Origin of the sequence: Escherichia sp. MOD1-EC5189, assembly GCF_002966045.1 — a bacterium.
Lineage (GTDB): Bacteria > Pseudomonadota > Gammaproteobacteria > Enterobacterales > Enterobacteriaceae > Escherichia > Escherichia coli_F.
Window position 1 is genome coordinate 57,672 of the sequence record NZ_PTRX01000010.1, and the last position, 57,671, is coordinate 115,342.

A 57,671-nucleotide genomic window follows, 5' to 3' on the forward strand; every position below is an offset into this window, starting at 1 on the left:
ACCCGAACCACACACTTTATTGACCGTGAATCCGCACACTGTTTCGGCCAGTCCGCTTTTTAACAGTGCCTGACGCGCCGGATTTTGCCCCAGCCCGGCTTGTAGCACGTTACCCATAATCACTTCATCGATATGTTGTGAATCGATTTTTGCACGTTCAATGGCGGCTTTAATTACTGTCGCCCCCAGGTCGATGGCGCTGGTGGAAGCGAGTGAACCGTTAAAACTACCGATAGCAGTACGTATCGCGCTGACGATGACACAATTTTTCATTTTATATTCCTTCTGTCTGTAGGGTTGCCGTCAGAACAGCGTTAAACCAATGACGAAAATGACGCCGGAGAAGAGCAGGGCAGTGATGCAATAGCCCATGATGTCGCGGACACCGAGTCCGGCGATTGCCAGTGCTGGCAGCGCCCAGAACGGTTGTGCCATGTTCATCCATTGCTCGCCGTAGGCGATCGCCATTACCGATTTACCGAGATCGGCTCCCAGCGCCTGGGCTGCAGGTATCACGAAAGGTCCCTGAATAACCCAGTGACCGCCGCCAGACGGAACGGCGAAGTTAATCAGTGCAGAACTAAAGAAGGTCATTACCGGGAAGGTGTCTTTGTTCGCAACATTGATGAAGAATTCAGTAATGAGCCCCCCCAGACCGGAGTGCTCCATCATCAGTTGGATCCCGGCGTAGAAGGGGAATTGCACCAGAATTCCGGCGGTACTGCGCGCAGCCGCGCTGATAGCACGCATATAAGCCATTGGCGTTTTATGTAGCAGCAGACCCGCAATCATAAACATCAGGTTGACAGTATTGATGGTGATGTTGAAGCCATGTTCGCTGAAGTACATCGCCAGGTAAGCGATACCGAGTGCGCCGATGATCAACGTCAGAATGCGGCTTTCTTCCAGTCGCTCGGACGGTGGAGCATTTTTCGGTAGTTGCTTTTGAAAATCAGCCTCTTCCATGAGTAGTTTCGGATCGATACTCACCACGTCAGACGGTTTTGGCATCATCATGCGGGTGATAAATGGCATCACCACAATCAATGCCACAGTGATGAAAATGTTAAAACCACTGAACAGAGTATCGCCCACCGGGATAAGCCCGGCGATATGCTCAACCGGATTGCCCGGTGTGGCAGCCAACAGAGGCATTGAACCAGAGAAACCGCCACCCCAGGTAAGAAAACCAATGTAGGCGCAGGCAATGAGCAACGGATAATCAGAACCGGGTACTCGCCGGGCGACTTCACGGGCGAACATTGCTCCGACAACCAGACCAAATCCCCAGTTGATGACACAAGCGACTGAACCGAAGAAAGTGACCAGCATGACGCCCTGTACGGGCGTCTTTGCGGCGGAAGCGGCAGTACGCAGCAAGCTTTTCACCGGAGCAGAGCTGGCAAGGGCATGACCGGTAACGATGATAAGCGCCATCTGCATACCGAACGCCAGCAAGTTCCAGAAACCGTCCCCCCACATTTTCACCATGCTGATCGGCGTTTGTGGTGTTAACCAAAGCGCGATCACGAACGTTAGCAATGTCAGCAACATGGCAAAGATCAGTGGATCGGGAAGCCACCGGCTGACAAAACGCGTCATAAAACGCGAGATGCGACCTATCATAAATCACCCCGCTGCGTATTCAGATCGGCGGCGACTTCAAACTGAGCTTCGGTTTTGGCACGCACGGTGGCTAAATCACACCCGTCGGCAATTTCGGTGAGCCACATTTTGCCGTCAATGAAACGAAAGACTGCCAGTTCAGTGACCAGCATATGCACCGCGTGTTGCGCAGTGAGCGGCATGGTGCAGCGGCGCAAAATTTTTGCTGAACCATCTTTGGCGCAATGTTCCATGGCAATGATCACTTTGCGTGCCCCGGTCACCAGATCCATCGCGCCACCCATACCGGGCACCATTTTTCCAGGCACTACCCAGTTCGCGAGGTTGGCTTCTTCGTCTACCTGCAAACCACCGAGTACGCAGGCATCAATATGACCACCACGAATCAGCGCAAACGACATTGCGCTGTCGAACATCGCTGCGCCGGGTAAAATGCCGCATGGTTGCCCGCCAGCGTTCACCAGATCTGGATGCGCTGTCGTGACTGGGCCTAAACCGAGGAAGCCATTTTCCGATTGCAGAGTGATATGAATATCCTCCGGTAAATAATTGGCGACCATTGTGGGTAACCCGATCCCTAAGTTAACGATGTCACCATCACGAAGCTCTTGCGCCACACGGCGCGCAATACGTTGTTTCGCATCCATTATTTGCTCTCCTGTGAAACGATGATGTGGTCGATAACGGCACCAGGGGTGACAATATGGTCAGGTTGCAGTTCGCCGGTTTCGACCAGTTCATCTGGCTCCACCAGCGTGATATCAGCCGCAAGGGCAATCAGGGGGTTAAAGTTGCGGGCGCTAAGTTGGTAGGTCAGGTTGCCAAGTGTGTCGCAACGATGGGCGCGAATGAGCGCCAGGTCGGCGCGCAGTGGACGTTCAAGCAGCCAGGTTTTACCGTCGAGTGTCAGCGTCTGTTTGCCTTCCTCTACGACGGTGCCGACACCAGTTGGCGTGAGAAAACCACCAAGTCCAGCTCCACCACAGCGAATTTGCTCAATCAATGTACCTTGCGGTACGAGAACGACCTCCATTTCGCCAGAAATCATGCGCCGTCCGGTTTCCGGGTTGGTGCCGATATGTGAAGCAATTACTTTGCGGACTCGACCATTGACGATGAGCGGACCGATGCCGGTATCAACAAACGCGGTATCATTGGCTATCAATGTCAGGTCGCGAACGCCAGATTCCAGTAATGCTTCCACCAGGCGGGATGGAGTGCCAATTCCCATAAATCCGCCCACCATGATGGTCATGCCGTCACGAAAGAAGCCGGAGGCGTCTTGTAATGTCATCAATTTTGTTTTCATTATTTATCCCTCTTGCATACACCGTTGTGGGTACAGTCAGGGAATAGCAAGGGGAGTGCCAGAATGAAAATGTTTGATATTGTTTTTTAAATTATTGAATAGTAAGAATAAATAAGATGGGGATTAAGAGGTTGAATGAACGGCTATGCAGAAATTTGCGCACTGTGCAAATTTCTGCATAGCAAGTTTTGGTGTTATACATCCGCCGGATCGATACCATATTCCTGGAGTTTATACATCAATGCCCGGCGACTAATACCTAGCATTAAAGCAGTGCGGGTTCGGTTTCCTTCTTGTTGTTCCAGCACTTCCATAATGATGCGTTTTTCGACGCGTTTAATTTCCTCTTTTAAATTACGCTCACCGACAGGGGCTGTTTTTGCTTCACCAGCATTACAGACTGGCTGACGAATCTGCGGCGGAAGATCCTCAGAAAAAATGATCGGGCCTGAATTCATCACGACGGCGCGTTCAATAACGTTGGAAAGCTCTCGAATATTTCCCGGCCATGACCAGGCGGTAAGCAGTGACATTGCCATCGGATCGATGTCGATAATATCGCGCTGATTCTCACTACTGAATTTTTGCAAAAAGTGATTAGCTAACAGGGAAATATCTTCCCGGCGATCGCGCAGAGGCGGCAGTATTAAATGAATAACGTTAAGGCGATAAAAGAGATCTTCACGGAAGGTGCCTTCTTTTACCATTGCCTGCAAGTCACGGTTGGTGGCTGCAATGATGCGGATATCAACTTTTATGGTCTGATGACCGCCAATCCGTTCAAATTCCCGTTCCTGCAGAATGCGTAGTAATTTGGCTTGCAGTACCAGCGGCATTTCGCCAATTTCGTCGAGGAGCAGAGTACCTTCGTTGGCACGTTCAAATAATCCCTGACGCAAGGTTTGTGCACCAGTAAATGCACCTTTTTCATGACCAAACAGTTCACTTTCGAGCAACGATTCCGGCAGTGCCGCGCAGTTGACTTTAATGAACGGCCCCTTGGCCCGCCGCGAATTGTAGTGAATCGCTCTGGCAATCAACTCTTTCCCGGTGCCGCTTTCACCGCTAATCAAGACGCTGGCCTGAGAAAGGGCAATTTTGGCGGTGTCTTTGCAGATGTCCATCATCGCCGGGCTGTTGGTGAGAATGTGCCCCCATTGCCAGCTGGTGCTAAGTGCCTGGTGCAGATGACGGATCTCTTTTTTCATTGACTGGAGTTGTAAAGCGCGCTGAACGATTAAATTCAACTCATCGAGATCAAACGGTTTGATAACATAGTCGAAGGCTCCGCAGCGTAGTGCTTCGACGGCGGTTTCCACTTCAGCATAGGCCGTCATCAGAATAACGGGTGTCCGTGTCTCATGGCTGCGCATCTCCTTTAGTGCCTTGATGCCGTCCATCTCTGGCATGCGGATATCCATCAACACCACGTCAGGGTGAATATCGGCAAACAGGTGTAATGCTGTGCGCCCGTTGTTCGCACAATGTGTTTCGAATCCTTGTAGTGCAAAAGCGGTGCTCAGCATACGGCGAACATTATCTTCATCATCCACAATAAGGATGCGATTAATAGCAGTCATACAGTCTGATTTCCCTGCGGGTTGATCGGTAAAATAAGCGTGAAGGTTGCGCCGTAACCCGGCAAACTGGCGACGCGAATATCACCCTGATGGGCATTAATGATGCGTTGACTTAACGCCAGACCAAGCCCGGTTCCTGAGGCTTTGGTAGTGAAAAAGGGATCGAAGATCTTTTTTTGCAGCGAGAGATCAATGCCACTCCCGTTGTCCTCTATCGAAATGGCCTGTTGTGAATCGCTATACTGCCAGGTTCGAATGCGAATTTTCCCTCGTGCACTGATAGCCTGGACGGCATTGATCAGGATATTCAGTAGTACCTGTTTGAGCAGTTCACGATCGGCGTTAATCGGGCTTAATTCATTATCCAGTTCGCTTATGAAGTCGACCCGCGCTTGTACGCCGGCGGTTTGTACCAGTACCAGAGTTTCTTCAACCAATGCATTGAGGCTGACTTGTTGCCATTGACTGTGGCGTGGGCGTGAAAATTCGAGCAATTGCTGAATAACTTTGTTAATTGAATCGATTTCTTTGAGTACTACGGACAGATATTCCTGATGTATTGGGTCACTGGTTTGTTGGCGCAAGATCTGTACATAACCACGAATAGCCGTTAACGGATTACGTACTTCATGCGCCACGCCAGCCATCAGCTCACCCAGTGTGGCGAGGCGTTCTGCTTGCGCCATGCGGCGCTGGGTTTCTTTGCGGGCAGTTAAATCAGAGAAAATCACCAAAGCACCTATCATTTCACCGTGCGTGTTATGAATACGACTGGTAGTGACACTGAGTTCAATGGTGCGGTCACGGCCTGGAAAACTGATCTCCAGCGCCACATGTTCGGTGCCATGTTCCAGCGTATCCAGTACTGGACTGTAGAACTGAGTATTGTCGAACAACATGGAGTAAGGCTGCCCTACCAGTTCATGACGTTGATAGCCAGTGATGACTTCTGCTGCCGGGTTCATGGTGGTTACATCACCCTGGCGGTCAATGGCAATGACGCCATCGGCAGCGTTTTCAATAATCAGATCGTTAAGTGTTCGCGTTTCACGCAGTGCCTGGGCGAGGTTGTTGACACTCTGACTAATTTGCCCCATTTCACCGGGCAATTGTGGTAATCGAGTGGGAATATTTTGCGCCAGAGTCGCGAGACCATCGGTGATGATATCTATATTGGCGCTCAGGCGACGGGAGAAAAGGACAATCAACAGCAGGCTTATCAGCAAACCGGCGGTGAGCACAATGATAATCCTCACATCCATTTTCCAGGCCTGGCGGCGAATATCTTCGGTTAATTCATTGGCCCAGATATAACCGAGGATTTCACCATTACGCTCAATGGGGATCATTGAATTCAAAATATCGCCGCGCACCTGCCTGCCTGAATAAATCAAAGGAGTATTTGTACGCATGACTTCGCGACCAGGGTGATCTGCGGCAATAGTAACGCCCACATTATTCTGATACAGCGCTGAAGGCGCGTAAGTGATTATCGCATCCAGCGTTTTGTTGTAATAACCAGCACCTATGCCAGGAAAGGCGTGAGTGATATTTTCAGTAATGGGAGCAAGTTCTGCATTCAGTGCGTGGATTCGCTCCTCACGTGGTAAGTCGTTGTAGAGATCGTAGCGATCGCCTAGCGCCTGATTAAGCAGGTTGACCACGGCAGAAAGTTTTTTCTCTTTTTCAGATAAGACTGCTGAACGTCCTTCCGTTTCTACGATATAACCAATAGTAAGCGTTGGGACAATGACCATCAGGATTGCCATCAGGATCATTTGATTGCGTAAGCGGCGTGGATAAATCCACTTCATATAATGCATGCTGAATCCCACTAGTCTTGTCCGGTATATGACGATTATCAGAGGTTAAGGTGATGATTTCTCGGCGGTGTATCATATTCCAGAGAAGAGAGAACATTGCGGTAACACGCTTTTACCGCTACCTTAACCACACTCCATCGGTCACCTGAGGCGGAGCTTCGCCCCTTTGAAATACCTTGCTTCTTTTCGTACAACCCTGAAAGCCTCGCGCTACATGTTCAGAGCATTGGCGTTAGTGCTCTGGCTGTTGATTGCTTTTTCATCCGTTTTTTACATCGTTAATGCGTTGCATCAGCGAGAATCGGAAATTCGTCAGGAATTTAATCTGAGTTCCGATCAGGCTCAGCGCTTTATTCAACGCACCTCTGATGTGATGAAAGAGCTGAAGTACATAGCTGAAAATCGCTTATCGGCAGAAAACGGTGTGCTTTCGCCGCGTGGACGAGAAACGCAGGCAGATGTGCCTGTGTTTGAACCACTGTTTGCCGACTCCGATTGTTCCGCAATGAGTAACACCTGGCGAGGTTCTCTGGAGTCATTGGCGTGGTTTATGCGCTACTGGCGCGATAATTTCTCTGCGGCTTACGATCTCAACCGGGTATTTTTAATCGGCAGCGATAACCTCTGCATGGCCAATTTCGGTCTACGTGATATGCCAGTGGAACGCGATACCGCATTGAAAGCTTTGCATGAACGCATCAATAAATATCGAAATGCACCACAAGATGATAGCGGCAGTAACCTCTACTGGATCAGCGAAGGTCCGCGCCCTGGCGTCGGGTATTTTTACGCCTTGACGCCAGTTTATCTGGCGAACCGGTTGCAGGCGCTTTTAGGTGTCGAGCAGACTATCAGGATGGAGAACTTCTTCTTACCTGGTACATTGCCGATGGGGGTAACCATTCTTGATGAAAATGGTCATACCCTGATTTCGCTTACCGGACCGGAAAGCAAGATTAAGAGCGATCCTCGCTGGATGCAGGAACGTTCCTGGTTTGGCTATACGGAAGGGTTCCGGGAACTGGTGCTGAAGAAAAACCTGCCACCTTCATCGTTAAGCATCGTCTATTCGGTGCCGGTTGATAAGGTGCTGGAGCGCATTCGCATGTTGATCCTTAACGCGATTTTGCTGAATGTGCTTGCCGGAGCCGCGTTGTTTACTCTCGCACGGATGTACGAGCGGCGTATATTCATTCCTGCGGAAAGCGACGCCCTGCGACTGGAAGAGCATGAGCAGTTTAATCGCAAGATTGTCGCCTCCGCGCCAGTGGGTATCTGCATTTTGCGTACCGCTGATGGTGTTAATATTTTAAGTAACGAACTTGCGCATACCTATCTCAATATGCTTACGCATGAGGATCGCCAACGACTGACGCAAATTATCTGTGGTCAGCAGGTCAATTTTGTTGATGTCCTGACCAGCAACAATACCAATCTGCAAATCAGCTTCGTCCATTCGCGCTATCGTAATGAAAACGTGGCTATTTGTGTGCTGGTGGATGTTTCTTCGCGCGTGAAGATGGAAGAGTCGTTGCAGGAGATGGCACAAGCAGCGGAACAGGCGAGTCAGTCAAAATCGATGTTCCTTGCCACCGTAAGTCATGAGCTGCGAACGCCGCTGTATGGCATTATCGGTAACCTGGATCTGTTGCAAACCAAAGAGCTGCCAAAAGGCGTCGATCGTCTGGTGACGGCAATGAACAACTCTTCCAGCCTGTTGTTGAAAATTATCAGCGATATTCTCGATTTCTCGAAAATTGAATCAGAACAGTTGAAGATCGAACCGCGTGAGTTTTCACCGCGTGAAGTGATGAACCACATCACCGCCAACTATTTACCGCTGGTGGTACGCAAGCAGCTAGGCTTGTACTGCTTTATTGAACCGGATGTGCCAGTGGCCTTAAATGGCGACCCAATGCGTTTACAGCAGGTCATCTCCAACCTGTTGAGTAACGCCATAAAATTCACCGATACCGGCTGTATAGTTCTGCATGTTCGCGCTGATGGCGATTATCTCTCTATCCGTGTGCGTGATACGGGGGTGGGGATTCCGGCGAAAGAAGTGGTGCGCTTGTTTGATCCCTTCTTCCAGGTCGGCACGGGCGTACAGCGTAACTTCCAGGGGACCGGTCTGGGGCTGGCGATTTGTGAAAAACTGATCAGCATGATGGACGGCGACATCTCGGTAGATTCAGAACCGGGAATGGGCAGCCAGTTTACTGTGCGTATTCCGTTGTATGGCGCTCAGTACCCGCAGAAAAAAAGCGCGGAAGGGTTGAGCGGGAAACGCTGCTGGCTGGCAGTCCGCAATGCGTCGCTCTGTCAGTTCCTGGAAACCAGTTTGCAGCGCAGCGGCATAGTCGTTACAACATACGAAGGGCAGGAACCGACTCCCGAAGATGTGTTAATCACCGACGAGGTAGTGAGTAGAAAATGGCAGGGCAGAGCGGTAGTGACCTTCTGTCGTCGTCATATTGGTATTCCGCTGGAGAAAGCGCCCGGGGAGTGGGTACACAGTGTGGCGGCCCCGCATGAGCTACCGGCATTGCTGGCACGTATATATCTGATCGAGATGGAGAGCGATGATCCTGCTAACACTCTGCCGACGACGGACAAAGCGGTCAGCGATAATGACGATATGATGATTCTCGTCGTGGATGATCATCCGATTAACCGGCGTCTGCTTGCAGATCAGTTGGGATCGTTGGGCTATCAATGTAAAACCGCGAATGATGGCGTCGATGCGCTTAATGTACTTAGCAAGAATCATATTGATATCGTGCTTAGCGACGTCAACATGCCAAATATGGATGGTTACCGCTTGACGCAACGCATTCGTCAGTTGGGACTGACGTTGCCGGTAATCGGAGTAACTGCTAATGCGTTGGCTGAAGAGAAGCAGCGGTGTCTGGAGTCCGGTATGGACAGCTGCCTGTCGAAGCCGGTAACGCTGGATGTGATAAAACAGACGCTGACGGTATATGCCGAGAGGGTCAGGAAATCGCGGGAATCGTAGGCTTATAAGACATTTACGCCGCATCTGGCATTCAGTGCAAATGCCAGATGCGACGCTGGTGCGTCTTATCTGGCCTACTTTGTTGTAATCCATTGAAATAATGGGAATCGTAGGCCGGATAAGGCGTTTACGCCGCATCCGGCATTCAGTGCAAATGCCAGATGCGACGCTGACGCGTCTTATCTGGCCTACAGATGATTAGTCTTTATCTGCCGGACTTAAGGTCACAGAAGAGAGATAATTCAGCAGAGCAATATCGTTCTCGACACCCAGCTTCATCATCGCAGATTTCTTCTGGCTACTGATGGTTTTGATACTGCGGTTCAGCTTTTTAGCGATCTCGGTCACCAGGAAACCTTCCGCAAACAGGCGCAGAACTTCACTCTCTTTTGGCGAGAGACGCTTGTCACCATAACCGCCAGCACTGATTTTTTCTAACAGGCGAGAAACGCTTTCCGGGGTAAATTTCTTCCCTTTCTGCAGCGCGGCGAGAGCTTTCGGCAGATCGGTCGGTGCACCTTGTTTCAGCACGATCCCTTCGATATCCAGATCCAATACCGCACTAAGAATCGCCGGGTTGTTGTTCATGGTCAGAACGATGATCGACAGGCTTGGGAAATGGCGCTTGATGTACTTGATTAAGGTAATTCCATCGCCGTACTTATCGCCAGGCATGGAGAGATCGGTAATCAACACATGCGCATCCAGTTTCGGCAGGTTGTTGATCAGTGCTGTAGAGTCTTCAAATTCGCCGACAACATTCACCCACTCAATTTGCTCAAGTGATTTGCGAATACCGAACAAGACTATCGGATGGTCATCGGCAATAATTACGTTCATATTGTTCATGTAATAGGCTACCTTGCTACAGCAAGCTCTTGACATAACTGTCAATGTCGCTGATGTATTTTTCTATTCCTGGAACATCCTTCTCACGAATCAGATGTTCCAGCGTTTCACATAACTGCTTGCCGGGTACCAGATTTAGCATGGCAAATACGCCTTTAAGACGATGAGCCGTTTGGGCTAACGCAGCAAAGTCACTGGTTGCTGCTTCAGTATACAGCCTCTTAACATCATCCGGTACTGTGTCTACAAAGAGCGCATAATAGCCGCTGGCATGGAGTTGCGCATTTTCATCTCCGCCCAGAGGCGATTCTGTCACCTCTTCCTGCGCCAGTTGCACTTCAATTAATTGTAAGACCGCTTCCTGCATAGCGTTGCTCATATTGAAGTTGACGCACAATTGACCAGGCCCAATTTCCCGTACGCCAGACTCATCATCGCTTAAAAGCAAGCCAGAGGCAGTAAGATTAGACGGATTATCCGTTAAAAAGATATCATAATCTTGACTAATTAATCTTTCATCGGGTGTGATACAGGTTGCACCCCAATTTTCTAACTGGCGAGTGACAATATTCCGAATTTCTGCCGAAGTAACATCCACCATTATGCAGACATCATCCAGTAATCGTTCTTCTTCCTCTTCAACTTCCGGGTCAGCTGCGAGCATTTTGATATGCACAGAGTAGCGTGTACCAAGCCCATCCCGCGTTTTGATGTTTAAATGACCGCCCAGTTTACGTGCCAGTTGATCGCTCAGCCAGAATGCCAGCGGGTCCGCCTTGCCATAGCGATCGTTTTGGGTCTGGTTGATGAACGGGAAGTGCAAATTATCCATTTCATGAATGCTTACGCCTTCTCCGGTGTCCAGAATGCGGAACGTCAGGCGGTCTTCGGAGGACTCATCCTGATCAACCTCAAGGGTGATTTTTCCCAATTGCGTTGAGGTCACGGCATATTGCATCAGTAGTAGCAAAATACGTCGTAAGGCATCGCGATCGCCGCGGCGCATATCGTGTGCTTTCAGATGATTGTTAATCAGCAGTTGCAGACCTTTACGCTTGATGGCAGGCAATACTGAAGGCACAACTTCATCAATCAAATCCTGCACGGAGAACAGCTCCGTCTCACTTTTCCAGCTATCGTCCGCAAGCATATTCGCTAACTGTATTTCATCGACCAGCCGCACCAGCACATCTGCCTGATTCGCCAGTTGTTTGCCTTCCGGGGCGTTGAGTTTAGCCGCGCTCTCCGCCAGGGACTGTGCGGGTTCTTTCAGCGCATCACCAATGTTTTTCATAAAGGTCATCCGCCCCTGCTGGTTTTTCTCATACAGACGCTGCGCCTGCTTGAGTTTCTTGTTTACCAGCACTTCGCGATCCTGATCGCGAATAATGAAAATTTGTGTGCGCGGCGCAACCTGGCTGCGGAACATGCGGATCTCATACAGCTCGTTATTGATCGTCGCCTGAATAATCCCCTGATGCTGCTCCGCCATGGTAGTGATGTTTTGCAGATTTAAATGCGGCAGCAAATGATCGGCAATTTTGTTACTTATGACAGTGCGGTTCGATTCCTGATCGTGAACCAGCAGGCCGAGCGGCAGCAGTGAGACTATCTCTTCATTAATTGCCCGTAAAATGCGCAATTCGTTATTGACCGCCGTGCTGGGGACGCTTTCTGTACTGCGGCTGGAGAAATGGCGGAATGTGGTATAGCCAAATAACGCCAGCGCCAGCAAACCGATGTTCAGCAGCAGTGGCAGCAGAATGTTTTGCAACGTATCCAGCAATAAGGTGCCATAAGGAACCTGCCAGACCAGGCGCATATCGGTAGAGTTGAGTGCCGAGGAGATTTCAATCTTCGTACTGTTAAAGTGGATACTGACGCTATCCGTCCCTTCTTTCTCATTTTCATTGTTTCCCGTTGCCGTCGCGTCTGGCTCAAGGCGGAAACTGTCCAGCGGCATACCCGGTGGGATCAAATCATTAATCGGCAGATCAAAAGCAACGACCGTTGCCAGATGTCCCGGCTGGTTGAACGTGGTACGCAAGGTAAAGTAATGACCGTTCTGCCAGGCCAGGCGGCGCAGGTTAGAAAAACTTTCGCGTTCATCGAGCGCGTTGGCCTGTTGCAACATCTCTGCGCGACGTGAATCAACAATGTCGCTGACGGTCGATTCTTTAAATCCGGAGGTGAGATCTTTGAGGGGTAGGGTCGAGATCAGTACCAGACTGTTATCCTGACCATTCAGGTAATACATCGACCACGGTATATTTTCTGCGCCCCATAACGTGTCCAGATAGGTGGACATCCGTTGAGTCATCTCAAGCGTTGAGTTGTCGTGAGAGCCAAAGATTAACGCTTCCGTTTTGCGGCGTGGTTTTTCCAGATAGTAGACATCCTGTTTCAGGCGCGTCTCTTGTAAACCTTCGCCGGAGGAGGGGGAAGTCGTCGCGGCAATGTTGTCGTAAATCTGCCAGGTCACATAACGCCAGGTATCGACGCGCTTTTGGATAGCGTGGGTAATGTCGACAATCTGGTAACTTTTATCTTTCAGCCAGGCGTTAACGGCGCTTTGTACCATTACACCCATCGTCACCAGTAACACAATGATCAACAGTAAAAAGAAGCGGGTAATGCTCCCCGGTAGGAGTGAAAAGCGGGTCGTGGCCGTTGTCTCTTTCTGACGCATTCGTGTTTATGACCTGTTAAAACTTCGCGAAGTGATAGGGCAGTATAAAGGGTACAGTGTGAAATTCCAGACTCTTACCTGATTGATGATTCTCTATTCTCCCGTGATATTTATCATCCTGTATTGGGGGAAATAGATGTACAAGCGCCATTTTGCTGTACAAATAACCTACAAAAAGCCTAACGAAATTAATTGCAAATAAACGAAGATTGCTGGAAATTATGCTGATGTTAATTATTTGTGAAATAGTTAACAAGCGTTATAGTTTTCCTGTGGTAGCACAGAATAATGAAAAGTGTGTAAAGAAGGGTAAAAAAAACCGGATGCGAGGCATCCGGTTGAAATAGGGGTAAACAGACATTCAGAAATGAATGACGGTAATAAATAAAGTTAATGATGATAGCGGGAGATATTCTAGTTGCGAGTGAAGGTTTTGTTTTGACATTCAGTGCTGTCAAATACTTAAGAATAAGTTATTGATTTTAACCTTGAATTATTATTGCTTGATGTTAGGTGCTTATTTCGCCATTCCGCAATAATCTTAAAAAGTTCCCTTGTATTTACATTCTGAAACATCTATAGCGATAAATGAAACATCTTAAAAGTTTTAGTATCATATTCGTGTTGGATTATTCTGCATTTTTGGGGAGAATGGACTTGCCGACTGATTAATGAGGGTTAATCAGTATGCAGTGGCATAAAAAAGCAAATAAAGGCATATAACAGAGGGTTAATAACATGAAAGTTAAAGTACTGTCCCTCCTGGTCCCAGCTCTGCTGGTAGCAGGCGCAGCAAACGCTGCTGAAGTTTACAACAAAGACGGCAACAAATTAGATCTGTACGGTAAAGTAGACGGCCTGCACTATTTCTCTGACGACAAGTCTGTAGATGGCGACCAGACCTACATGCGTCTTGGCTTCAAAGGTGAAACTCAGGTTACTGACCAGCTGACCGGTTACGGCCAGTGGGAATATCAGATCCAGGGCAACGCTCCGGAAAGCGAAAACAACTCCTGGACCCGTGTGGCATTTGCTGGTCTGAAATTCCAGGACATTGGTTCTATCGACTACGGTCGTAACTACGGCGTAGTTTACGACGTAACTTCCTGGACCGACGTCCTGCCAGAATTCGGTGGCGACACCTACGGTTCTGACAACTTCATGCAGCAGCGTGGTAACGGCTTCGCGACCTACCGTAACACTGACTTCTTCGGTCTGGTTGACGGCCTGAACTTTGCTGTTCAGTACCAGGGCCAGAATGGCAGCGTAAGCGGTGAAAATGATCCGGATTTCACTGGTCATGGCATCACCAACAATGGTCGTAAAGCTCTGCGTCAGAACGGCGACGGCGTTGGTGGATCTATCACTTATGATTACGAAGGCTTTGGTATCGGTGGTGCGATCTCCAGCTCCAAACGTACCTGGGATCAGAACAACACTGGTCTGATCGGTACTGGCGACCGTGCTGAAACCTACACTGGCGGTCTGAAATACGACGCTAACAACATCTACCTGGCTGCTCAGTACACCCAGACCTACAACGCAACTCGCGTAGGTTCCCTGGGTTGGGCGAACAAAGCACAGAACTTCGAAGCTGTTGCTCAGTACCAGTTCGACTTCGGTCTGCGTCCGTCCCTGGCTTACCTGCAGTCTAAAGGTAAAAACCTGGGTGTCATCAAAGGTCGTAACTACGACGACGAAGATATCCTGAAATATGTTGATGTTGGTGCTACTTACTACTTCAACAAAAACATGTCCACCTATGTTGACTACAAAATCAACCTGCTGGACGACAACCAGTTCACTCGTGACGCTGGCATCAACACTGATAACATCGTAGCTCTGGGTCTGGTTTACCAGTTCTAATCTCGATTGATATCGAACAAAGGGCCTGCGGGCCCTTTTTTCATTGTTTTCAGCGTACAAACTCAGTTTTATGGTGTACTCTTGCGACCGTTCGCATGAGGATAATCACGTATGGAAATAAGCTTTACCCGCGTGGCACTGCTGGCTGCCGCGCTCTTCTTTGTTGGTTGCGATCAAAAACCACAACCCGCCAAAACCCACGCTATTGAAGTTACCGTTCTCGAAGGCAAAACCATGGGTACCTTCTGGCGTGCCAGCATTCCGGGCATTGACGCCAAACGCAGTGCCGAACTTAAAGAAAAGATTCAGACCCAGCTGGACGCTGACGATCAGCTGCTTTCGACCTATAAAAAAGATTCCGCGCTGATGCGATTTAACGACTCGCAAAGTTTATCGCCGTGGCCGGTAAGTGAAGCGATGGCCGATATCGTCACTACCTCGCTGCGCATTGGCGCAAGGACCGATGGTGCGATGGATATAACCGTCGGGCCGCTGGTGAATCTGTGGGGCTTTGGCCCGGAACAACAGCCGGTTCAAATTCCGAGCCAGGAACAGATCGATGCGATGAAAGCCAAAACCGGCTTACAGCACCTGACGGTCATTAATCAGTCGCATCAGCAATATCTGCAAAAAGACCTGCCGGAATTATATGTCGATCTCTCCACCGTCGGCGAAGGCTATGCGGCGGATCATCTGGCACGCTTGATGGAGCAGGAAGGGATTTCCCGCTATCTGGTGTCGGTGGGCGGCGCGCTGAACAGCCGTGGTATGAACGGTGAAGGCCAGCCGTGGCGGGTAGCGATTCAAAAACCAACCGATAAAGAAAACGCGGTTCAGGCCGTGGTGGATATCAACGGTCATGGCATTAGCACCTCTGGCAGCTACCGTAACTATTACGAACTGGACGGCAAACGTCTTTCCCATGTTATCGATCCGCAAACCGGGCGTCCCATCGAACACAATCTGGTATCCGTGACGGTGATTGCCCCGACGGCGCTGGAAGCCGATGCCTGGGATACTGGCTTAATGGTACTCGGGCCGGAGAAAGCCAAAGAGGTTGTTCGCCGGGAAGGGCTGGCGGTTTATATGATCACCAAAGAGGGCGATAGCTTTAAAACCTGGATGTCGCCGCAGTTTAAAAGCTTCCTTATCAGCGAAAAAAATTAAAGCGCAAGATTGTTGGTTTTTGCGTGATGGTGACCGGGCAGACTAAAGGCTATCCTTAACCAGGGAGCTGATTATGAAAAACGCCACATGCTTAACTGACGATCAACGCTGGCAATCTATCTTAGCCCGCGACCCGAACGCCGACGGCGAATTCGTTTTCGCCGTGCGCACCACGGGTATTTTTTGCCGTCCGTCTTGCCGAGCCAGACATGCCTTGCGGGAAAATGTCTCCTTCTACGCAAATGCCAGCGAGGCACTCGCCGCCGGATTTCGCCCCTGCAAACGTTGTCAGCCAGACAAAGCCAATCCCCGGCAACATCGCCTTGATAAAATTACCCACGCCTGCCGACTGCTGGAACAGGAAACGCCTGTAACGCTGGAAGCCTTAGCCGACCAGGTGGCGATGAGTCCGTTCCATCTGCATCGGTTGTTTAAAGCGACTACCGGAATGACGCCTAAAGCCTGGCAACAGGCCTGGCGCGCTCGCCGTTTGCGTGAATCGCTGGCGAAAGGGGAGAGCGTGACGACGTCTATTCTTAACGCCGGATTCCCCGACAGCAGCAGTTACTACCGCAAAGCTGACGAAACGCTGGGCATGACGGCTAAACAATTCCGTCATGGTGGCGAAAATCTGGCGGTGCGTTACGCGCTGGCTGATTGTGAGCTGGGCCGTTGCCTGGTGGCAGAAAGCGAGCGGGGGATTTGCGCGATATTGCTGGGCGATGATGACGCGACGCTAATCAGCGAGTTGCAGCAGATGTTTCCCGCTGCCGACAACGCGCCTGCCGATCTGACGTTTCAGCAACATGTGCGTGAAGTGATCGCCAGCCTCAATCAACGCGATACGCCGCTGACGTTACCGCTGGACATTCGCGGCACTGCTTTTCAGCAACAAGTCTGGCAGGCACTGCGCACGATACCTTGTGGTGAAACCGTCAGTTATCAGCAACTGGCGAACGCCATCGGCAAACCGAAAGCGGTACGGGCCGTTGCCAGCGCCTGTGCAGCCAACAAGCTCGCTATCGTAATACCCTGTCATCGGGTAGTCCGTGGTGATGGCACACTTTCCGGTTACCGCTGGGGCGTGTCGCGCAAAGCGCAACTGCTGCGCAGAGAAGCTGAAAATGAGGAGAGGTAATGTTGGATCTGTTTGCCGATGCTGAACCGTGGCAAGAACCACTGGCGGCTGGAGCGGTGATTTTGCACCGTTTTGCTTTTAACGCTGCGGAGCAACTGATCCGCGATATTAATGACGTTGCCAGCCAGTCGCCGTTTCGCCAGATGGTCACTCCAGGCGGATATACCATGTCGGTGGCGATGACCAACTGTGGGCATCTGGGCTGGACGACCAATCGGCAAGGTTATCTCTATTCGCCCATTGATCCGCAAACAAATAAACCGTGGCCCGCCATGCCGCAGAGTTTTCATAATTTATGTCAACGTGCGGCGACGGCGGCGGGCTATCCAGATTTCCAGCCAGATGCTTGTCTTATCAACCGCTACGCTCCTGGCGCGAAACTGTCGCTGCATCAGGATAAAGACGAACCGGATCTGCGTGCGCCAATAGTTTCTGTTTCTCTGGGCTTACCCGCGATTTTTCAATTTGGTGGCCTGAAACGAAATGATCCGCTCAAACGTTTATTGCTGGAACATGGCGATGTGGTGGTATGGGGCGGTGAATCGCGGCTGTTTTATCACGGCATTCAACCGTTGAAAGCGGGCTTTCATCCACTCACCGCCGACTGCCGCTACAACCTGACATTCCGTCAGGCAGGTAAAAAAGAATAAAAATAAGAATTATTATTGCTGTGCGCGCGGAGATGTTTAAACTGCGGGCTGTAATTCATTGTCCGGGTTTTTTGCATGGAACTTCTTGTACTTGTCTGGCGGCAGTATCGCTGGCCATTTATCAGTGTGATGGCGCTAAGCCTCGCCAGTGCGGCATTAGGCATTGGCTTAATTGCTTTTATCAATCAGCGCCTTATCGAAACGGCGGATACCAGTCTGCTGGTGTTGCCGGAGTTTCTCGGTTTATTGCTGCTGTTAATGGCGGTGACGCTAGGTTCGCAACTGGCGCTCACCACTCTGGGGCATCATTTCGTTTACCGACTGCGTAGCGAATTTATCAAGCGGATTCTGGATACTCACGTCGAGCGTATCGAACAACTCGGTAGCGCCTCGTTGCTGGCGGGGTTAACCAGCGATGTGCGCAATATCACTATTGCGTTTGTTCGTCTGCCAGAACTGGTGCAGGGGATCATTCTCACTATCGGTTCGGCGGCGTATCTGTGGATGCTGTCGGGCAAGATGTTGCTGGTAACGGCTATCTGGATGGCGGTCACCATCTGGGGCGGTTTTGTACTGGTGGCGCGGGTTTACAAACATATGGCGACCCTGCGTGAAACCGAAGACAAGCTGTACACGGATTTTCAAACTGTACTCGAAGGGCGCAAAGAGCTGACTCTTAACCGTGAACGCGCCGAGTATGTGTTTAACAACCTCTACATTCCTGATGCGCAAGAGTATCGCCATCATATCATCCGCGCAGACACCTTCCATCTTAGTGCTGTGAACTGGTCAAACATCATGATGCTGGGCGCAATCGGCCTGGTGTTCTGGATGGCGAACAGTCTCGGTTGGGCTGATACCAACGTTGCCGCGACCTATTCGCTAACGCTGTTATTCCTGCGTACGCCGCTGCTTTCGGCGGTTGGCGCATTACCGACGCTGCTGACGGCGCAGGTGGCGTTTAACAAGCTGAATAAATTCGCACTCGCGCCTTTCAAAGCAGAGTTTCCGCGTCCGCAGACGTTTCCCAACTGGCAAACGCTGGAGCTGCGCAATGTTACGTTTGCATATCAGGATAACGCGTTTTCCGTTGGGCCGATTAACCTCACCATTAAACGTGGCGAACTGCTGTTTCTGATTGGCGGCAACGGTAGCGGAAAATCGACGCTGGCGATGTTGCTGACGGGCTTGTATCAGCCACAAAGCGGCGAAATCTTGCTGGATGGCAACCCTGTCAGCGGCGAACAACCGGAAGATTATCGCAAACTGTTTTCGGCAGTGTTTACCGATGTCTGGCTGTTTGATCAACTGCTGGGGCCGGAGGGGCAACCCGCTAACCCGCAACTGGTTGAGAAGTGGCTGGCGCAGCTGAAAATGGCTCATAAGCTTGAGTTAAGCAACGGGCGTATTGTTAACCTGAAGTTATCAAAAGGGCAGAAAAAACGCGTGGCGCTGTTGCTGGCTTTGGCTGAAGAACGCGATATTATCCTGTTGGATGAATGGGCGGCAGATCAGGACCCACACTTCCGTCGTGAGTTTTATCAGGTGCTGCTGCCGCTGATGCAGGAGATGGGTAAAACGATTTTCGCCATCAGTCATGATGATCATTACTTTATCCACGCCGACCGTCTGCTGGAAATGCGCAATGGGCAACTTAGCGAGCTGAAGGGCGAAGAGCGCGATGCTGCTTCGCGTGATGCCGTTGCCCGGACGGCATAATATTTCGACGCTGACCTGGCGGACTGCTGCCGCCAGGTCAATATTCTAAAAAACCCTTCGTTTCTAATAACCCTATAATTAATCAACGAAATTATAATGTTTCTAAAATTAGAATATAATTTATAAACATTATTTAAATGTTGTTACTTAAGTGTTACCGTTGATGCCGCGCAAATCTCACCTGCAATAAAGCGACTAAAAGTAAGGCATTAACAAGATGAAAAAAGTGACTGCCATGCTCTTCTCGATGGCCGTGGGGCTTAATGCCGTTTCGATGACGGCAAAAGCGAAAGCGTCCGAGGAGCAGGAAACTGATGTACTGTTGATTGGCGGCGGCATTATGAGCGCCACGTTGGGGACCTATTTACGCGAGCTGGAGCCTGAATGGTCGATGACCATGGTGGAGCGCCTGGAGGGTGTCGCGCAGGAGAGTTCGAACGGCTGGAACAACGCCGGAACCGGGCATTCTGCACTGATGGAACTCAATTACACCCCGCAAAACGCCGATGGCAGCATCAGTATTGAAAAAGCAGTCGCCATTAACGAAGCATTTCAGATTTCCCGCCAGTTCTGGGCGCACCAGGTCGAGCGCGGTGTACTGCGTACTCCGCGTTCATTTATCAATACCGTTCCGCACATGAGTTTTGTCTGGGGCGAGGATAACGTCAATTTCCTGCGCGCCCGTTACGCCGCATTGCAACAAAGCTCGCTGTTTCGTGGCATGCGTTACTCTGAAGATCACGCGCAGATCAAGGAGTGGGCACCATTAGTGATGGAAGGGCGCGATCCGCAACAGAAAGTAGCAGCAACACGCACAGAAATTGGCACTGATGTGAACTATGGCGAGATCACCCGCCAGTTGATCGCCTCCTTACAGAAGAAATCTAACTTCTCGCTGCAACTCAGCAGCGAAGTCCGCGCCCTAAAGCGTAATGACGATAACAGCTGGACCGTCACCGTTGCCGATCTGAAAAACGGCACAGCACAGAACATCCGCGCGAAATTTGTCTTTATCGGCGCGGGCGGTGCAGCGTTGAAGCTGTTACAGGAATCCGGTATTCCGGAAGCGAAAGACTACGCCGGTTTCCCGGTGGGCGGACAGTTCCTTGTCTCGGAAAACCCGGACGTGGTTAATCACCATCTGGCGAAGGTTTACGGTAAAGCCTCCGTTGGCGCACCACCGATGTCGGTTCCGCATATCGATACCCGTGTTCTTGACGGTAAACGCGTCGTGCTGTTTGGGCCATTTGCCACCTTCTCAACCAAATTCCTCAAAAACGGTTCATTGTGGGATCTGATGAGTTCCACCACCACCTCAAACGTGATGCCGATGATGCACGTTGGGCTGGATAATTTCGATCTGGTGAAATATCTGGTGAGTCAGGTGATGTTGAGTGAAGAGGATCGTTTTGAAGCGTTGAAAGAGTACTATCCGCAGGCGAAAAAAGAGGACTGGCGTTTGTGGCAAGCGGGGCAGCGCGTGCAGATTATCAAGCGTGATGCCGAGAAAGGTGGCGTACTGCGTCTGGGTACCGAAGTGGTCAGCGACCAACAAGGGACTATTGCCGCGCTGCTGGGGGCATCGCCAGGGGCGTCAACCGCCGCGCCGATTATGTTGAATCTGCTGGAAAAAGTATTTGGCGATCGCGTTTCCAGCCCACAATGGCAGGCTACGTTGAAAGCGATCGTTCCGTCTTATGGACGCAAGCTGAACGGTGATGTAGCGGCAACCGAACGCGAGTTGCAGTACACCAGCGAAGTGCTGGGGCTGAAATACGACAAGCCGCAGGTGGCGGACAGTACGCCAAAACCGCAGTTGAAGATGCAACCCGTTCAAAAAGAAGTCGCGGATATTGCGTTGTAATGATGTGCCACATCCGGCATGGTATGCCGGATGTGGCGTATGCTGATAAGACGCGCCAGCGTCGCATCAGTCAACCGGCTTGGGCGTTAGATGTCGGATGCGGCGTGACCGCCTTATCCGACCTACGGGGTGGAGCACTTCACGGCAGTTTAGCGGACTACCGCGTTGTCAATTTTCTCTTCCGCCTTCCAGATGCGGTATTTCACATCTACATTGTCTGGCGTATACACCACGATCGGCAGCTTGCTGTTGTAACGCAGCATTCCAGCATCGCCCAGATACGCGGTGACAAATTTCTTCTCTTTCTTGCCATCCGGGCAGGCCATCATCGTGGAAACCGGTGAGCTAACTTTATCAAAGACGTAATAATCATAGCCCCAGCCTTCCAGCGTTTTGCTTTCCAGCTTCCCGCCGAGACGATGCAAATTGCAATCGACTTCCAGCGTCTGACCGATTAACAGTTCTACTTTCAGGGTAGATTCATCTTCTTGCGGGGTTAACTGAATCACCTGACGCTTCATGCCTTTTTCAGCTTGCGGATAAGGCGCGATTTTTTCCAGTGGCTGGACGCTCTCTGCCGCCCAGGCGGAAGTGGTAGCGAAAGCGGCAAACAATACTGCAGGTAGAATGGTCTTCATTGTTGTATTCCCTTCGTCATTTATAGGTTTTCACCGATGATGTCGCTGAAGGTTAACATATTCATCAGATTTATTAATTTGCTTTATGAATAACTAAAAGAACATTCAGACAATTTTACCTTCTCTTTTAGTGTTAAATTCTGAGGAGTGGTAAAGCCTTGAGAAATATCTCTGGCGAATTAATCGCTATATAAATATGTTTATAACCATTTGAAATGTGAGCAAAAGCCCGTTTTTGCCACGCTTCCCGCCACTCTTTTGATCCTGCTACAGGTTTTACCTCGATCGGGGTATGCATCTTTGACACATCCTTTAATATCTTAGCGGCTATAAAAATGGCTTATTAATTATGCGGTTTATTTGGTCGCTCTCAATTTTCAGAGCGTATTAATGATGGAAGGTCAATGTGAAGATTGATGCATCCCGTCGGGGCATACTCACTGGTCGCTGGCGCAAAGCCAGTAACGGTATCCGTCCGCCCTGGTCCGGTGATGAATCTCATTTTCTGACCCATTGCACCCGCTGTGACGCCTGTATTAATGCTTGTGAAAACAACATTCTGCAACGCGGCGCGGGGGGCTATCCGAGCGTTAATTTCAAAAATAACGAGTGCAGCTTCTGTTATGCCTGCGCGCAAGCTTGCCCCGAATCGCTATTTTCTCCGCGCCACACCAGGGCCTGGGATTTGCAGTTCACCATTGGGGACGCGTGCCTGGCGTATCAGTCAGTTGAATGCCGCCGCTGTCAGGATAGCTGTGAGCCAATGGCAATTATCTTTCGCCCGACGCTCTCCGGGATCTACCAGCCGCAACTTAATAGCCAACTTTGCAACGGATGTGGAGCATGTGCAGCCAGCTGTCCGGTATCAGCCATAACTGCGGAGTATCTCCATGCACACTAACTGGCAAGTTTGCAGCCTGGTCGTGCAGGCCAAAAGCGAACGAATTTCAGACATCAGCACCCAACTGAACGCCTTTCCCGGCTGTGAAGTCGCTGTCAGCGACGCGCCGAGCGGTCAGTTGATTGTGGTGGTGGAAGCAGAAGACAGCGAAACGCTGATCCAAACCATTGAGTCAGTACGCAACGTAGAGGGCGTGCTGGCGGTGTCGCTGGTTTATCACCAGCAGGAAGAGCAAGGTGAGGAAACACCATGAAACTCAGTCGTCGTAGCTTTATGAAAGCTAACGCCGTTGCGGCCGCTGCGGCGGCTGCCGGTCTCAGCGTGCCGGGCGTTGCCCGCGCCGTTGTTGGTCAGCAGGAAGCCATTAAATGGGATAAAGCACCATGCCGTTTCTGCGGTACTGGTTGTGGCGTTCTGGTCGGAACGCAGCAGGGGCGTGTGGTGGCCTGTCAGGGCGACCCGGACGCACCGGTTAACCGTGGTCTGAACTGCATTAAGGGCTATTTCCTGCCCAAAATCATGTACGGTAAAGACCGTTTGACGCAGCCGCTTCTGCGTATGAAAAACGGTAAATATGACAAAGAAGGCGAGTTCACCCCAATCACCTGGGATCAAGCCTTCGATGTGATGGAAGAAAAATTCAAAACTGCCCTGAAAGAAAAAGGGCCGGAATCGATCGGTATGTTCGGTTCTGGTCAGTGGACTATCTGGGAAGGTTATGCCGCGTCCAAGCTGTTCAAAGCGGGCTTCCGTTCGAACAACATCGACCCGAACGCGCGTCACTGTATGGCGTCGGCGGTAGTTGGCTTTATGCGTACCTTTGGTATGGATGAGCCGATGGGCTGCTATGACGACATCGAACAGGCTGACGCGTTTGTGCTGTGGGGCGCTAACATGGCGGAGATGCACCCGATTCTCTGGTCGCGCATCACCAACCGTCGTCTCTCTAACCAGAACGTCACCGTGGCGGTGCTTTCTACCTACCAGCATCGTAGCTTCGAGCTGGCGGATAACGGCATCATCTTTACGCCACAGTCTGACCTGGTGATCCTGAACTACATCGCCAACTATATCATTCAAAACAACGCGATAAATCAGGACTTCTTTAGCAAACACGTTAACCTGCGCAAAGGGGCGACGGACATCGGCTACGGTTTACGTCCGACCCATCCGCTGGAAAAAGCAGCGAAGAATCCAGGTTCTGACGCTTCCGAACCGATGAGCTTTGAAGATTACAAAGCCTTCGTTGCTGAGTATACGCTGGAAAAAACCGCTGAAATGACCGGCGTGCCGAAAGACCAGTTAGAACAACTGGCGCAGCTGTATGCCGATCCGAACAAGAAAGTCATCTCCTACTGGACGATGGGCTTCAACCAGCATACCCGTGGCGTGTGGGCCAACAACCTAGTCTACAACCTGCACCTGCTGACTGGCAAAATTTCTCAGCCGGGTTGCGGTCCGTTCTCCCTGACCGGGCAGCCTTCCGCGTGTGGTACTGCGCGAGAAGTGGGCACCTTTGCTCACCGTCTGCCTGCGGACATGGTGGTGACCAATGAGAAACATCGTGATATCTGCGAGAAGAAGTGGAATATCCCGAGTGGCACCATTCCGGCGAAAATCGGTCTGCACGCGGTGGCACAAGACCGTGCGCTGAAAGACGGCAAACTGAATGTTTACTGGACCATGTGTACCAACAACATGCAAGCCGGGCCGAACATTAATGAAGAGCGTATGCCGGGCTGGCGCGATCCGCGCAACTTTATCATCGTTTCCGATCCGTATCCGACAGTCAGTGCGCTGGCAGCCGACTTGATCCTGCCGACCGCAATGTGGGTAGAAAAAGAGGGTGCTTACGGTAACGCCGAACGCCGTACTCAATTCTGGCGTCAGCAGGTACAGGCACCGGGCGAAGCGAAATCGGATCTCTGGCAGTTAGTTCAGTTCTCCCGCCGCTTCAAAACTGAAGAAGTGTGGCCGGAAGAGTTGCTGGCGAAGAAACCGGAACTGCGTGGCAAAACGCTGTATGAGGTTCTGTATGCCACCCCGGAAGTGAGCAAATTCCCGGTATCCGAACTGGCAGAAGATCAGTTGAACGATGAATCCCGCGAGCTGGGCTTCTATCTGCAAAAAGGGCTGTTCGAAGAGTATGCATGGTTTGGTCGCGGTCACGGTCACGATCTCGCGCCGTTCGATGACTACCACAAAGCGCGCGGTCTGCGCTGGCCGGTGGTTAACGGTAAAGAAACGCAGTGGCGTTATAGCGAAGGTAACGACCCGTACGTGAAAGCGGGTGAAGGCTACAAGTTCTACGGTAAACCGGATGGCAAAGCGGTGATCTTCGCACTGCCGTTCGAACCGGCGGCGGAAGCACCGGATGAAGAGTACGATCTGTGGCTCTCTACCGGGCGTGTCCTGGAGCACTGGCACACCGGCAGTATGACTCGCCGTGTACCGGAACTGCACCGTGCCTTCCCGGAAGCGGTCCTGTTTATTCATCCGCTGGATGCGAAAGCGCGCGATCTGCGTCGTGGCGACAAAGTGAAAGTGGTTTCTCGCCGTGGCGAAGTCATCTCGATTGTTGAAACGCGCGGTCGTAACCGTCCGCCGCAGGGCCTGGTGTATATGCCGTTCTTCGACGCCGCACAGCTGGTTAACAAACTGACGCTGGATGCGACCGATCCGCTCTCGAAAGAGACGGACTTCAAGAAGTGTGCGGTCAAACTGGAGAAGGTGTAAGCCATTATGTCCCGGTCAGCGAAACCTCAAAATGGTCGCCGCCGCTTTCTGCGCGATGTCGTTCGCACAGCTGGCGGGCTGGCTGCCGTGGGTGTGGCGCTGGGGTTACAACAGCAAACCGCACGCGCATCTGGTGTGCGGTTGCGCCCACCCGGAGCCATAAACGAGAACGCCTTTGCCAGTGCCTGTGTACGTTGCGGTCAGTGTGTTCAGGCTTGCCCTTACGACACCTTAAAACTGGCGACACTGGCCTCTGGCCTGTCGGCAGGTACGCCGTACTTTGTCGCGCGGGATATTCCTTGCGAAATGTGTGAGGACATTCCGTGCGCCAAAGTGTGCCCGAGCGGTGCGCTGGATCGAGAGATCGAATCGATCGACGACGCGCGGATGGGGCTGGCGGTGCTGGTGGATCAGGAGAACTGCCTCAACTTTCAGGGGCTGCGCTGCGATGTTTGCTATCGCGAATGCCCGAAAATTGATGAGGCAATCACCCTGGAGCTGGAGCGTAACACGCGTACCGGTAAGCACGCCCGTTTTCTGCCGACGGTTCACAGCGACGCCTGTACCGGCTGCGGTAAGTGCGAAAAAGTGTGCGTGCTGGAACAACCCGCAATCAAGGTGTTACCGCTGTCACTGGCGAAAGGGGAGTTAGGTCACCATTACCGCTTCGGCTGGCTGGAGGGGAGCAATGGCAAATCGTAAACGTGACGCCGGGCGCGAGGCGCTGGAGAAAAAAGGCTGGTGGCGCAGTCACCGTTGGCTGGTGTTGCGTCGCCTTTGTCAGTTCTTCGTGCTGGGAATGTTTTTGAGTGGCCCGTGGTTTGGTGTGTGGATCTTGCATGGCAACTACAGCAGTAGCCTGTTATTCGACACCGTTCCGCTGACCGATCCGCTGATGACGCTGCAAAGCCTTGCCAGCGGTCATCTGCCTGCCACGGTAGCGCTGACTGGTGCGGTGATTATCACCGTGCTCTACGCCCTGGCAGGAAAGCGATTATTTTGCAGCTGGGTCTGCCCGCTGAACCCGATTACCGACTTAGCAAATTGGTTACGCAGACGATTTGACCTCAATCAGTCTGCGACGATCCCTCGCCACATTCGCTACGTGCTGTTGGTGATCATTCTGGTGGGATCGGCCTTAACTGGCACGCTCATCTGGGAATGGATCAACCCCGTTTCCCTGATGGGGCGTAGCCTGGTAATGGGCTTCGGCAGCGGCGCGCTGCTTATTCTCGCGCTGTTTTTATTTGATCTACTGGTCGTTGAACACGGCTGGTGCGGGCACATTTGTCCGGTTGGTGCACTGTATGGCGTGCTGGGTAGTAAAGGTGTGATTACCGTTGCGGCCACCGATCGGCAGAAATGTAACCGCTGTATGGATTGTTTTCATGTTTGCCCGGAACCGCATGTGCTACGTGCCCCGGTGCTGGATGAACAAAGCCCGGTGCAGGTCACCAGCCGCGATTGCATGACGTGCGGTCGCTGCGTGGATGTCTGTTCTGAGGATGTATTTACAATAACTACACGATGGAGTTCGGGAGCGAAATCATGAAAAGCCATGACCTGAAGAAAGCGCTGTGTCAATGGACGGCGATGCTGGCCCTGGTGGTAAGCGGCGCGGTTTGGGCGGCTAATGGCGTCGATTTTAGCCAGTCGCCGGAAGTATCCGGGACGCAGGAAGGGGCCATTCGGATGCCAAAAGAGCAGGATCGGATGCCGCTGAACTATGTGAATCAGCCGCCAATGATCCCGCATAGCGTTGAAGGTTATCAGGTAACGACCAATACCAACCGCTGCTTGCAGTGCCACGGTGTCGAAAGCTATCGCACCACTGGCGCGCCGCGCATTAGTCCTACTCACTTTATGGACAGCGACGGCAAAGTGGGCGCAGAAGTGGCTCCGCGTCGTTATTTCTGTCTGCAATGTCACGTACCGCAGGCCGATACCGCGCCAATCGTGGGGAATACCTTTACCCCATCAAAAGGTTACGGGAAATAAGAGGTTATTATGGGAAATTCTGACCGTAAGCCTGGTCTGATTAAGCGCCTGTGGAAATGGTGGCGTACCCCCAGCCGTCTGGCTCTGGGGACGCTGCTGTTGATCGGCTTTGTTGGCGGTATCGTCTTCTGGGGCGGCTTTAACACCGGGATGGAAAAAGCTAACACTGAAGAGTTTTGCATTAGCTGCCACGAAATGCGTAACACGGTGTATCAGGAATACATGGATTCTGTGCACTACAACAACCGTAGCGGCGTCCGTGCGACCTGTCCGGATTGTCACGTTCCGCACGAGTTTGTACCGAAGATGATACGCAAGCTCAAAGCAAGTAAAGAGCTGTATGGTAAAATTTTTGGCGTTATTGACACGCCGCAGAAATTTGAAGCTCATCGCCTGACGATGGCACAGAATGAGTGGCGGCGCATGAAGGACAATAACTCGCAGGAGTGTCGTAACTGTCACAACTTCGAGTATATGGATACAACCGCCCAGAAATCAGTTGCCGCTAAGATGCACGACCAGGCGGTGAAAGATGGGCAAACCTGTATTGATTGCCATAAAGGGATCGCACACAAGCTACCCGATATGCGCGAAGTCGAGCCAGGTTTTTAACAGGGTTATTGCGTGGGTATGCTTGAAGCCAGAGAGTTACTTTGCGAGCGGGATGAACGAACCTTATTTAGTGGTTTGTCATTTACGCTGAACGCAGGAGAGTGGGTACAAATCACCGGCAGCAACGGCGCGGGGAAGACAACGCTTCTCCGTTTGCTGACGGGGTTGTCTCGCCCTGACGCAGGCGAGGTTCTCTGGCAAGGGCAGCCCTTGCATCAGGTACGCGACAGCTACCATCAAAACCTGTTATGGATAGGCCATCAGCCGGGGATCAAAACCCGGCTGACGGCGTTAGAAAATCTGCACTTTTATCACCGCGATGGCGATACCGCACAATGTCTGGAAGCCCTGGCGCAGGCCGGGCTTGCCGGATTCGAAGATATTCCTGTAAATCAACTTTCTGCCGGGCAACAACGCCGCGTCGCTTTAGCGCGTCTGTGGCTGACCCGTGCCACGTTATGGATACTCGACGAGCCTTTTACCGCGATTGATGTTAACGGCGTCGATCGTCTGACCCAGCGTATGGCGCAGCATACGGAGCAGGGGGGGATTGTGATTCTGACTACCCACCAGCCGCTCAACGTTGCTGAAAGTAAAATTCGCCGCATTTCACTGACGCAAACGGGGGCCGCATGATGTTCTGGCGAATTTTCCGTCTTGAACTGCGCGTGGCGTTTCGTCATAGCGCCGAAATCGCTAACCCGCTGTGGTTCTTCCTGATTGTTATTACCCTTTTTCCGCTCAGTATCGGTCCGGAGCCGCAACTGCTCGCGCGTATTGCCCCTGGCATTATCTGGGTTGCAGCGCTGCTTTCATCCTTGCTGGCACTGGAACGACTGTTCCGTGACGATTTGCAGGACGGCAGTCTTGAACAATTGATGTTGTTGCCGTTACCCTTGCCCGCCGTTGTGCTGGCGAAGGTGATGGCGCACTGGATGGTAACAGGTCTGCCGTTACTCATCCTTTCGCCTCTGGTAGCAATGCTACTGGGAATGGATGTTTATGGCTGGCAAGTGATGGCGCTGACGCTGCTGCTGGGAACCCCAACGCTTGGTTTTCTCGGTGCACCGGGCGTGGCGCTGACAGTGGGACTTAAGCGCGGTGGTGTGCTGCTCAGCATACTGGTATTACCGCTGACTATCCCATTACTCATCTTTGCCACCGCCGCGATGGACGCGGCTTCCATGCATTTGCCCGTTGACGGGTATCTGGCAATTTTAGGCGCGTTGCTGGCAGGCACCGCGACATTAAGTCCTTTTGCGACGGCGGCAGCGTTACGAATCAGCATTCAATAACGCTGGATTACTGATTTTTGTTCGAGTCTGGTATCGAAACTATGTGGAAAACACTGCATCAACTGGCGATCCCACCACGGCTGTATCAAATCTGTGGCTGGTTTATACCGTGGCTGGCAATTGCCAGTGTGGTCGTGCTTACCGTCGGCTGGATCTGGGGATTCGGCTTTGCTCCGGCTGATTATCAGCAGGGAAATAGCTACCGCATTATCTACCTGCATGTGCCTGCGGCGATCTGGTCGATGGGCATTTATGCATCAATGGCGGTGGCAGCGTTTATTGGCCTGGTCTGGCAGATGAAAATGGCCAACCTGGCGGTGGCGGCGATGGCCCCCATTGGTGCCGTGTTTACCTTTATTGCCCTGGTTACCGGCTCTGCATGGGGAAAACCGATGTGGGGCACCTGGTGGGTATGGGATGCACGTCTGACTTCTGAACTGGTGCTGCTGTTTCTGTATGTTGGTGTGATTGCCCTGTGGCACGCCTTCGACGACCGTCGTCTGGCGGGCCGTGCGGCAGGTATCCTGGTGCTGATTGGCGTGGTGAATCTGCCGATTATTCATTACTCCGTGGAGTGGTGGAACACCCTGCATCAGGGATCAACGCGGATGCAGCAAAGTATCGATCCGGCGATGCGTTCGCCGCTGCGCTGGTCGATTTTTGGCTTCCTGCTGCTGTCTGCCACGCTGACGCTGATGCGGATGCGTAATTTAATTTTGCTGATGGAAAAACGCCGTCCGTGGGTGAGTGAACTGATACTGAAAAGAGGCCGTAAATGACCCCTGCATTTGCTTCCTGGAATGAATTTTTCGCAATGGGCGGTTACGCCTTTTTTGTCTGGCTGGCGGTGGTGATGACCGTTATTCCGCTGGTGGTTTTGGTCGTGCACTCCGTGTTGCAGCATCGCGCAATTCTGCGTGGCGTGGCGCAACAGCGGGCGCGTGAGGCGCGTTTACGTGCTGCGCAACAGCAGGAGGCTGCATGAATATTCGCCGTAAAAACCGCTTGTGGATTGCCTGTGCCGTGCTGGCGGGGCTGGCGCTGACTATCGGCCTGGTGTTGTATGCGCTGCGCTCGAATATCGATCTTTTTTATACGCCGGGGGAAATTCTCTACGGCAAGCGTGAAACTCAGCAGATGCCGGAAGTCGGTCAGCGTCTGCGCGTTGGCGGGATGGTAATGCCGGGTAGCGTACAGCGCGATCCCAATTCGCTGAAAGTAACGTTCACCATTTACGACGCTGAAGGTTCAGTAGATGTCTCTTACGAAGGCATTTTGCCGGATCTGTTCCGTGAAGGGCAGGGCGTAGTGGTGCAGGGCGAACTGGAAAAAGGTAATCATATCCTCGCGAAAGAAGTACTGGCGAAACACGATGAAAACTACACGCCGCCAGAAGTCGAGAAAGCGATGGAAGCTAATCACCGTCGCCCGGCGAGTGTTTATAAGGACCCAGCATCATGATGCCAGAAATTGGTAACGGACTGCTGTGCCTGGCGCTAGGAATTGCGCTGTTGCTGTCCGTGTATCCGCTATGGGGCGTGGCGCGCGGGGATGCGCGCATGATGGCGTCTTCCCGCTTGTTTGCCTGGCTGCTATTTATGTCTGTGGCTGGCGCATTTCTGGTGCTGGTCAATGCTTTCGTGGTCAACGACTTTACCGTCACCTATGTTGCCAGCAACTCCAATACCCAGCTTCCGGTGTGGTATCGCGTAGCGGCAACCTGGGGTGCGCATGAAGGCTCGCTACTGCTGTGGGTGCTGCTGATGAGCGGCTGGACATTTGCGGTGGCGATTTTTAGTCAGCGTATTCCGCTGGATATTGTGGCCCGTGTACTGGCGATAATGGGGATGGTCAGTGTCGGCTTTTTGCTGTTCATTCTCTTTACCTCTAACCCGTTCTCACGCACGTTGCCGAACTTCCCGATTGAAGGGCGCGATCTTAACCCGCTGTTGCAGGATCCAGGGCTGATCTTCCATCCGCCTCTGCTCTATATGGGGTACGTCGGTTTCTCGGTGGCGTTTGCTTTTGCCATTGCTTCTTTGCTGAGTGGGCGTCTGGACAGCACTTACGCACGCTTTACCCGTCCGTGGACGCTGGCGGCGTGGATCTTCCTGACGCTCGGCATTGTGCTCGGTTCCGCATGGGCCTATTACGAACTCGGCTGGGGCGGCTGGTGGTTCTGGGATCCGGTAGAAAACGCCTCATTTATGCCGTGGTTGGTGGGTACTGCGCTGATGCACTCACTGGCGGTCACTGAACAGCGCGCCAGCTTCAAAGCGTGGACATTACTGCTGGCAATCAGTGCCTTCTCGCTGTGTCTGCTGGGGACTTTCCTGGTGCGTTCCGGCGTGCTGGTATCGGTACACGCGTTTGCCTCTGATCCGGCGCGCGGTATGTTTATCCTCGCTTTTATGGTGCTGGTGATTGGCGGTTCGCTGCTGCTGTTTGCCGCGCGTGGACACAAAGTTCGCTCACGCGTAAACAATGCGCTGTGGTCGCGGGAATCTCTGCTGTTAGCGAACAACGTTTTGCTGGTCGCCGCAATGCTGGTGGTATTGCTGGGGACGCTGCTGCCGCTGGTGCACAAGCAACTTGGGCTGGGCAGTATTTCGATTGGTGAACCGTTCTTCAACACTATGTTTACCTGGCTGATGGTGCCGTTTGCGCTACTGCTTGGTGTCGGTCCACTGGTGCGCTGGGGACGCGATCGCCCACGTAAAATCCGCAATTTATTAATTATCGCTTTCATCTCTACGCTGGTGTTGTCTCTGCTGTTGCCGTGGCTGTTCGAAAGCAAAGTTGTGGCGATGACGGTGCTCGGCCTGGCAATGGCCTGCTGGATTGCGGTGCTGGCAATTGCGGAAGCTGCGCTGCGTATTTCACGCGGCACGAAAACTACCTTCAGTTATTGGGGAATGGTGGCGGCTCACCTGGGGCTGGCAGTGACAATTGTTGGTATTGCCTTTAGCCAGAACTATAGCGTTGAGCGTGATGTGCGCATGAAGTCCGGCGATAGCGTCGATATTCATGAATATCGCTTCACCTTCCGTGATGTCAAAGAGGTGACTGGTCCGAACTGGCGTGGCGGTGTGGCGACTATCGGCGTAACGCGAGAGGGTAAACCGGAAACGGTGCTGTATGCGGAAAAACGTTATTACAACACTGCCGGGTCGATGATGACCGAAGCGGCGATTGACGGTGGCATCACGCGTGACCTGTACGCCGCGCTCGGTGAAGAGCTGGAAAACGGCGCGTGGGCTGTGCGTCTTTACTACAAACCGTTTGTTCGCTGGATTTGGGCGGGCGGGCTGATGATGGCGTTGGGCGGGCTGCTGTGCCTGTTTGATCCTCGCTATCGTAAGCGCGTAAGCCCGCAAAAAACTGCGCCGGAGGCTGTATGAAGCGCAAAGTATTGTTAATTCCTTTGATTATCTTCCTGGCGATTGCCGCGGCGTTGCTGTGGCAGCTGGCACGTAATGCCGAAGGGGATGATCCGACCAATCTGGAATCGGCGCTCATTGGCAAGCCGGTGCCAAAGTTTCGCCTCGAATCACTGGACAATCCGGGGCAGTTTTATCAGGCGGATGTGCTGACTCAGGGCAAACCAGTGCTGCTTAACGTCTGGGCGACCTGGTGTCCGACCTGCCGTGCGGAACATCAATATCTGAATCAGCTTTCTGCGCAGGGCATCCGAGTGGTCGGCATGAACTATAAAGACGATCGCCAGAAGGCAATCAGCTGGCTGAAAGAGCTGGGCAATCCTTACGCACTAAGCCTGTTTGATGGCGACGGCATGTTAGGGCTGGATCTCGGTGTCTATGGTGCACCAGAAACGTTCCTCATCGACGGCAACGGCATCATTCGCTATCGCCATGCGGGTGATCTCAATCCCCGCGTCTGGCAAGAAGAGATCAAGCCGCTGTGGGAGAAATACAGTAAGGAGGCCGCACAATGAGGTTTTTATTGGGCGTGCTGATGCTGATGATCTCCGGCTCAGCACTGGCGACCATCGACGTGTTGCAGTTTAAAGATGAAGCACAGGAACAACAGTTTCGTCAGCTTACTGAAGAACTGCGCTGCCCGAAATGCCAGAATAACAGCATTGCTGATTCCAACTCGATGATTGCCACCGACCTGCGCCAGAAAGTGTATGAACTGATGCAGGAAGGTAAAAGTAAGAAAGAGATTGTCGATTATATGGTGGCGCGTTACGGCAACTTCGTCACTTACGACCCGCCGTTAACGCCGCTGACCGTTCTGCTGTGGGTGCTACCGGTGGTGGCTATTGGCATTGGCGGTTGGGTCATTTACGCCCGCTCGCGGCGTCGGGTACGCGTGGTGCCGGAAGCGTTTCCTGAACAAAGCGTGCCGGAAGGTAAGCGTGCCGGATATGTTGTTTATCTGCCGGGTATTGTGGTGGCGTTAATTGTGGCTGGCGTCAGCTACTACCAGACCGGCAATTATCAGCAGGTGAAAATTTGGCAGCAGGCCACGGCTCAGGCGCCGGCGTTATTGGACAGGGCGCTGGATCCGAAAGCTGAGCCGCTCAACGAAGAAGAGATGTCCCGCCTTGCGCTGGGGATGCGTACTCAACTGCAAAAAAATCCGGGAGATATAGAAGGCTGGATTATGTTGGGCCGCGTTGGCATGGCGCTGGGTAACGCCAGTATTGCCACCGATGCATACGCCACTGCGTATCGCCTCGATCCGAAGAACAGCGATGCTGCACTGGGATACGCTGAAGCGTTGACACGTTCATCTGATCCCAACGACAACCGCCTGGGGGGTGAACTGCTACGCCAGTTGGTGAGAACGGACCATAGCAATATCCGTGTGTTAAGCATGTATGCGTTTAATGCCTTTGAGCAGCAGCGATTTGGCGAAGCCGTTGCCGCGTGGGAGATGATGTTGAAACTCTTACCTGCCAACGATACTCGCCGTGCGGTGATTGAACGCAGTATCGCGCAGGCGATGCAACACTTATCACCACAGGAGAGTAAATAAGAACAAGCCCGATGGTGATGCCATCGGGCCAGACTGATGGCAAAGTGCGCTTTGTTTATGCCAGATGCGGCGTAAACGCCTTATTCAGCCTACAAAATCGTGCGAACTCAATACATTGCTCGATCCGCGTAGGCCTGATAAGCGTAGCGCATCAGGCAGTTTTGCGTTTGTCATCAATATCAGCCCGAGGGTAAATCCATCGGGCTATTTTTTTATTGTGCCCCGCGTTGTTGCAGGAACAGAATGGTGGCCGCCACGCGTGAGCGGACATTGAGTTTACGCAGCAGATTACGGATATGGACTTTTACCGTCTGCTCGGAAATATTCAACACAGAGGCAATCTGTTTATTTGACAGCCCTTGTGCCAGCTCGTGCAGAACATCCAGCTCGCGTTCTGTCAGCACGCTGAAGGGGTCTTCTTCCGCGCCAAACATTTCACGTTCACGTAAGTACTGATTGACGCGTTCGCTAAAGACTTTGCTGCCTTTTGCTCCGGCGCGAATCGCTTCCAGCAACACTTCCGGATCGCTGTCTTTCAACAGATAACCGTCTGCGCCTGCGTCTATCAGCGCAAAGATATCGCTGGAGGCATCTGATACGGTCAGGATAATAATTTGCGCGGTAACGCCATCCCTGCGCAAGGCATTGAGGGTATCCAGGCCACTCATACCTTTCATATTGAGATCCAGCAAGATCACGTCGATATCCAGTCTATTCGCCAGATCGATAGCACTCGCGCCGTCGCCCGCTTCGGCGACCACTTCAAAGCCAGGATCAAGCTCCAGTAACTGACGAACACCGCGTCGCATAAGTGGATGATCATCCACAATCATCACCTGAAAAGGCGTTGCTTCAGGCATAGTAGTCTCCTGAGGTTTTATTAGAATCATTATGTTTGAGCGTAGCGTTGGAAACGCTACCAGGCGCGTGAATGTTACCCCATTTTATGTATGGACATGTAGTGAAAAGTACAGCTCAGTAGTTCACCCTCGCATCATTTTCATTATAAAGACGGAATTTTGCATCAGCTTCTCATCAAGAAAAACAACTAAAAAATCAATCACAATACTTGTGCATTTCTTTAAACAGTTTTTAAAAACTCACTCCGGGTATGGAGCTATGGGTATTTTCTTTACCCAATGCTTTTAACAGCAATTAATTTCATAGGATGAAAGATTAATGCATCACTCTGGTTCTGTTTCTCTTTGTCGTTCCGCAATATCTGTTCTGGTGGCTACAGCGTTATATTCACCCATAGCATTGGCATCAACTGTTGAGTATGGTGAGACAGTTGATGGTGTTGTCCTGGAAAAAGATATCCAGCTGGTTTATGGGACCGCCAATAATACGAAAATCAATCCTGGCGGAGAACAGCATATAAAAGAATTTGGTGTAAGTAGTAATACTGAAATTAACGGAGGGTATCAGTACATTGAAATGAATGGCACCGCAGATTACTCAGTATTAAATGACGGTTATCAAATTGTTCAAATGGGTGGCGCGGCAAACCAGACTACCCTCAATAATGGTGTGCTACAGGTTTATGGCGCAGCGAATGATCCCACGATTAAAGGCGGGCGCTTAATCGTTGAAACCGAAGGCATTGCCATCTTCGCCGTTATCGAAAAGGGAGGACTACTGGAGATTAAAGATGGCGGATTGGCATTTGCGGTAGATCAAAAAGCAGGCGGTGCAATCAAAACAACCACGCGGGCCATGGAGGTATTCGGAACAAACCGTCTCGGTCAGTTTGATATCAAAGATGGGGTTGCTAACAATATGCTGTTGGAAAACGGCGGAAGTTTGCGGGTTGAAGAGAATGACTTCGCTTATAATACCACTGTGGATAGTGGTGGTTTACTGGAGGTTATGGATGGCGGGACTGCAACTGGCGTTGACAAAAAAGCAGGCGGAAAATTAATTGTTTCAACGAATGCGCTGGAAGTGAGTGGTACAAACAGTAAAGGCCAATTTAGCATAAAAGATGGCGTGTCTAAAAATTATGAACTGGATGATGGTTCCGGGCTAATTGTTATGGAGGGCACTCAGGCAATTGACACTATCCTTGATGAGCATGCAACCATGCAATCGTTGGGAAGAGATACTGGTACGAGAGTGCAGGCACATGCAGTTTATGATCTTGGTCGGTCAGTGCAGAATGGAAGCATAAAATATTCCTCAAATGCCATATCTGAAAATATGGTTATCGATAATGGTCGCGCTAATGTCTGGACTGGCACAATGGTTAACGTAACAGTCAGAGGAAATGAGGGCATTATTGATGCAATGGCGCTGGAATTAAATTTTTATACACCGGCTACATTTTTAGGTGACGTGGTGGTTTCTGATGGTGCATCTTTAAGAACGCATGGCGCAGTGGATACCAGTAAAGCAGATGTTTCTATCGAAGAGAGTTTTTGGGCTATTATTGCCGATATCAATAATATAAACCAAAACACCCGTCTCAATTTAGCAAACCTGGTGATGTCAGACGGAACTGTCGTTATGATGGCTGAGCCAGTGACTCGTTCATCTGTGACGGCAAGTGCGGAAAATTTCACTACGTTGACCACCAATACCCTATCGGGAAACGGCAATTTTTATATGCGTACCGATATGGCTAATCATCAGAGCGATCAGCTCAACGTGACCGGTCAGGCAACAGGTGATTTCAAAATATTTGTGACGGACACGGGGGCCAGCCCGGCAGCAGGTGATAGCCTTACACTGGTAACAACGGGCGGCGGTGATGCTGCATTTACCTTGGGCAATGCCGGAGGCGTTGTTGATATCGGTACGTATGAATATACCTTGCTGGATAATGGCAACCATAGCTGGAGTCTGGCAGAGAATCGCGCGCAAATTACCCCTTCAACCACTGATGTGCTGAATATGGCGGCAGCGCAACCGCTGGTATTTGATGCAGAACTGGACACCGTGCGTGAGCGTCTTGGTAGCGTAAAAGGCGTTAATTACGATACGGCGATGTGGAGTTCGGCAATTAACACCCGCAACAACGTGACCACTGATGCGGGAGCTGGCTTTGAGCAAACATTGACGGGGCTGACGCTCGGTATCGATAGCCGTTTCTCCCGTGAAGAAAGCAGTACAATTCGCGGCTTGTTCTTTGGTTACTCTCATTCTGATATTGGTTTTGATCGCGGCGGCAAAGGCAATGTCGATAGCTATACCCTGGGGGCTTATGCCGGTTGGGAGCATCAGAACGGTGCCTATGTTGATGGGGTGGTGAAAGTTGACCGTTTTGCCAACACCATCCATGGCAAGATGAGTAATGGGGCAACAGCGTTTGGCGATTACAGTAGTAACGGCGCGGGTGCTCATGTCGAGAGCGGGTTCCGTTGGGGGGAGGGGCTGTGGAATGTAAGGCCTTATCTGTCCTTTACCGGCTTTACCACTGATGGTCAGGACTATACGTTATCAAATGGTATGCGTGCGGATGTGGGAAATACCCGCATATTACGCGCTGAAGCGGGAACGGCGGTAAGCTATCACATGGACCTGCAAAACGGTACGACGCTGGAACCCTGGCTGAAAGCCGCCGTGCGTCAGGAATACGCCGATTCTAACCAAGTGAAAGTTAATGACGACGGCAAATTTAATAATGACGTGGCTGGAACCCGTGGCGTTTATCAGGCTGGGATAAGGTCATCGTTTACCCCGACGTTAAGCGGTCATTTGTCAGTCAGCTATGGCAATGGCGCGGGGGTAGAATCACCGTGGAATACTCAGGCGGGTGTGGTCTGGACGTTCTGATAACAGAAAATAAACAGGCCGTAATGTGTCGCGGTCTGTTTATCAAATTAATCGCAGATATAAAAAAACCAACCGCAATAGATTGGTTTTTTTGGGATTTTTGGTCGGCACGAGAGGATTTGAACCTCCGACCCCCGACACCCCATGACGGTGCGCTACCAGGCTGCGCTACGTGCCGACTCGTGGCTGCTAATACTACCGTTTTCCACAACGAATGCAAGTAAGATATTTCGCTAACTGATTTATAATTAATCAGTTAGCGATAAAACGCTTCTCGTCTGTCAGCACCTGCAATAACAAACTTAACTGTGGTTTTTCATCTTTCACTCTTTCACCACGTAAGTTGTACGTGCGGTATTTACCGTTATTGTTCAGCACTAACGTCATTTTCGGGGTGGTAATTGCCAGCGTATCGTTATCCGCAGCAGTAACCCAGTAATGACGGCGTTGAGGGTTGAACAAATCCTGACCTTGCGAATATTCGCTGGCAGGTGTGCTGACATGTAGCAGGCGTTGCATCAGCGTCGTCATCAGATCGGTATGATCAGTCAGCGCATTAATACGCTGCGCCGGCGTGCCTGGCCAGTGAATCACTAATGGTACCTGCAGATGACCGTGGGACCAGTCAAAGGTTTCTTCCTCTTCGCTCAGCGGAATACCCCGGCCGGCAGTGATAATCACCACCGTATTGTCCAGTTTGCCAGAATCACGCAGTGCATTGAGCACGCGGTTGATCTGGTCATCGACATTGCCTGCCGCCCGGCTATATTTCCGTGCAAATGCCTGCTGATTGCTGTCGTCAATGTTAGTGCCATTGAAAGAGACCCACGAGAACCAGCGGTTATCTTCTTGTGCGTAGCGGCCCAGCCAGTTGATCCACTGCGTGGCGGTCTGCTCGTCGGATTGGGTACGTACGCTCGGCATCGAGAAATCTGACAACAATGCCTGGCGATACAGCGGGCTGGTAAAGCCATCTGACGAGAATAACCCCAGCTGATAGCCTTGCTGATTAAGCGCAGTAATTAACGCCGCAGGCGTACGGGTCGACAGAATGCCGTCCATATAGCTTGGCGAGATGCCATAGAACAGGCCAAAGATGCCGTTGTCTGTAGTGTTGCCGGAGCTCATATGGCGCGTGAACGAAATATTTTGCTCAGCAAAACCTGCCAGCGCAGGCATCTGCTTCTCGAAGCGTGAGTAGTTCAGGCCATCGACAGTAATCAACAGCACATTCTGCCCGGTGCCCATATCGCGATAGCGCAGTTCGCTTAACGGATACTGAACGGAAACGGCGTCTGGATTGCCTTGCTCAATAAGACGGCGTTGATACTCCTGCGCATCAAGCAGACCATGCTTCTCAAGAAAACGTCGCGCCGTCATCGGGTACGAAAGCGGCAGGTTAGCGCGCTGCATGGTGATCGGGCGATAGAAGTTGGCATCGGCCCAGATATACACCACATGCGAGGCAATAAAAGCGATAAATAAGAATGCGGCCAGTGGGCGCGCGAAGCGCCGACGACGCGTCAGGCTGCGTAGCTTTTGCCAGCTCCACGTCGCAAACACCAGTTCAAGCAATAAAATAACCGGCACGCTAATGAACATCAGCTGCCAGTCGCGCGCCATCTCATTTTCGTCTGGGTTGATAACCAACTGCCAGACGATGGGATTAAGATGGAGATGGAAACGAGTAAAGACTTCGCTATCGATCAGTAATAGCGTCATTCCCGCCGTTGCTAAAATGACGGACAAAAACCTCATCAGCCTCTGAGAGCCGACGATAAAGGTCAGCGGGAAGAGGATCAGCAAGTAGGTGGCGAACACCAGGAAGCTGAAATGGCCGATAATGCTTACGTAGGAATAAATGCGACCAGCAAGCGTTGTCGGCCAGTCGGCGATAAACAGGTAACGGCTGCCAATGACGAGCGAAAGCAGAATATTGAACAGTGCAAACCAGTGCCCCCAACTGACCATCTGGGAGACTTTTTCACGGTAGCGCTGACGATGAGTTACCATAACCTGTTATCTGTTTCCCTTAGTGCGCTTTGTCTTCGTTGATAGAGGACTGTAAGGCGCGGGCAAAAGAGTTGGCAATTGCCTGGCGTTGGGCCGGGGCAATGCTGGTGTTGATAAGGTTAGTGACCATGTTGCCTAACACCATCAGGGAAAGGTCGGTCGGAGCCTTATGTTTTTCCAGTACGTTGAGCAGCTCTGCGAGCAATTGTTCAACCTGTTCATCACTGTAGCGGGAAATTTGTGGCATAAATCGAAATCAGTTAGTTGATGAAAGGGCAACATATTACCGTAGCAACGGTTTTTTTTCTGCTTTTTTATGCTTTAAATCATTCTCGTTACGCCGCCTTCTGTAAAATGACCGCCATCTTTTATTGCGTCGCTTTACCGGCGGTGGTTGAATACCGGCCGGTCTTAAAGGAGAGTTTATCATGAGTCTGGATATCAACCAGATTGCTCTGCACCAGCTTATCAAGCGTGATGAGCAGAACCTTGAGCTGGTGTTGCGCGATTCATTGCTGGAACCGACAGAAACCGTCGTTGAGATGGTGGCAGAACTGCATCGGGTCTATAGCGCCAAAAATAAAGCATACGGCTTGTTCAGCGAAGAGAGTGAACTGGCGCAGACGCTACGCTTACAGCGTCAGGGCGAAGAGGACTTTCTGGCCTTTAGCCGCGCGGCAACCGGTCGCCTGCGTGACGAATTAGCGAAATATCCTTTTGCTGACGGTGGCTTCGTGCTGTTTTGTCACTACCGTTATTTAGCTGTCGAATATCTGCTGGTGGCGGTTCTGAGCAACCTGAGCAGTATGCGCGTTAACGAAAATCTCGACATCAACCCGACCCATTATCTTGATATCAATCATGCGGATATTGTTGCGCGTATCGATTTAACCGAATGGGAAACCAATCCAGAGTCGACCCGGTATCTCACTTTCCTGAAAGGGCGAGTCGGGCGCAAAGTGGCCGATTTCTTCATGGACTTCCTCGGTGCCAGCGAAGGGTTGAACGCGAAAGCGCAAAACCGCGGATTATTGCAGGCGGTTGATGATTTCACTGCCGAAGCACAACTGGATAAAGCAGAACGGCAGAACGTGCGTCAGCAGGTCTACAGCTACTGTAATGAGCAATTGCAGGCGGGTGAAGAGATCGAGCTTGAATCGCTGTCGAAAGAGCTGGCGGGCGTCAGCGAAGTGAGCTTCACGGAATTTGCGGCTGAAAAAGGCTACGAACTTGAAGAGAGCTTCCCGGCAGACCGTAGCACGTTGCGTCAGTTGACGAAGTTTGCCGGTAGCGGTGGTGGCTTGACCATTAACTTTGATGCGATGCTGTTAGGTGAGCGCATTTTCTGGGACCCGGCGACCGATACCCTGACCATTAAAGGCACGCCGCCGAACTTGCGCGATCAATTGCAGCGCCGGACGTCTGGCGGCAATTAATCGGTTTGGTGTTATGAATGCCAGATGCGGCGTGAACGCCTTATCTGGCCTACAAAAAATAGCAATACCGTAATCAGGCATAATTTGCAGATACAAAAAACCCCGCCGGAGCGGGGTTTTTTTTACAACTTATTCAGCGATTAAGCGCGAACGAAGTCGATGTGCAGCAGCTTAGGTTTGTACGGGTGACGCTGTACGTCCTGAGCTTTAACTTTGATTTCTTTACCGTCAACAACGATGGTCAGAACTTCGCTGTAGAATTCAGCTTTAACTTGCATGTTCATGACTTTGTCGTGATCCAGAGCAACAGCCAGCGGCGCTTCGTTGCCACCGTAGATGATTGCCGGGAATTTGTTAGCGGTACGCAGGCGGCGGCTCGCACCCTTACCCTGCTCGTTACGTACTTCTGCGTTGATAGTAAACATTTCTTTCTCTCTTAAATTAATCCTGCTACAGGCGACCCAGCAACAGGTAAGTGATCTGCTTTGCATATGCAAAAGCGGGCGAGATTCTATACTCAATCGCCTTGCACATCAATTAAAACTACCATTAACCGCGTAATTCGTGTGCCCGACGAAAACGACCTTCGTAATCAAACACTTTTTCACGCACTTGCCAGTACTGGCCTTTCATTCGTGCGACGACGAAATCCGGATGGCGCAGCAACGCTTGTTGGGCGAGGATATCGGCAGCGGTGATCCAGCGCAGAGGGATGCCCGGCGTACGTGTATGCGGGCGGATAAAAAGCTGCTCGAAGGCGGTACGCTGAGCGGGCGTTTGCAGACGGAAACGCTCACTCACATCCGCGCCGTCTTCATCGTAATAGGTGATTCTCAGCCATTCGCCTTTCTCGTCGTGACCATGTTGCAAAGACATACCGCTACAGCGTAATACCAGCGCGTCTTTCAGTCGTAGCGCCGCTTTTAACATATCATCCGGATCAACCAGAATGGTGTCACATTCGCGGCAGCGGCGGGCGGCTATATCATTTTCTGCGTTACATTGTGGGCAATTCTTAAAACGGAAGCGGAAGTCACACTGTTCGCGATGTCCGTCATCATCTTCGAACCATCCCTGACAACGACGACCAAAGTGTTCAATCAATGTCCCGTCAGCGGTCGTTTTCCCCCAAAAGGTGTTGGCAAAACCGCAGGCAGGGCAGAAAACCTGTACCGGAACGTTGTCACTTTTGCCTTTCGGTGTACCGACCTCCGGCGCGTAGAGATCGTGAGGATTACCCGCATAATCAAGAATTAAGCAATCAGTCTTGCCTGGAGCCAGACGCAGACCGCGCCCGACAATTTGTTGGTAAAGACTCACCGATTCGGTAGGGCGCAGAATAGCAATAAGATCGACGTGCGGGGCGTCAAATCCGGTGGTCAGTACCGCGACGTTGACCAGGTAGCGAAAACGCTGGGCTTTAAAATCTTCAATTAATACATCGCGTTCAGCGCCTGGCGTGTCGCCGGTAATAAGTGCTGCATCCTCAGCGGGCAGCAAGCCGACAATCTCTTTTGCGTGTTCGATTGTCGCAGCAAAAATCATCACCCCTTTGCGCGTTGCGGCGAACTCCATAATCTGGCTGATGATGTGCGGGGTAATACGTTGCTGTTTTTTCAGCTCGTGGTTGAGATCGGCTTCGCTGAACAGCCCGTTACTCTGTGCCTGCAATCGGCTGAAATCGTATTGCACTACTGGCATATCCAGTCGTTCTGGTGGCGTCAGATAGCCGTGTTTAATCATATAACGCAGCGGCAGCTCATAAATACAGTCGCGGAAAAGGGCTTTCTCATCGCCGCGTACCATGCCGTGATAATGAAACTGATAAATCCAGCCTTTGCCCAACCGAAAAGGCGTGGCAGTCAGCCCTAACAGGCGTAAGCGGGGATTCACTTTTGTCAGGTGAGTGAGGATTTGCTGATACTGGCTCTCTTCATCGTCACCAATACGATGGCATTCATCAACAATCAACAGTGAAAATTCACCCTGAAAGGCATCAAGGTTACGGGCGACCGATTGCACGCTGCCAAATACTACTTTACCGTGGCTCTCTTTACGCTTTAGCCCAGCGGCAAAGATATCGGCTTCCAGTCCCAGTGCCTGATATTTTGCATGGTTTTGCGCCACCAGCTCTTTAACGTGTGCCAGCACCAGCACACGACCACGCGCCAGCCGCGCCAGTTCCGCTATCACCAGGCTTTTACCGGCACCGGTGGGCAGCACGATAACGGCAGGGGTTTTATGACGACGAAAATGGTTGAGCGTGGCATCCACGGCTTCTTGCTGATATGGACGGAGTGTAAAAATCATGGTCTCGCGTAGGTAGATTATTCTGCTAATAGTATGCCATGGATCTTTTTCCCTTGAGGGATGTTATTAGACCGCTATACTGGGCAGACAACAGTTCAGATTTTCGGGTCAATGCCCGACCTCCGTTTTTACAGGCAAAATCACACACATGCGACTTGATAAATTTATCGCACAGCAACTCGGCGTTAGCCGTGCTATTGCCGGGCGTGAAATCCGCGGCAATCGTGTCACCGTCGATGGCGAAATCGTCCGTAATGCAGCGTTCAAACTGCTCCCTGAACATGATGTCGCTTACGATGGCAACCCGCTGGCGCAGCAACACGGTCCACGTTACTTCATGCTCAATAAGCCTCAGGGCTATGTTTGCTCCACGGACGACCCGGATCACCCAACGGTGCTCTATTTTCTGGATGAACCGGTAGCGTGGAAACTGCACGCCGCAGGGCGTCTGGATATCGATACCACCGGTCTGGTGCTGATGACTGATGATGGCCAGTGGTCGCATCGCATTACTTCACCGCGCCATCATTGCGAGAAGACCTATCTGGTGACGCTGGAATCACCCGTAGCTGACGATACGGCAGAGCAATTTGCTAAAGGCGTGCAGCTGCATAACGAAAAAGATCTCACTAAGCCGGCGATGCTGGAAGTGATTACCCCAACGCAGGTTCGTCTGACCATCAGCGAAGGGCGTTATCATCAGGTGAAACGCATGTTCGCCGCCGTGGGTAACCACGTGGTTGAGCTGCATCGTGAACGTATTGGCGGCATTACGCTGGATGCTGATTTAGCCCCCGGTGAATATCGTCCGTTAACTGAAGAAGAAATTGCCAGCGTCGTCTAACTTTTTAATGACTTTCAGGAGCCCGTTGTGACCACCCGACAGCATTCGTCGTTTGCTATTGTTTTTATCCTTGGCCTGCTGGCCATGTTGATGCCGCTGTCGATTGATATGTATCTGCCCGCGCTACCGGTAATTTCAGCGCAATTTGGCGTACCTGCGGGCAGTACGCAGATGACCCTCAGTACTTATATTCTGGGCTTTGCGTTGGGGCAGTTAATCTACGGGCCGATGGCAGACAGTTTCGGGCGTAAGCCGGTGGTTCTTGGCGGTACGCTGGTGTTTGCCGCCGCCGCGGTGGCGTGTGCGTTGGCACAAACCATCGATCAGCTGATTGTGATGCGTTTCTTCCACGGTCTGGCTGCGGCTGCGGCCAGCGTGGTTATCAACGCTTTAATGCGTGATATCTACCCGAAGGAAGAGTTCTCACGGATGATGTCGTTTGTCATGCTGGTGACGACCATTGCACCGCTGATGGCACCGATAGTTGGCGGCTGGGTACTGGTGTGGCTGAGCTGGCATTACATCTTCTGGATCCTCGCCGTAGCGGCGATTCTGGCTTCGGCAATGATCTTCTTTCTGATCAAAGAAACCTTACCACCGGAGCGTCGCCAGCCTTTTCACATTCGTACCACTATTGGTAACTTTGCGGCGCTGTTTCGTCATAAGCGTGTCCTGAGTTATATGCTGGCCAGCGGTTTCAGCTTTGCCGGAATGTTCTCGTTCCTGAGCGCCGGACCGTTTGTCTACATTGAAATTAACCACGTCGCGCCGGAAAACTTTGGTTATTACTTTGCGCTAAACATTGTTTTCCTGTTCGTGATGACCATCTTTAACAGTCGCTTCGTCCGCCGTATTGGCGCGTTAAATATGTTCCGCTCGGGGTTGTGGATACAGTTTATTATGGCGGCGTGGATGGTCATCAGTGCGCTGCTGGGGCTGGGATTCTGGTCGCTGGTAGTTGGCGTTGCGGCGTTTGTGGGCTGCGTGTCGATGGTGTCATCTAATGCGATGGCGGTCATTCTTGATGAGTTTCCCCATATGGCGGGAACGGCATCTTCGCTGGCAGGCACCTTCCGTTTTGGTATAGGGGCAATTGTTGGCGCATTGCTTTCTCTTGCGACCTTTAACTCTGCATGGCCGATGATTTGGTCAATTGCATTCTGCGCAACCAGCTCCATTCTCTTCTGTCTGTACGCCAGTCGGCCGAAAAAACGGTGATCTATTGCACAACGAGGAAGCTAAAAGGCTTCCTTTGTTGATGCATGTCAACCACAAATCCATCATTCTCCCGATATATGTTTATTTTATGTAAAATCAATTTATGTAAAAAGTCACATCATTGTAGTTAAAAAGGTTGAGTTAGATCGCAGAAACGGGTACATATAGCCCCGCAAACGTGACCACGCCCGCAGATATTATTTAAATCAGAGCCATAGAGGCCACGCTGGCGAGGCATCAATCTTTACGATCTGTATAAAGACGGATTGTTGATGATGTGTTAAAATTGATGTAAACAAATTGTGAAGTAAATGTGCTTCCGGGGAAAATAAGTGACTTCATTACAACTCTCAATCGTCCATCGACTGCCGCAGAACTATCGCTGGTCTGCTGGTTTCGCAGGTTCGAAGGTTGAACCGATTCCGCAAAATGGACCGTGCGGTGACAACAGCCTGGTGGCGCTTAAATTGCTTAGCCCGGATGGTGATAATGCATGGTCGGTGATGTACAAACTAAGCCAGGCGTTAAGCGACATCGAAGTTCCATGCTCGGTACTGGAGTGTGAAGGTGAGCCGTGCCTGTTTGTAAATCGCCAGGACGAGTTTGCTGCAACATGCCGATTGAAAAATTTTGGTGTGGCAATTGCCGAACCCTTCTCAAACTACAATCCTTTTTAAGCGTCAGCTCAACGCCAGTAGCTGACGCGTATACTCCTGCTGCGGTGCGGCAAACACGCGCGCGCACGGCCCTTGTTCCACTACTTCCCCTTGTCGCAGTACGATAACCTGATGACATAATGCGCGGACAACGTGCAAATCGTGGCTGATAAACAAATAGGCCAATTGATGCTTTTGTTGCAATGATTTCAATAGCGTCAATATTTGCGCCTGTACCGTTTTGTCGAGCGATGATGTTGGTTCATCAAGAATGATCAGCGAGGGCTTAAGAATTAACGCCCTGGCAATCGCAATACGTTGCCGCTGACCACCAGAGAACTCCGCCGGATAACGGTGGCGTGTTTCAGGATCTAATCCCACTTCATGCATCACGGCTATCACTTGTTGTTCGCGTTGCACGGCAGAAAGCATCGGCTGGTGAACCCGTAAACCTTCCTCGATAATTTGCAAAACGTTGAGTCGTGGGTTGAGCGAGGAGTTAGGATCCTGAAATACCACCTGAATGCGATGGCGAATAGGTAATAGCTGACGGCGGTTTAAATTTTGCAATGGCTGACCGTCAAAAATGATGCTGCCCTGAGAGTTAATCAGTCGCAGCAGCGCTAGTCCCGTCGTGCTTTTCCCGGAACCGGACTCGCCCACTAAACCCAGTGTTTCACCCGCCCGTAGCGTAAAACTGATGTTTTTCACCACCACATTATGATCCACAATGCGCTTCAAAATCCCTTTGCGAATGGGGAAGGCAACCTGAAGCTGTTCAACATCTAGCAACGTTGAGGCAGGTTCTGGCAATGGGACCGGGTCGCCTGATGGTTCACTGTTGAGTAGCTTTTGTGTGTAAGGATGAGTGGGTGAGGCAAATAGCGTAGCAGCGTTATTTTGCTCGACACAGCGACCGTTTTGCATTACCGCCACGCGGTGAGCCAGTTTTCTGACAATACTGAGGTTATGAGTAATAAACAGCATGCCCATATTCAGCTCGCCTTGCAGTTCGCGCAACAGCTGTAAAATCTGCGCCTGGACAGAGACGTCCAGCGCGGTGGTCGGTTCATCGGCAATTAATAATTCCGGTCGCGTTAACAGCGCCATCGCAATCATCACCCGCTGGCGTTCGCCGCCGGAGAGCTGATGCGGATAATCTGTCAGCCGTTTTGCCGCCTGGCGGATACCGACGCGATCAAGGCAGTTAAGAATTTCGCCACGAGCCGCTTCCCGACGCATTCCGCGGTGGAGTGAAAGCACTTCATAAAGCTGTTTTTCCAGGGTATGCAATGGATTTAATGACACCATCGGCTCCTGAAAAATCATGGCGATCTTATTACCGCGTACACCGCGCAACGTTTGATCGCTGGCATGAAGCAGCGATTCGCCATGAAAACGAATATCGCCGGAGAGATATTCAACCGGCGGGGAAGGGAGCAGGCGTAAAATTGACAGCGCGGTAACGCTCTTACCTGAACCAGACTCACCCACCAGCGCCAGCGTTTCGCCAGCAGCAATCTGTAGTGAAACATCATTGACTACTGTGCGTACGGTTTGCTGATGGCGAAAACCCACCGACAAATTTTCAATCGCTAACAGAGTTTGCGTCATGCTACACCGCCTTATTAGGATCAAATGCGTCGCGGACGGCTTCACCAATAAAGATCAGCAAAGACAACAATATCGCCACCGACAAGAAGGCGGTGATCCCAAGCCACGGGGCCTGAAGGTTATTTTTCCCTTGTAACAGCAGTTCGCCGAGTGACGGTGAACCGAGCGGCAGACCGAAGCCGAGGAAATCGAGTGAGGTCAGGGTGGTGATCGAACTACATAAAATAAACGGTAAAAAGGTGAGGGTAGCGACCATGGCATTTGGCAACATATGACGCAGGATGATACTGCGATCGCTGACGCCAAGCGCCTGCGCCGCACGGATGTAGTCGAAATTACGGGTACGTAAAAACTCCGCCCGCACCACGCCGACCAGACTCATCCAGCCAAACAAGACGGTAATTGCCAACAGCCACCAGAAGTTAGGCTGTACGACGCTGGAAAGTAAAATAATCAAAAACAGCGTCGGCATCCCCGACCATACTTCAATAAAACGTTGCCCCCAGAGATCGACTTTACCGCCGTAATAGCCTTGTAGCGCCCCCGCCAACACGCCCATCACGCTGGAGCAGAGGGTCAGCATCAGGCCAAACAGAACTGAGATCCGCGTGCCATAGAGAATGCGCGCCAGCACATCGCCGCCATTGGCATCCGTTCCCAGCCAGTTTTGCCGGGAGGGTGGAGAAGGGAAGGGCTTATCGGTAGCAAAGTTGATACTGGTAGCACCAAAGCGAATCGGTGCCCACAGTACCCAGCCTTTATCTTCCAACCGCTGTTTCAGCCACGGGTCCTGATAATCAGCCTGGCTTGCCAGCGGGCCGCCAAAATCGCTTTCGCTGTAGTTTTTCAACAACGGGAAATACCAACTGCCGTCATAACGTACCAGCAACGGTTTATCGTTGGCGATAAGTTCAGAACACAAACTCAAACCAAATAAGACGAGGAAAATCCATAACGACCAGTAGCCGCGACGGTTATGACGAAAACGCGCCCAACGGGCCTGATTGACGGGGCTGAGTCGCGACATTAACGTCCCTCAAAATCTATACGCGGATCGACCAGCGTATAGCTGATATCACTGACAATATTCAGCAGCAGGCCAATCAGGGTGAAAATATACAAGGTACCAAACATTACAGGATAATCGCGCGAGACGGTCGCTTCGTAGCCCAGTAAGCCAAGACCATTGAGTGAAAACATCACCTCAATCAGCAGCGAGCCGGTAAAAAACATGCTGATAAACGTCGCCGGAAAACCGGCAATCACCAGCAGCATGGCGTTGCGGAACACATGTTTCCAGAGAATATTTTTTTCACTTACCCCTTTCGCACGGGCGGTCACCACGTATTGCTTGCGCACTTCATCAAGGAATGAGTTTTTTGTCAGCATGGTCAGCGCCGCAAAGCCGCCAATCACCGTCGCCAGCACCGGCAGCGTGATATGCCACAGATAATCGGTGATTTTCTGATACCACGGCAGCGAATCAAAGTTAGCGGAAACCAGGCCGCGCAGAGGGAACAGGTCGAAATAGCTGCCGCCCGCGAAGAAGACAATCAGCAGGATGGCAAACAAAAAGGCAGGAATGGCGTAGCCGATGATGATAAATGCGCTACTCCAGACGTCAAAGCGGCTGCCGTTATAAACAGCTTTGCGAATACCCAGCGGAATCGACACCAGATAGATAATCAGCGTGCTCCACAATCCGAGGGTGATGGAAACAGGCAGACTGTCTTTAATCAGCGTCAGCACAGAAGCGCTGCGAAACAAGCTGTCGCCAAAATCAAAGCGAATGTAGTCCCAGAGCATTTTGAAGTAACGTTCGTGGATCGGCTTATCAAAACCGTAGCGATGAGTGATCTCGGCGATCACTTCTGGATCTAATCCGCGTCCGCCACGGTAATTACTGTCGCTGATATTGCCGACGCCCGTTTGTGCATGGCTGGCACGAACACCTTCACCGCCAGCGCCGGGTAATACTCCGGCATTACCAAACTCGATGGCGGCGATGGCCTGGTCGACCGGACCGCCAGGCGCAATTTGCACGATGAAAAAGTTGATAGTGATAATCGCCCATAACGTTGGGATCACCAGCAACAGACGGCGAATCAGATAAGCGCCCATCTACTCTCCCTGTTGTCTGGCTGACGGCAGTTTCGTCGCTTTATTAACGTCATACCACCAGGTATCGATACCCAGGCTGTAAACAGGGCGCACTGCGGGTTGAGAGAATTTATCCCACCAGGCAAGACGGTCTTCCGCCATATACCACATTGGCAGCATGTAATAATTCCACGTTAATACGCGATCCAGTGCTCGCCCCAACGGCAGTAATTTTTCTTTATTTCCCTGCGCAGCAATAATTTGGTTGATCAGCGAGTCGATAACCGGACTTTGCACGCCGGGGGCATTATAAGTGGAGTTGATATATTCCGATGACCAGGAAATCTGTAAATCGGAACTGGGCCACGGCATCGCCCGCCATACGCGAGGCATCATGTCATAGTCGCGACTGCGCATTCGATTGGTGATTTGCGAGTTATCCACCTTGCGAATGTCCATGTTGATACCCAGCCGTTGCAGGCTGTGCTGGAACGGTAATACCCACTGACTATTGCTGCTTGCGGGAAGCAATAATTCAAAGCTGAGAGGCTGACCCGTTGTGGCATTAACGCGTTGCTGACCCTTCAGCACCCAGCCCGCTTCATTGAGAAGTTTGTCGGCTTTTAACAGGTTGTCACGATCGTAGCCATCGCCTTTCGATACCGGCGGCTGGTAGATTTGTGTGAAGACTTCTGGCGGAAGATCTTTTTTCATTGGTGCCAGAAGAACCAGCTCCGCGGCGTCGGGGTAATTTCTGGCTGCGTATTCGGTATTCTGAAAATAACTGTTCGTGCGACTCCAGGCATTGTAAAACAACGCCTTGTTCATCCATTCAAAGTCAAAGGCGAGAGTGATCGCTTCCCGGACCCGGCGATCGCTGAATACCGGACGTTGGATATTAAACGCCAGCCAGCGCGTATCCTGGGCTGATTCGTTCTTTTGCTCATCTTTGATGATGTATTTCTTATCGAAATTTTTACCGGTATAGCGCGTGGCCCAGTTTTTGGCGTCGTTTTCCATACGCAAATCAAAGGCACCGGCTTTAAACGCTTCAAAGGCGACATTATCATCGAGGTAGTAATCGTAGCGAATGGTGTCGAAATTCCAGCGTCCACGGTTTACCGGTAAGTTTGCTGCCCAGTAATCTTTCACGCGGGAATAGACAATATTTTGCCCCATTTTCCAGGACGTAATTCGGTACGGACCACTGGCAAGCGGAGGCGTGGCGAGCGGATCGCTAAGTTTGTGATTCTTCCAGTACTTTTCTGGAAATACCGGCAGCGAAAACAGACTCAACATATCTTCTTTGCCGGGTTTCGCTAACTCAATACGCACGGTTAATGGTGCAATGGCTTTGACGGTGGTGCCTTTGTAGACCAGACGAAATTGCGGCACGCCTTCGGTCATAAATTTTTGAAAAGTAAACTCTACATCGCGGGCAGTAATGGGAGAACCATCATGAAAACGGGCGCGCGGATTAATAGCGACCTCCACCCAGGAATAATCGTCAGCATAGCGCGCACTTTCGGCAATCAGCGGATAATAACTGCCTGGCTCGTCATCGGAAGTAGTAAATAGCGTGTCGTACAACTGCTCGGTGCGTGCGCCTGGGTTGCCGCGCAGTGCATAGCGGTTGAAATTATCGAAGGTGCCGAGGGCTGACAACGTTATCTGCCCACCTTTTGGCGCGGCGGGGTTCACATAATCAAAATGGTTGAAATTAAACGCGTACCGGGGTTCGCCCAGTACCGCAAAGGCATAGCTTTCCTTGATAGCCTGCGCCTGCGCACCAAAGGTGAACAGAGCGATAAACAGCAGCAGTATGCGCACAATCATCTGCAACAGATTTCCTTTTACTCATCATTAGCCGCAAACCGGCATGCTTTCACTATGAATAATAAGGGACGTAAGCACGCCTTACCACTGCGGCGTATACGGTTTCTTAAGCCAGCGGACAAAATCGTCCAGCGGTAATGGGCGACTGATCCAGTAGCCTTGCATGAAATTAACGCCGCGTTCGCTTAGCCATCGCGCCTGTTCCGGCGTTTCAACCCCTTCAGCAACCGTCAGCATATTGAGACGTTTCGCCAGCGTCAGCACCGCGTCAAGTACGGGTGAAGTGATCGTTTCCGTACCGATGGCGTTGATAAATCCACGATCAATTTTCAGATAATCGAGCGTAAAACGCTCAAGATAGATAAGCGCGCTGTGCCCGGTGCCAAAGTCATCAATAGCAATTTCAACGCCGACTGAATGCAGCCAGGCGAAGAGTTGCGTGGCTTCTTGCTCTTTCAACATATCGCGCTCGGTAATTTCCAGCACAATCTGGAAATGATGTGCGGGCAGGGAAGTGAGCAATTTTTGGATATCAGCTTTAAAGCTTTCGCTATGCAGATGGTCCGGCGCAATGTTAATGCCAAATTTGACGCCTACCGGCAGTACTTTTTCTAATTCTGCGGCATCACGGGCAATCAACTCAAACAGATGCTGAGTCAGCGGCACAATCATCTTTTGCGATTCGGCAAAGTTGATGAAGGCATCCGGGGGAATTTCTCCCGCTACAGGATGCCGCCAGCGTAGTAGTACTTCCAGGCCCGTTACCCGCAGAGCTTGTGTATCAACCACCGGTTGATATACCACGTAAAATTGTTCGCGCTTGATGGCGGTCATGATTTCTCTGCCCGGTCGCATACGCACGCTCATCAGGTAATAGCAGAGAAGTCCAACCATTGTTCCACTCATGCCGCCCAGTAAAAATGCATACCACACATCGTTCCATGTCCAGTCATCCGCATAAAGCCGAACGGTCAGAGGAATGCCCGCAATTTTAGTTTCACGGACCGGCATGTCGGTTAATTCATTAACATTCATCAAACGTGACGAAAAGGTAGATAGCGCAGTATTGCCAATAATGAGGGCGACGCCATCGTAATCTTCCTGCCGTGAACTATAAAAGAGAGAAGGCGTCAGGTTGAGATTCAGAGCGGCAAACACGCCGCTATTTTTCAGCAAAGGGTTGCGATACCAGATGACGATTGCGGGTTTGTTCGGCACCATCGGCGTGCCGGGTAAGATCGCCATATCGACGTTTTTATTAATGTCGAGCGCCGGAATCAATTCATTGAGTGGAATGTCCATCTCACCAGTCGCAGATGAACAGAATGTTTTTTTATCTTTTACCAGCACAAACGTACGGACATTCATGCTAAACGCCGCGCGGGCAGTCAGTTCGGGGTTAGCCTGCTGGCAGGTATCTAAGGTCAGTGGCTGGAGCCGGTCAGTAGTAGATTTCAGGTCGGCAAAATAAGTATCGAGATACTTTTGTACGTCGGTAATCAGTGTATCGTATTTGACTTCGTGCTTATGCCAGGCCACTAAAAACTGAAGGCAGCTCACCAGTAGCGCAATCATCACGCCTGCAACAATGCAGGTAAGCAGGAGCTTACGTCCAGAATTGGGAGCGCGTATGAACATGATTCCGTTAATTTCCTGAAATTACGACAACATTTAAAAGATAACAATGACCGGACTATAGCCTGGATCAAGACGCGGAAACATCATTTTCTCTGATGAATGAAAACAAAAAAGCACTGCCTAAGCAGTGCTTTCAGTTAACTCGTCAGGATAGCCAAGGGATTGCATCCAAACGGTTTATTAGCTGCGGCTGAGAACCCGGCGTGCTTCGTTGTAACGCTTCTTCCAGTACGGTTCATTCATGCTGGAAATAATAACACCACTGCTGGTGGAAGCATGGACAAACTGATTGTTGCCGATATAAATACCGACATGGCGTCCTGTTGAACCGGCGCGGAACAGAACTAAGTCACCCGTACGCAAATTACTGCGCGAAACAGACTTACCCATTTCCTGCTGTTCGTAAGTCGAACGCGGAAGTTCTAAGCCAAATTGCTCACGGAATGTACGCTGTACGAAACCAGAACAATCGATACCTTTTTTAGTGCTGCCGCCCAGACGATAGCGTACGCCTTTCCAGTCAGCATACTGATCCATAATTCGCGATTTTACGTCGACATTACGAACCAGGTTTTCAAATTCATCCTGAGAAGCTTGCAGTGATGATGTTTCACTACCCACTGCACGTGTCTCAGGATGCATATTCTTTGCGGTGTTATTTGCACTACATGCAGAAAGCAGAACCGCTACTGCAATCGCGGGGATCCCGCGCAAGATATATCTCAAAATCGGTTGAGATTTGACCATGTTGTTTGTTTTCCCTTGAAGTCCTTAACGACAAATATCGTTATAAAAAAATGCCAAGCGACACGAGACTAATTACCTGGGCATGTTGAAACAATTCCTTAAGGCCAAATCTGTGGACTAACGCACAAAATTATATGCTGTGAGGATAATCTACCGCCGAGGCAAAACGAGTTCGAGATTACCCGATTGGTGCGGTCTTGGCGAGTGGTTTTACATGATTTTTTATAAGAAAAAGTGATACAGAAAGTTAATAAGCGGGATTGGTCAATTAAAGTACGATTGAGTGAAACGCATACAATCCATTCATTTACTTAGGGAATGATTTTTGTGTTCGATGAAAGAAAGCAAAGGCGCACATCATCAGGAATATCCTTACTATAAAAATAAACCTGATGATGTTAATTACCGTGAGTTATTTGTTTTGGAAATGTTTGTTTTTTCCCGGTAGTGATTTGTCAAAAAAGGTGATTAATCGATCACTTAATGGCGTCAGCAACATCCAGGGCAAACCAATCAATATCACGGTCATCGAACCAACAATGATGTCAGTAAACCAGTGTGCACCAATCATTACTCTGGGAAATGCAAAAACCACAAAAATAATAAGGGCGATAAGGCCTGCGACTTTGCCGAAATAACGCCACATGAATGCCGAAAAAATAAGCAGCATCATGCCGTGATCGCCGGGAAAGCTGTCTCGTGAGGCATCTTTCGTGGGGATAGGGAGCAGTTCGCTGACGCGGTTAATATTGGCAAAAGTTAATGTTGGGCTGGCCCGTTTTACAGGAATTAATGCCTGTCCCAGTTGGTTTAAGACCACTGCAGTTAATAGCATGACGAGGCCAATAATCACGATACGTCGTCGGCCTGGGGCGTTTTCTTTCAGCCAGAAACTCAGCATCAACATTCCCATCGCCAGCAGTGAACAACCGTCGAAAGCGCGATTGTTGGTCAATGCAACCAGCCACAAAAAGGCCTTACTTTCGACCAGTTTCTGATTAAAAAAATAAAAAATATCCGCATCAATCGGCAACCAGAATCCATGATTAACGGGAATATACCAGGAAAGAAACAGCGCTAGGCCGACAATATTCAACAACACTATTTGCGGCAAATTTTTAATCATATTTTCTCTAATTATCTTACTGAAAAACGCAGGCAACCTTACGCGGTAGTCGCTAAACGAAGCTTCAACAGCGCGCTCTGCAAAGCATTCCAGTCAGCTTCGCTGCTGGAAATCAGCTCAATACGACTGTCCGGTGGCGCAACGTTTTGCGTTTCAATGTGCAGGTCATCGCCCTGACGGTTGATTCGCACCAGCCCTTCGGGAATACGCATCACGCCTTTGACGCGTTCCACCGGTGCAAGTCGCGCCCATTCCAGAATGCCAATGGTGTCGAATACCGTATCAGCGTCGAATATCCAGCCACAGGCCTGATGCCCTTGTCCACTGTTCAGACTGCGACGCCAGCGTTGATGCTCTGGCAGGCTTAACGCTGCTAACCCTTTTTTCACTCTATGCTGATGAGAATGCGCCGCGCTGGCGGGCAACTCGGCTAAATTGCGACGTGGCAAATCCAGAAGATGACCGTCAATTTTCCCATGCTCGCTGTGAATTAATTGCCGATCGCCACCATTTTGCTGCCACCAGCGCTGTAGCGCTTGCTCACTTTCGGGCGTCGCACGGTCGGATTTATTGGCGACAATAATGTCTGCGGCAGCCAGCTGGTCACGGAAGTTTTCATTGCTGGCGCTTTTTTCGTCCAGCAGCAGGCGTGGATCGAGAATGCACAACGTGGCGCGCAGATCTATCCACGGTTCATACACGGGCGCGGTTAAGAGATCGAGGATCTGTTTCGGATGGCCCAGCCCGGTCGGCTCTATCAACAAGCGGTCTGGTTTTCCCTGACGCAGTAAGGTATTCAACCCTACCTGCATGGGTAAACCATTAACGCAGCACATACAGCCGCCGGGGATCTCTTTCAACAATGCGCCGCTATCGGCGAGCAAAGCACCATCAATTCCGACTTCCCCAAATTCATTAACCAGTACCGCCCATTTTTCGTTGGGATCTTTATGGGCTAACAGATGAAGAATCGACGTAGTTTTCCCGCTGCCGAGAAAACCGGTGATGAGGTTGGTCCTGGTCACAACGGCTCCGCAATACTCTTAAAAGTTAACTGAGCGTTAATCCTGGCTAAAAAAGGCAGAAAAGAGAAGGGGAGAGCGGACGAAGGCGAGCTTCATCCGCTTTAACCGCAGAAATCGTTAAATTTTGAGGGTGTTTAATAGCGCCTGATGCGCGCCGAATTGTGCGATTTGCTGCCAGGCTTGTTCGATAGCCTGCACAAAATGCGGGTTATCTGGCAGATCATCACCGAAAACTTCACGCAGAGAAAGCAGGGCGGTTACGCGTTGTTCACTGCTACTGCCCGCAACAAGTTCGCAAATTTTATCGCTAAGCGGATCGCGAACATCAATGGCATTTCCGGCATCATCAACGCCGCTGACGTAACACATCCAGCCTGCAACGCCTAATGCCAGCAACGACCAGTCCGTTTCGCGCCCCAGATGTATGCGAATACCTGCCAGCATACGTTGCGGTAATTTCTGGCTACCATCCATTGCGATTTGCCAGGTCTTATGTTTCAGCGCCGGGTTAGCAAAACGTGCAATTAACTTATCCGCATATTGTGTTAAATCGACATCTTTAATTCGCAGTGTCGGCGCTTGCTCATCCAGCATTAATGCTCTGGCGGCATGGCGAAATGCACGATCCTGCATGCAATCACTGATGTGCGCGAATCCTGAGAGGTAACCCAGATAAGCGAGAAAAGAGTGGCTACCATTAAGCATACGCAGTTTCATCTCTTCCCATGGCAGAACATCATTCACCATTTGTACACCGGCGACTTCCCAGGCTGGACGCCCTGCAACGAAGTTATCTTCCACCACCCACTGGATAAACGGTTCGCAGCTAATCGCGCAGGGATCATTCACCCCCA

At 51.1% G+C, this 57,671-nt stretch carries 51 protein-coding genes and 1 tRNA gene (2 of these 52 cut by a window edge); 27 read left to right on the forward strand and 25 right to left on the reverse strand.

From position 1 onward, the window contains the following. The 6 genes from atoB to atoS form a co-directional block, all read right to left on the reverse strand. A protein-coding gene (gene atoB / locus ATB02_RS10910) for an acetyl-CoA acetyltransferase (RefSeq protein ID WP_105271566.1) crosses the window boundary here: on the reverse strand, nucleotides 1-273 show its start. Its footprint begins 912 nt before the window's first position; 273 of the gene's 1,185 nt are visible here — the first part of the coding sequence; the start codon lies at nucleotides 271-273; its stop codon lies beyond the left edge, outside the window. A gap of 30 nt (nucleotides 274-303) precedes the next feature. Continuing rightward, nucleotides 304-1,626 carry a TIGR00366 family protein gene (locus ATB02_RS10915; protein ID WP_000580281.1) on the reverse strand — a complete coding sequence of 441 codons (1,323 nt, stop codon included), beginning with the start codon at nucleotides 1,624-1,626 and terminating at the stop codon, nucleotides 304-306. Beyond that, entirely contained in the window at nucleotides 1,623-2,273 is a 651-nt protein-coding gene (gene atoA, locus ATB02_RS10920; RefSeq protein ID WP_000339050.1) for an acetate CoA-transferase subunit beta, read from the reverse strand. Before atoA ends, ATB02_RS10915 begins: the two co-directional genes overlap by 4 nt. After that, nucleotides 2,273-2,935 carry an acetate CoA-transferase subunit alpha gene (atoD, locus tag ATB02_RS10925; RefSeq protein ID WP_000850525.1) on the reverse strand — a complete coding sequence of 221 codons (663 nt, stop codon included), beginning with the start codon at nucleotides 2,933-2,935 and terminating at the stop codon, nucleotides 2,273-2,275. Before atoD ends, atoA begins: the two co-directional genes overlap by 1 nt. A 194-nt stretch (nucleotides 2,936-3,129) precedes the next feature. After that, nucleotides 3,130-4,515 (reverse strand): acetoacetate metabolism transcriptional regulator AtoC, encoded by a 1,386-nt coding sequence (atoC, locus tag ATB02_RS10930; protein WP_000125281.1) that lies wholly within the window; start codon nucleotides 4,513-4,515, stop codon nucleotides 3,130-3,132. Beyond that, entirely contained in the window at nucleotides 4,512-6,338 is a 1,827-nt protein-coding gene (gene atoS / locus ATB02_RS10935; RefSeq protein ID WP_000559132.1) for a two-component system sensor histidine kinase AtoS, read from the reverse strand. Before atoS ends, atoC begins: the two co-directional genes overlap by 4 nt. Nucleotides 6,339-6,504: 166 nt before the next feature. On the opposite strand from atoS, the gene rcsC reads away from it, so the two are divergent. After that, nucleotides 6,505-9,354, forward strand: coding sequence for a two-component system sensor histidine kinase RcsC (rcsC, locus tag ATB02_RS10940; protein ID WP_000876047.1), 2,850 nt, complete (start codon nucleotides 6,505-6,507; stop codon nucleotides 9,352-9,354). Between the two features lie 198 nt (nucleotides 9,355-9,552). Here the strand turns inward: rcsC and rcsB are convergent, their stop codons facing one another. Continuing rightward, nucleotides 9,553-10,203 carry a response regulator transcription factor RcsB gene (gene rcsB, locus ATB02_RS10945; protein WP_001061917.1) on the reverse strand — a complete coding sequence of 217 codons (651 nt, stop codon included), beginning with the start codon at nucleotides 10,201-10,203 and terminating at the stop codon, nucleotides 9,553-9,555. 16 nt (nucleotides 10,204-10,219) lie between these two features. Continuing rightward, nucleotides 10,220-12,892, reverse strand: a complete 2,673-nt coding sequence (gene rcsD / locus ATB02_RS10950) for a phosphotransferase RcsD (RefSeq protein WP_001249100.1) — start codon at nucleotides 12,890-12,892, stop codon at nucleotides 10,220-10,222. A gap of 738 nt (nucleotides 12,893-13,630) precedes the next feature. On the opposite strand from rcsD, the gene ompC reads away from it, so the two are divergent. The 6 genes from ompC to mqo all read left to right on the forward strand — a co-directional run bounded on the left by ompC (nucleotide 13,631) and on the right by mqo (nucleotide 21,296). Continuing rightward, complete coding sequence (gene ompC / locus ATB02_RS10965) at nucleotides 13,631-14,758, forward strand: porin OmpC (protein ID WP_088541289.1); 1,128 nt, start codon at nucleotides 13,631-13,633, stop codon at nucleotides 14,756-14,758. A gap of 111 nt (nucleotides 14,759-14,869) precedes the next feature. Next, a complete protein-coding gene (gene apbE / locus ATB02_RS10970; protein ID WP_105271568.1) occupies nucleotides 14,870-15,925 on the forward strand; it encodes an FAD:protein FMN transferase ApbE in 1,056 nt (351 codons plus the stop codon). A 73-nt stretch (nucleotides 15,926-15,998) separates the two neighbouring features. Further along, entirely contained in the window at nucleotides 15,999-17,063 is a 1,065-nt protein-coding gene (gene ada / locus ATB02_RS10975; RefSeq protein WP_105271569.1) for a bifunctional DNA-binding transcriptional regulator/O6-methylguanine-DNA methyltransferase Ada, read from the forward strand. Then, nucleotides 17,063-17,713, forward strand: coding sequence for a DNA oxidative demethylase AlkB (alkB, locus tag ATB02_RS10980; RefSeq protein ID WP_000884932.1), 651 nt, complete (start codon nucleotides 17,063-17,065; stop codon nucleotides 17,711-17,713). The genes ada and alkB overlap by 1 nt, the downstream gene beginning before the upstream one ends. Before the next feature lie 75 nt (nucleotides 17,714-17,788). Further along, on the forward strand, nucleotides 17,789-19,432 hold the full coding sequence (yojI, locus tag ATB02_RS10985; protein ID WP_105271570.1) for a microcin J25 efflux ABC transporter YojI: 1,644 nt from the start codon (nucleotides 17,789-17,791) through the stop codon (nucleotides 19,430-19,432). Between the two features lie 217 nt (nucleotides 19,433-19,649). After that, nucleotides 19,650-21,296 (forward strand): malate dehydrogenase (quinone), encoded by a 1,647-nt coding sequence (gene mqo, locus ATB02_RS10990; protein WP_105271571.1) that lies wholly within the window; start codon nucleotides 19,650-19,652, stop codon nucleotides 21,294-21,296. 149 nt (nucleotides 21,297-21,445) lie between these two features. Here mqo and eco read toward each other — a convergent pair whose 3' ends face one another. Next, nucleotides 21,446-21,934, reverse strand: coding sequence for a serine protease inhibitor ecotin (eco, locus tag ATB02_RS10995; protein WP_000849212.1), 489 nt, complete (start codon nucleotides 21,932-21,934; stop codon nucleotides 21,446-21,448). Between the two features lie 133 nt (nucleotides 21,935-22,067). Then, complete coding sequence (locus tag ATB02_RS26350) at nucleotides 22,068-22,232, reverse strand: hypothetical protein (RefSeq protein ID WP_032193898.1); 165 nt, start codon at nucleotides 22,230-22,232, stop codon at nucleotides 22,068-22,070. 108 nt (nucleotides 22,233-22,340) lie between these two features. Between ATB02_RS26350 and napF the strand changes: the two genes are divergently transcribed. The 15 genes from napF to ccmH are packed head-to-tail and all read left to right on the forward strand — an operon-like array spanning nucleotide 22,341 to nucleotide 34,480. Beyond that, nucleotides 22,341-22,835 (forward strand): ferredoxin-type protein NapF, encoded by a 495-nt coding sequence (gene napF / locus ATB02_RS11005; RefSeq protein WP_000686723.1) that lies wholly within the window; start codon nucleotides 22,341-22,343, stop codon nucleotides 22,833-22,835. Continuing rightward, nucleotides 22,825-23,088: a chaperone NapD gene (gene napD / locus ATB02_RS11010; RefSeq protein WP_000557378.1), complete on the forward strand. Its 264-nt coding sequence runs from the start codon at nucleotides 22,825-22,827 to the stop codon at nucleotides 23,086-23,088. Before napF ends, napD begins: the two co-directional genes overlap by 11 nt. Next, entirely contained in the window at nucleotides 23,085-25,571 is a 2,487-nt protein-coding gene (gene napA / locus ATB02_RS11015; protein WP_000778067.1) for a periplasmic nitrate reductase subunit alpha, read from the forward strand. Before napD ends, napA begins: the two co-directional genes overlap by 4 nt. Before the next feature lie 6 nt (nucleotides 25,572-25,577). Beyond that, nucleotides 25,578-26,273, forward strand: coding sequence for a ferredoxin-type protein NapG (napG, locus tag ATB02_RS11020; protein WP_104918189.1), 696 nt, complete (start codon nucleotides 25,578-25,580; stop codon nucleotides 26,271-26,273). Next, entirely contained in the window at nucleotides 26,260-27,123 is an 864-nt protein-coding gene (gene napH, locus ATB02_RS11025) for a quinol dehydrogenase ferredoxin subunit NapH (protein WP_000013499.1), read from the forward strand. Before napG ends, napH begins: the two co-directional genes overlap by 14 nt. Continuing rightward, a complete protein-coding gene (napB, locus tag ATB02_RS11030; protein WP_000835174.1) occupies nucleotides 27,120-27,569 on the forward strand; it encodes a nitrate reductase cytochrome c-type subunit in 450 nt (149 codons plus the stop codon). The genes napH and napB overlap by 4 nt, the downstream gene beginning before the upstream one ends. 9 nt (nucleotides 27,570-27,578) lie before the next feature. Beyond that, on the forward strand, nucleotides 27,579-28,181 hold the full coding sequence (napC, locus tag ATB02_RS11035) for a cytochrome c-type protein NapC (RefSeq protein WP_000528376.1): 603 nt from the start codon (nucleotides 27,579-27,581) through the stop codon (nucleotides 28,179-28,181). Nucleotides 28,182-28,193: 12 nt separating this feature from the next. After that, nucleotides 28,194-28,817, forward strand: a complete 624-nt coding sequence (gene ccmA / locus ATB02_RS11040) for a cytochrome c biogenesis heme-transporting ATPase CcmA (protein WP_000525586.1) — start codon at nucleotides 28,194-28,196, stop codon at nucleotides 28,815-28,817. Then, on the forward strand, nucleotides 28,814-29,476 hold the full coding sequence (gene ccmB, locus ATB02_RS11045) for a heme exporter protein CcmB (protein WP_000971730.1): 663 nt from the start codon (nucleotides 28,814-28,816) through the stop codon (nucleotides 29,474-29,476). The genes ccmA and ccmB overlap by 4 nt, the downstream gene beginning before the upstream one ends. A 41-nt stretch (nucleotides 29,477-29,517) precedes the next feature. Further along, a complete protein-coding gene (gene ccmC / locus ATB02_RS11050) occupies nucleotides 29,518-30,255 on the forward strand; it encodes a heme exporter protein CcmC (protein ID WP_001295447.1) in 738 nt (245 codons plus the stop codon). Beyond that, nucleotides 30,252-30,461, forward strand: coding sequence for a heme exporter protein CcmD (gene ccmD, locus ATB02_RS11055; RefSeq protein ID WP_000186536.1), 210 nt, complete (start codon nucleotides 30,252-30,254; stop codon nucleotides 30,459-30,461). The genes ccmC and ccmD overlap by 4 nt, the downstream gene beginning before the upstream one ends. Further along, nucleotides 30,458-30,937: a cytochrome c maturation protein CcmE gene (gene ccmE / locus ATB02_RS11060; protein WP_001026418.1), complete on the forward strand. Its 480-nt coding sequence runs from the start codon at nucleotides 30,458-30,460 to the stop codon at nucleotides 30,935-30,937. Before ccmD ends, ccmE begins: the two co-directional genes overlap by 4 nt. After that, nucleotides 30,934-32,877, forward strand: a complete 1,944-nt coding sequence (gene ccmF, locus ATB02_RS11065) for a cytochrome c-type biogenesis heme lyase CcmF (protein ID WP_000982453.1) — start codon at nucleotides 30,934-30,936, stop codon at nucleotides 32,875-32,877. The genes ccmE and ccmF overlap by 4 nt, the downstream gene beginning before the upstream one ends. Next, complete coding sequence (dsbE, locus tag ATB02_RS11070; protein WP_000824445.1) at nucleotides 32,874-33,431, forward strand: thiol:disulfide interchange protein DsbE; 558 nt, start codon at nucleotides 32,874-32,876, stop codon at nucleotides 33,429-33,431. The genes ccmF and dsbE overlap by 4 nt, the downstream gene beginning before the upstream one ends. Next, a complete protein-coding gene (ccmH, locus tag ATB02_RS11075) occupies nucleotides 33,428-34,480 on the forward strand; it encodes a cytochrome c-type biogenesis thiol:disulfide oxidoreductase CcmH (RefSeq protein WP_032184637.1) in 1,053 nt (350 codons plus the stop codon). The genes dsbE and ccmH overlap by 4 nt, the downstream gene beginning before the upstream one ends. Nucleotides 34,481-34,692: 212 nt before the next feature. Here ccmH and narP read toward each other — a convergent pair whose 3' ends face one another. After that, nucleotides 34,693-35,340: a nitrate/nitrite response regulator protein NarP gene (narP, locus tag ATB02_RS11080; protein ID WP_105271572.1), complete on the reverse strand. Its 648-nt coding sequence runs from the start codon at nucleotides 35,338-35,340 to the stop codon at nucleotides 34,693-34,695. A 319-nt stretch (nucleotides 35,341-35,659) separates the two neighbouring features. Here narP and yejO point away from each other — a divergent pair, with 319 nt between their 5' ends. Further along, nucleotides 35,660-38,254: an autotransporter YejO gene (gene yejO / locus ATB02_RS11090; protein WP_123059841.1), complete on the forward strand. Its 2,595-nt coding sequence runs from the start codon at nucleotides 35,660-35,662 to the stop codon at nucleotides 38,252-38,254. Between the two features lie 101 nt (nucleotides 38,255-38,355). On the opposite strand, the gene ATB02_RS11095 is transcribed toward yejO, so the two are convergent. The 3 genes from ATB02_RS11095 to ATB02_RS11105 form a co-directional block, all read right to left on the reverse strand. Next, nucleotides 38,356-38,432: transfer RNA gene (locus ATB02_RS11095), tRNA-Pro, on the reverse strand. 74 nt (nucleotides 38,433-38,506) lie between these two features. Then, a complete protein-coding gene (gene yejM / locus ATB02_RS11100; protein ID WP_105271574.1) occupies nucleotides 38,507-40,267 on the reverse strand; it encodes an LPS biosynthesis-modulating metalloenzyme YejM in 1,761 nt (586 codons plus the stop codon). Between the two features lie 19 nt (nucleotides 40,268-40,286). Continuing rightward, on the reverse strand, nucleotides 40,287-40,514 hold the full coding sequence (locus tag ATB02_RS11105) for a YejL family protein (protein WP_001135667.1): 228 nt from the start codon (nucleotides 40,512-40,514) through the stop codon (nucleotides 40,287-40,289). 181 nt (nucleotides 40,515-40,695) lie between these two features. Between ATB02_RS11105 and yejK the strand changes: the two genes are divergently transcribed. Continuing rightward, the gene (gene yejK / locus ATB02_RS11110) at nucleotides 40,696-41,703 is read left to right on the forward strand and encodes a nucleoid-associated protein YejK (protein ID WP_000050789.1); all 1,008 of its coding nucleotides are present in this window, start codon (nucleotides 40,696-40,698) and stop codon (nucleotides 41,701-41,703) included. A 140-nt stretch (nucleotides 41,704-41,843) separates the two neighbouring features. On the opposite strand, the gene rplY is transcribed toward yejK, so the two are convergent. Further along, nucleotides 41,844-42,128: a 50S ribosomal protein L25 gene (gene rplY / locus ATB02_RS11115; RefSeq protein ID WP_000494197.1), complete on the reverse strand. Its 285-nt coding sequence runs from the start codon at nucleotides 42,126-42,128 to the stop codon at nucleotides 41,844-41,846. Nucleotides 42,129-42,252: 124 nt separating this feature from the next. Next, nucleotides 42,253-44,013: a DEAD/DEAH box helicase gene (locus ATB02_RS11120; RefSeq protein WP_105271575.1), complete on the reverse strand. Its 1,761-nt coding sequence runs from the start codon at nucleotides 44,011-44,013 to the stop codon at nucleotides 42,253-42,255. Nucleotides 44,014-44,161: 148 nt separating this feature from the next. Between ATB02_RS11120 and rsuA the strand changes: the two genes are divergently transcribed. The 3 genes from rsuA (at nucleotide 44,162) to ATB02_RS11145 (ending at nucleotide 46,752) form a co-directional block, all read left to right on the forward strand. Beyond that, nucleotides 44,162-44,857 carry a 16S rRNA pseudouridine(516) synthase RsuA gene (rsuA, locus tag ATB02_RS11130; protein ID WP_001353088.1) on the forward strand — a complete coding sequence of 232 codons (696 nt, stop codon included), beginning with the start codon at nucleotides 44,162-44,164 and terminating at the stop codon, nucleotides 44,855-44,857. Between the two features lie 27 nt (nucleotides 44,858-44,884). Next, complete coding sequence (bcr, locus tag ATB02_RS11135; protein WP_000213385.1) at nucleotides 44,885-46,075, forward strand: multidrug efflux MFS transporter Bcr; 1,191 nt, start codon at nucleotides 44,885-44,887, stop codon at nucleotides 46,073-46,075. A gap of 332 nt (nucleotides 46,076-46,407) precedes the next feature. Beyond that, nucleotides 46,408-46,752 carry a YejG family protein gene (locus tag ATB02_RS11145; protein WP_000202798.1) on the forward strand — a complete coding sequence of 115 codons (345 nt, stop codon included), beginning with the start codon at nucleotides 46,408-46,410 and terminating at the stop codon, nucleotides 46,750-46,752. A 3-nt stretch (nucleotides 46,753-46,755) separates the two neighbouring features. Here the strand turns inward: ATB02_RS11145 and yejF are convergent, their stop codons facing one another. The 9 genes from yejF to ATB02_RS11190 form a co-directional block, all read right to left on the reverse strand. Beyond that, nucleotides 46,756-48,345: a microcin C ABC transporter ATP-binding protein YejF gene (gene yejF / locus ATB02_RS11150; protein WP_032184627.1), complete on the reverse strand. Its 1,590-nt coding sequence runs from the start codon at nucleotides 48,343-48,345 to the stop codon at nucleotides 46,756-46,758. A gap of 1 nt (nucleotide 48,346) precedes the next feature. Continuing rightward, nucleotides 48,347-49,372, reverse strand: coding sequence for an ABC transporter permease (locus tag ATB02_RS11155; protein ID WP_000088899.1), 1,026 nt, complete (start codon nucleotides 49,370-49,372; stop codon nucleotides 48,347-48,349). Further along, a complete protein-coding gene (locus ATB02_RS11160) occupies nucleotides 49,372-50,466 on the reverse strand; it encodes a microcin C ABC transporter permease YejB (protein WP_000501604.1) in 1,095 nt (364 codons plus the stop codon). Before ATB02_RS11160 ends, ATB02_RS11155 begins: the two co-directional genes overlap by 1 nt. Next, nucleotides 50,467-52,281 (reverse strand): extracellular solute-binding protein, encoded by a 1,815-nt coding sequence (locus ATB02_RS11165; protein ID WP_024211944.1) that lies wholly within the window; start codon nucleotides 52,279-52,281, stop codon nucleotides 50,467-50,469. An 81-nt stretch (nucleotides 52,282-52,362) separates the two neighbouring features. Beyond that, entirely contained in the window at nucleotides 52,363-53,919 is a 1,557-nt protein-coding gene (locus ATB02_RS11170) for a cyclic di-GMP phosphodiesterase (protein ID WP_105271576.1), read from the reverse strand. A 180-nt stretch (nucleotides 53,920-54,099) separates the two neighbouring features. Continuing rightward, on the reverse strand, nucleotides 54,100-54,666 hold the full coding sequence (mepS, locus tag ATB02_RS11175; RefSeq protein WP_000241011.1) for a bifunctional murein DD-endopeptidase/murein LD-carboxypeptidase: 567 nt from the start codon (nucleotides 54,664-54,666) through the stop codon (nucleotides 54,100-54,102). A gap of 412 nt (nucleotides 54,667-55,078) precedes the next feature. Continuing rightward, nucleotides 55,079-55,792 carry a Kdo(2)-lipid A phosphotransferase gene (gene lpxT, locus ATB02_RS11180; protein WP_001354773.1) on the reverse strand — a complete coding sequence of 238 codons (714 nt, stop codon included), beginning with the start codon at nucleotides 55,790-55,792 and terminating at the stop codon, nucleotides 55,079-55,081. Nucleotides 55,793-55,830: 38 nt separating this feature from the next. Further along, nucleotides 55,831-56,817, reverse strand: coding sequence for a zinc-binding GTPase YeiR (yeiR, locus tag ATB02_RS11185; RefSeq protein WP_105271577.1), 987 nt, complete (start codon nucleotides 56,815-56,817; stop codon nucleotides 55,831-55,833). 117 nt (nucleotides 56,818-56,934) lie between these two features. Continuing rightward, nucleotides 56,935-57,671 carry the 3' portion of a mannitol dehydrogenase family protein gene (locus ATB02_RS11190; RefSeq protein ID WP_105271578.1) on the reverse strand. Its footprint extends 730 nt past the window's final position, so 737 of the gene's 1,467 nt are visible here — the last part of the coding sequence; its start codon lies off the right edge, out of view — the gene reads right to left on this strand; its stop codon occupies nucleotides 56,935-56,937.

Bases quoted from the DNA above. Each gene is read 5' to 3' on its own strand.
- ATB02_RS10915 (WP_000580281.1), bottom strand. From the start codon at position 1,626: ATGATAGGTCGCATCTCGCGTTTTATGACGCGTTTTGTCAGCCGGTGG.
- atoA (WP_000339050.1), bottom strand. From the start codon at position 2,273: ATGGATGCGAAACAACGTATTGCGCGCCGTGTGGCGCAAGAGCTTCGT.
- atoD (WP_000850525.1), bottom strand. From the start codon at position 2,935: ATGAAAACAAAATTGATGACATTACAAGACGCCTCCGGCTTCTTTCGT.
- atoC (WP_000125281.1), bottom strand. From the start codon at position 4,515: ATGACTGCTATTAATCGCATCCTTATTGTGGATGATGAAGATAATGTT.
- atoS (WP_000559132.1), bottom strand. From the start codon at position 6,338: ATGCATTATATGAAGTGGATTTATCCACGCCGCTTACGCAATCAAATG.
- rcsB (WP_001061917.1), bottom strand. From the start codon at position 10,203: ATGAACAATATGAACGTAATTATTGCCGATGACCATCCGATAGTCTTG.
- rcsD (WP_001249100.1), bottom strand. From the start codon at position 12,892: ATGCGTCAGAAAGAGACAACGGCCACGACCCGCTTTTCACTCCTACCG.
- ompC (WP_088541289.1), top strand. From the start codon at position 13,631: ATGAAAGTTAAAGTACTGTCCCTCCTGGTCCCAGCTCTGCTGGTAGCA.
- apbE (WP_105271568.1), top strand. From the start codon at position 14,870: ATGGAAATAAGCTTTACCCGCGTGGCACTGCTGGCTGCCGCGCTCTTC.
- ada (WP_105271569.1), top strand. From the start codon at position 15,999: ATGAAAAACGCCACATGCTTAACTGACGATCAACGCTGGCAATCTATC.
- alkB (WP_000884932.1), top strand. From the start codon at position 17,063: ATGTTGGATCTGTTTGCCGATGCTGAACCGTGGCAAGAACCACTGGCG.
- yojI (WP_105271570.1), top strand. From the start codon at position 17,789: ATGGAACTTCTTGTACTTGTCTGGCGGCAGTATCGCTGGCCATTTATC.
- mqo (WP_105271571.1), top strand. From the start codon at position 19,650: ATGAAAAAAGTGACTGCCATGCTCTTCTCGATGGCCGTGGGGCTTAAT.
- eco (WP_000849212.1), bottom strand. From the start codon at position 21,934: ATGAAGACCATTCTACCTGCAGTATTGTTTGCCGCTTTCGCTACCACT.
- ATB02_RS26350 (WP_032193898.1), bottom strand. From the start codon at position 22,232: ATGCATACCCCGATCGAGGTAAAACCTGTAGCAGGATCAAAAGAGTGG.
- napD (WP_000557378.1), top strand. From the start codon at position 22,825: ATGCACACTAACTGGCAAGTTTGCAGCCTGGTCGTGCAGGCCAAAAGC.
- napA (WP_000778067.1), top strand. From the start codon at position 23,085: ATGAAACTCAGTCGTCGTAGCTTTATGAAAGCTAACGCCGTTGCGGCC.
- napG (WP_104918189.1), top strand. From the start codon at position 25,578: ATGTCCCGGTCAGCGAAACCTCAAAATGGTCGCCGCCGCTTTCTGCGC.
- napH (WP_000013499.1), top strand. From the start codon at position 26,260: ATGGCAAATCGTAAACGTGACGCCGGGCGCGAGGCGCTGGAGAAAAAA.
- napB (WP_000835174.1), top strand. From the start codon at position 27,120: ATGAAAAGCCATGACCTGAAGAAAGCGCTGTGTCAATGGACGGCGATG.
- napC (WP_000528376.1), top strand. From the start codon at position 27,579: ATGGGAAATTCTGACCGTAAGCCTGGTCTGATTAAGCGCCTGTGGAAA.
- ccmB (WP_000971730.1), top strand. From the start codon at position 28,814: ATGATGTTCTGGCGAATTTTCCGTCTTGAACTGCGCGTGGCGTTTCGT.
- ccmC (WP_001295447.1), top strand. From the start codon at position 29,518: ATGTGGAAAACACTGCATCAACTGGCGATCCCACCACGGCTGTATCAA.
- ccmD (WP_000186536.1), top strand. From the start codon at position 30,252: ATGACCCCTGCATTTGCTTCCTGGAATGAATTTTTCGCAATGGGCGGT.
- ccmE (WP_001026418.1), top strand. From the start codon at position 30,458: ATGAATATTCGCCGTAAAAACCGCTTGTGGATTGCCTGTGCCGTGCTG.
- ccmF (WP_000982453.1), top strand. From the start codon at position 30,934: ATGATGCCAGAAATTGGTAACGGACTGCTGTGCCTGGCGCTAGGAATT.
- dsbE (WP_000824445.1), top strand. From the start codon at position 32,874: ATGAAGCGCAAAGTATTGTTAATTCCTTTGATTATCTTCCTGGCGATT.
- ccmH (WP_032184637.1), top strand. From the start codon at position 33,428: ATGAGGTTTTTATTGGGCGTGCTGATGCTGATGATCTCCGGCTCAGCA.
- narP (WP_105271572.1), bottom strand. From the start codon at position 35,340: ATGCCTGAAGCAACGCCTTTTCAGGTGATGATTGTGGATGATCATCCA.
- yejO (WP_123059841.1), top strand. From the start codon at position 35,660: ATGCATCACTCTGGTTCTGTTTCTCTTTGTCGTTCCGCAATATCTGTT.
- yejM (WP_105271574.1), bottom strand. From the start codon at position 40,267: ATGGTAACTCATCGTCAGCGCTACCGTGAAAAAGTCTCCCAGATGGTC.
- ATB02_RS11105 (WP_001135667.1), bottom strand. From the start codon at position 40,514: ATGCCACAAATTTCCCGCTACAGTGATGAACAGGTTGAACAATTGCTC.
- yejK (WP_000050789.1), top strand. From the start codon at position 40,696: ATGAGTCTGGATATCAACCAGATTGCTCTGCACCAGCTTATCAAGCGT.
- rplY (WP_000494197.1), bottom strand. From the start codon at position 42,128: ATGTTTACTATCAACGCAGAAGTACGTAACGAGCAGGGTAAGGGTGCG.
- ATB02_RS11120 (WP_105271575.1), bottom strand. From the start codon at position 44,013: ATGATTTTTACACTCCGTCCATATCAGCAAGAAGCCGTGGATGCCACG.
- rsuA (WP_001353088.1), top strand. From the start codon at position 44,162: ATGCGACTTGATAAATTTATCGCACAGCAACTCGGCGTTAGCCGTGCT.
- yejF (WP_032184627.1), bottom strand. From the start codon at position 48,345: ATGACGCAAACTCTGTTAGCGATTGAAAATTTGTCGGTGGGTTTTCGC.
- ATB02_RS11155 (WP_000088899.1), bottom strand. From the start codon at position 49,372: ATGTCGCGACTCAGCCCCGTCAATCAGGCCCGTTGGGCGCGTTTTCGT.
- ATB02_RS11160 (WP_000501604.1), bottom strand. From the start codon at position 50,466: ATGGGCGCTTATCTGATTCGCCGTCTGTTGCTGGTGATCCCAACGTTA.
- ATB02_RS11165 (WP_024211944.1), bottom strand. From the start codon at position 52,281: ATGATTGTGCGCATACTGCTGCTGTTTATCGCTCTGTTCACCTTTGGT.
- ATB02_RS11170 (WP_105271576.1), bottom strand. From the start codon at position 53,919: ATGTTCATACGCGCTCCCAATTCTGGACGTAAGCTCCTGCTTACCTGC.
- mepS (WP_000241011.1), bottom strand. From the start codon at position 54,666: ATGGTCAAATCTCAACCGATTTTGAGATATATCTTGCGCGGGATCCCC.
- lpxT (WP_001354773.1), bottom strand. From the start codon at position 55,792: ATGATTAAAAATTTGCCGCAAATAGTGTTGTTGAATATTGTCGGCCTA.